General features: G+C 61.6%; 48 protein-coding genes, 2 tRNA genes and 1 pseudogene (1 of these 51 running past the window's edge). 32 read left to right on the top strand and 19 right to left on the bottom strand.

The window, feature by feature from the left end; genetic code table 11:
• Positions 1-108, bottom strand: partial view of a hypothetical protein gene (locus tag BV106_RS13525; protein WP_038165435.1) — the 5' end (the start) only. It extends 300 nt beyond the left edge of the window; the window shows 108 of its 408 coding nt (coding positions 1-108); the start codon lies at positions 106-108; the stop codon falls past the left edge of the window.
• Between the two features lie 127 nt (positions 109-235).
• Here BV106_RS13525 and BV106_RS13520 point away from each other — a divergent pair, with 127 nt between their 5' ends.
• Complete coding sequence (locus BV106_RS13520; RefSeq protein ID WP_038165433.1) at positions 236-1,828, top strand: excinuclease ABC subunit UvrC; 1,593 nt, start codon at positions 236-238, stop codon at positions 1,826-1,828.
• A 697-nt stretch (positions 1,829-2,525) separates the two neighbouring features.
• Here the strand turns inward: BV106_RS13520 and thrS are convergent.
• Positions 2,526-4,484, bottom strand: a complete 1,959-nt coding sequence (gene thrS, locus BV106_RS13515; RefSeq protein ID WP_081891704.1) for a threonine--tRNA ligase — start codon at positions 4,482-4,484, stop codon at positions 2,526-2,528.
• 157 nt (positions 4,485-4,641) lie between these two features.
• On the opposite strand from thrS, the gene BV106_RS13510 reads away from it, so the two are divergent.
• The 6 genes from BV106_RS13510 (at position 4,642) to BV106_RS38470 (ending at position 10,852) form a co-directional block, all read left to right on the top strand.
• Positions 4,642-5,448 carry a DUF4339 domain-containing protein gene (locus BV106_RS13510; protein WP_038165431.1) on the top strand — a complete coding sequence of 269 codons (807 nt, stop codon included), beginning with the start codon at positions 4,642-4,644 and terminating at the stop codon, positions 5,446-5,448.
• A 94-nt stretch (positions 5,449-5,542) separates the two neighbouring features.
• Positions 5,543-5,619: transfer RNA gene (locus BV106_RS13505), tRNA-Pro, on the top strand.
• A 75-nt stretch (positions 5,620-5,694) separates the two neighbouring features.
• Positions 5,695-6,216: a YbjN domain-containing protein gene (locus tag BV106_RS13500; RefSeq protein WP_265595654.1), complete on the top strand. Its 522-nt coding sequence runs from the start codon at positions 5,695-5,697 to the stop codon at positions 6,214-6,216.
• Positions 6,217-6,261: 45 nt separating this feature from the next.
• A complete protein-coding gene (locus BV106_RS13495) occupies positions 6,262-7,323 on the top strand; it encodes a PH domain-containing protein (protein WP_038165428.1) in 1,062 nt (353 codons plus the stop codon).
• 114 nt (positions 7,324-7,437) lie between these two features.
• Positions 7,438-7,953, top strand: coding sequence for a sigma-70 family RNA polymerase sigma factor (locus BV106_RS13490; RefSeq protein WP_265592710.1), 516 nt, complete (start codon positions 7,438-7,440; stop codon positions 7,951-7,953).
• A gap of 28 nt (positions 7,954-7,981) precedes the next feature.
• Positions 7,982-10,852 (top strand): von Willebrand factor type A domain-containing protein, encoded by a 2,871-nt coding sequence (locus BV106_RS38470; RefSeq protein ID WP_051945755.1) that lies wholly within the window; start codon positions 7,982-7,984, stop codon positions 10,850-10,852.
• Between the two features lie 156 nt (positions 10,853-11,008).
• On the opposite strand, the gene BV106_RS13480 is transcribed toward BV106_RS38470, so the two are convergent.
• The 14 genes from BV106_RS13480 to BV106_RS13410 form a co-directional block, all read right to left on the bottom strand.
• Positions 11,009-12,055, bottom strand: a complete 1,047-nt coding sequence (locus tag BV106_RS13480; RefSeq protein ID WP_038165425.1) for a heparan-alpha-glucosaminide N-acetyltransferase domain-containing protein — start codon at positions 12,053-12,055, stop codon at positions 11,009-11,011.
• A gap of 265 nt (positions 12,056-12,320) precedes the next feature.
• Entirely contained in the window at positions 12,321-12,758 is a 438-nt protein-coding gene (locus BV106_RS13470; RefSeq protein WP_265595653.1) for a hypothetical protein, read from the bottom strand.
• A gap of 444 nt (positions 12,759-13,202) precedes the next feature.
• On the bottom strand, positions 13,203-13,682 hold the full coding sequence (locus tag BV106_RS13465; protein ID WP_038165420.1) for a hypothetical protein: 480 nt from the start codon (positions 13,680-13,682) through the stop codon (positions 13,203-13,205).
• 435 nt (positions 13,683-14,117) lie between these two features.
• Positions 14,118-14,579, bottom strand: a complete 462-nt coding sequence (locus tag BV106_RS13460; protein WP_038165419.1) for a hypothetical protein — start codon at positions 14,577-14,579, stop codon at positions 14,118-14,120.
• Positions 14,580-15,037: 458 nt separating this feature from the next.
• Entirely contained in the window at positions 15,038-15,673 is a 636-nt protein-coding gene (locus BV106_RS13455; protein WP_265595652.1) for a hypothetical protein, read from the bottom strand.
• 6 nt (positions 15,674-15,679) lie between these two features.
• Complete coding sequence (locus BV106_RS13450; protein ID WP_038165417.1) at positions 15,680-16,105, bottom strand: hypothetical protein; 426 nt, start codon at positions 16,103-16,105, stop codon at positions 15,680-15,682.
• A 135-nt stretch (positions 16,106-16,240) separates the two neighbouring features.
• Positions 16,241-16,849, bottom strand: coding sequence for a hypothetical protein (locus BV106_RS13445; protein ID WP_038165415.1), 609 nt, complete (start codon positions 16,847-16,849; stop codon positions 16,241-16,243).
• Between the two features lie 379 nt (positions 16,850-17,228).
• The gene (locus BV106_RS13440) at positions 17,229-17,561 is read right to left on the bottom strand and encodes a hypothetical protein (protein WP_038165413.1); all 333 of its coding nucleotides are present in this window, start codon (positions 17,559-17,561) and stop codon (positions 17,229-17,231) included.
• A 370-nt stretch (positions 17,562-17,931) separates the two neighbouring features.
• Complete coding sequence (locus BV106_RS13435; RefSeq protein ID WP_038165412.1) at positions 17,932-18,234, bottom strand: hypothetical protein; 303 nt, start codon at positions 18,232-18,234, stop codon at positions 17,932-17,934.
• A gap of 462 nt (positions 18,235-18,696) precedes the next feature.
• A complete protein-coding gene (locus BV106_RS13430; protein WP_038165411.1) occupies positions 18,697-19,266 on the bottom strand; it encodes a polysaccharide biosynthesis/export family protein in 570 nt (189 codons plus the stop codon).
• Between the two features lie 39 nt (positions 19,267-19,305).
• The gene (locus BV106_RS13425; protein ID WP_038165410.1) at positions 19,306-21,504 is read right to left on the bottom strand and encodes a polysaccharide biosynthesis tyrosine autokinase; all 2,199 of its coding nucleotides are present in this window, start codon (positions 21,502-21,504) and stop codon (positions 19,306-19,308) included.
• Between the two features lie 160 nt (positions 21,505-21,664).
• Complete coding sequence (locus BV106_RS13420; protein WP_038165407.1) at positions 21,665-22,885, bottom strand: outer membrane beta-barrel protein; 1,221 nt, start codon at positions 22,883-22,885, stop codon at positions 21,665-21,667.
• Between the two features lie 122 nt (positions 22,886-23,007).
• A complete protein-coding gene (locus BV106_RS13415) occupies positions 23,008-23,535 on the bottom strand; it encodes a hypothetical protein (protein WP_038165406.1) in 528 nt (175 codons plus the stop codon).
• Positions 23,536-23,572: 37 nt separating this feature from the next.
• Positions 23,573-23,646, bottom strand: a tRNA-Gly gene (locus BV106_RS13410).
• A gap of 308 nt (positions 23,647-23,954) precedes the next feature.
• Here BV106_RS13410 and BV106_RS13405 point away from each other — a divergent pair.
• The 6 genes from BV106_RS13405 to BV106_RS13380 all read left to right on the top strand — a co-directional run bounded on the left by BV106_RS13405 (position 23,955) and on the right by BV106_RS13380 (position 33,215).
• Positions 23,955-24,602: a tetratricopeptide repeat protein gene (locus BV106_RS13405; RefSeq protein ID WP_265595651.1), complete on the top strand. Its 648-nt coding sequence runs from the start codon at positions 23,955-23,957 to the stop codon at positions 24,600-24,602.
• A gap of 640 nt (positions 24,603-25,242) precedes the next feature.
• The gene (locus BV106_RS13400) at positions 25,243-27,618 is read left to right on the top strand and encodes a ComEC/Rec2 family competence protein (protein ID WP_038165403.1); all 2,376 of its coding nucleotides are present in this window, start codon (positions 25,243-25,245) and stop codon (positions 27,616-27,618) included.
• A 408-nt stretch (positions 27,619-28,026) separates the two neighbouring features.
• Positions 28,027-28,476 (top strand): hypothetical protein, encoded by a 450-nt coding sequence (locus BV106_RS13395; protein ID WP_265595650.1) that lies wholly within the window; start codon positions 28,027-28,029, stop codon positions 28,474-28,476.
• A 139-nt stretch (positions 28,477-28,615) separates the two neighbouring features.
• Positions 28,616-30,661 (top strand): ABC transporter substrate-binding protein, encoded by a 2,046-nt coding sequence (locus BV106_RS13390; RefSeq protein WP_038165399.1) that lies wholly within the window; start codon positions 28,616-28,618, stop codon positions 30,659-30,661.
• A 59-nt stretch (positions 30,662-30,720) separates the two neighbouring features.
• Positions 30,721-32,343, top strand: a complete 1,623-nt coding sequence (locus BV106_RS13385; RefSeq protein WP_038165397.1) for a hypothetical protein — start codon at positions 30,721-30,723, stop codon at positions 32,341-32,343.
• On the top strand, positions 32,343-33,215 hold the full coding sequence (locus BV106_RS13380; protein ID WP_051945753.1) for an ABC transporter ATP-binding protein: 873 nt from the start codon (positions 32,343-32,345) through the stop codon (positions 33,213-33,215). Before BV106_RS13385 ends, BV106_RS13380 begins: the two co-directional genes overlap by 1 nt.
• A gap of 513 nt (positions 33,216-33,728) precedes the next feature.
• On the opposite strand, the gene tnpA is transcribed toward BV106_RS13380, so the two are convergent.
• Complete coding sequence (tnpA, locus tag BV106_RS13375; RefSeq protein WP_038165396.1) at positions 33,729-34,181, bottom strand: IS200/IS605 family transposase; 453 nt, start codon at positions 34,179-34,181, stop codon at positions 33,729-33,731.
• Between the two features lie 857 nt (positions 34,182-35,038).
• On the opposite strand from tnpA, the gene BV106_RS13370 reads away from it, so the two are divergent.
• From BV106_RS13370 to BV106_RS13280, 19 genes and pseudogenes are all read left to right on the top strand, one after another.
• The gene (locus BV106_RS13370) at positions 35,039-35,626 is read left to right on the top strand and encodes an Rrf2 family transcriptional regulator (RefSeq protein WP_038165395.1); all 588 of its coding nucleotides are present in this window, start codon (positions 35,039-35,041) and stop codon (positions 35,624-35,626) included.
• Between the two features lie 8 nt (positions 35,627-35,634).
• On the top strand, positions 35,635-35,832 hold the full coding sequence (locus BV106_RS13365; protein ID WP_038165394.1) for a YezD family protein: 198 nt from the start codon (positions 35,635-35,637) through the stop codon (positions 35,830-35,832).
• A 320-nt stretch (positions 35,833-36,152) separates the two neighbouring features.
• Positions 36,153-37,331 carry a porin gene (locus BV106_RS13360; RefSeq protein WP_038165393.1) on the top strand — a complete coding sequence of 393 codons (1,179 nt, stop codon included), beginning with the start codon at positions 36,153-36,155 and terminating at the stop codon, positions 37,329-37,331.
• Between the two features lie 112 nt (positions 37,332-37,443).
• Positions 37,444-38,451, top strand: coding sequence for a sulfate ABC transporter substrate-binding protein (locus BV106_RS13355; protein ID WP_038165467.1), 1,008 nt, complete (start codon positions 37,444-37,446; stop codon positions 38,449-38,451).
• 163 nt (positions 38,452-38,614) lie between these two features.
• On the top strand, positions 38,615-39,577 hold the full coding sequence (gene cysK, locus BV106_RS13350; RefSeq protein WP_038165386.1) for a cysteine synthase A: 963 nt from the start codon (positions 38,615-38,617) through the stop codon (positions 39,575-39,577).
• Between the two features lie 5 nt (positions 39,578-39,582).
• A complete protein-coding gene (locus BV106_RS13345) occupies positions 39,583-40,329 on the top strand; it encodes a succinylglutamate desuccinylase/aspartoacylase family protein (protein WP_038165384.1) in 747 nt (248 codons plus the stop codon).
• A 9-nt stretch (positions 40,330-40,338) separates the two neighbouring features.
• The gene (locus BV106_RS13340; protein WP_038165383.1) at positions 40,339-41,235 is read left to right on the top strand and encodes a sulfate ABC transporter permease subunit CysT; all 897 of its coding nucleotides are present in this window, start codon (positions 40,339-40,341) and stop codon (positions 41,233-41,235) included.
• A 62-nt stretch (positions 41,236-41,297) separates the two neighbouring features.
• Entirely contained in the window at positions 41,298-42,212 is a 915-nt protein-coding gene (gene cysW, locus BV106_RS13335; protein WP_265595649.1) for a sulfate ABC transporter permease subunit CysW, read from the top strand.
• 30 nt (positions 42,213-42,242) lie between these two features.
• Positions 42,243-42,959: pseudogene (cysA, locus tag BV106_RS13330) on the top strand (sulfate ABC transporter ATP-binding protein); the annotation flags it as partial.
• A 125-nt stretch (positions 42,960-43,084) separates the two neighbouring features.
• Complete coding sequence (locus BV106_RS13325) at positions 43,085-44,122, top strand: sulfate ABC transporter substrate-binding protein (protein ID WP_051945749.1); 1,038 nt, start codon at positions 43,085-43,087, stop codon at positions 44,120-44,122.
• Between the two features lie 663 nt (positions 44,123-44,785).
• On the top strand, positions 44,786-45,721 hold the full coding sequence (locus BV106_RS13320) for a family 2A encapsulin nanocompartment shell protein (RefSeq protein ID WP_038165382.1): 936 nt from the start codon (positions 44,786-44,788) through the stop codon (positions 45,719-45,721).
• Positions 45,702-47,582, top strand: a complete 1,881-nt coding sequence (locus BV106_RS39175) for a cysteine desulfurase (protein WP_038165379.1) — start codon at positions 45,702-45,704, stop codon at positions 47,580-47,582. Before BV106_RS13320 ends, BV106_RS39175 begins: the two co-directional genes overlap by 20 nt.
• A gap of 25 nt (positions 47,583-47,607) precedes the next feature.
• Complete coding sequence (locus BV106_RS13310) at positions 47,608-48,132, top strand: rhodanese-like domain-containing protein (protein WP_038165377.1); 525 nt, start codon at positions 47,608-47,610, stop codon at positions 48,130-48,132.
• A 7-nt stretch (positions 48,133-48,139) separates the two neighbouring features.
• Positions 48,140-49,111 carry a serine O-acetyltransferase EpsC gene (epsC, locus tag BV106_RS13305; protein ID WP_265595648.1) on the top strand — a complete coding sequence of 324 codons (972 nt, stop codon included), beginning with the start codon at positions 48,140-48,142 and terminating at the stop codon, positions 49,109-49,111.
• Positions 49,112-49,161: 50 nt separating this feature from the next.
• Complete coding sequence (locus tag BV106_RS13300) at positions 49,162-50,148, top strand: cysteine synthase A (protein ID WP_051945747.1); 987 nt, start codon at positions 49,162-49,164, stop codon at positions 50,146-50,148.
• 894 nt (positions 50,149-51,042) lie between these two features.
• A complete protein-coding gene (locus BV106_RS13295) occupies positions 51,043-51,642 on the top strand; it encodes a carbonic anhydrase (protein WP_038165376.1) in 600 nt (199 codons plus the stop codon).
• 48 nt (positions 51,643-51,690) lie between these two features.
• Positions 51,691-52,974: an O-acetylhomoserine aminocarboxypropyltransferase/cysteine synthase family protein gene (locus BV106_RS13290; protein WP_038165375.1), complete on the top strand. Its 1,284-nt coding sequence runs from the start codon at positions 51,691-51,693 to the stop codon at positions 52,972-52,974.
• Between the two features lie 179 nt (positions 52,975-53,153).
• Entirely contained in the window at positions 53,154-53,624 is a 471-nt protein-coding gene (locus BV106_RS13285; protein ID WP_038165374.1) for an HAD hydrolase family protein, read from the top strand.
• Between the two features lie 341 nt (positions 53,625-53,965).
• Entirely contained in the window at positions 53,966-55,126 is a 1,161-nt protein-coding gene (locus tag BV106_RS13280) for an aminotransferase class I/II-fold pyridoxal phosphate-dependent enzyme (RefSeq protein WP_038165373.1), read from the top strand.
• 599 nt (positions 55,127-55,725) lie between these two features.
• Here the strand turns inward: BV106_RS13280 and BV106_RS13275 are convergent.
• On the bottom strand, positions 55,726-57,342 hold the full coding sequence (locus tag BV106_RS13275) for a PQQ-dependent sugar dehydrogenase (RefSeq protein WP_038165371.1): 1,617 nt from the start codon (positions 57,340-57,342) through the stop codon (positions 55,726-55,728).
• 58 nt (positions 57,343-57,400) lie between these two features.
• Positions 57,401-57,671 (bottom strand): hypothetical protein (locus BV106_RS13270; protein WP_038165369.1); only part of this gene is annotated, 271 nt, incomplete at its 5' end.

The following is a 57,671-nucleotide window of genomic DNA, read 5'->3' as shown; positions in this document are numbered from 1 at the left end:
CACCATCCGGCTGAAGAAAACGACGGCCAGAATCACCAGCGGCCCGCCCACGAGCTGAAACAGCGCGAGCAGATAAAGATGCCGGATGCTGGGACGAAGGGGGGCCATGAAACGTACCTTGAAGGTGAGCGGTGCCAGCCGCCCATCTGGCGGGCGGATTTTCCTCCATCCAGCTTCAGAGTGCAATCTCAATTTGCCGCCGGGGGGCTGCCCACGTTACATTACCGGTCCATCCATGTCCTTTTCCCGCGAGAAACCCGACCTCAATGCCAGGCTGCATGACGTGCCCCACCAACCGGGGATCTATGTCATGCGTGACCGCTTGAACCGGGTGATCTATGTGGGCAAGGCGCGCGACCTGCGCAAGCGCCTGAGCAGCTACTTCATGCCCTCCCGGGCGCGGAAGGCGGATCTCAAGACGCGGGCGCTCATCGACAGCATCTGGGATTTCGAAACCCAGCTGGTGCGGAACGAGCCGGAGGCCCTCCTTCTCGAAGGCCGCCTCATCAAGGACTTCCGGCCCAAGTACAACATCAGCTTCCGCGACGACAAGCGCTTCCTGCTGGTGAAGGTGCAGATGGCAGAGCCCTTCCCCCGCTTCACCCTCACCCGGTTGAAGAAGGACGACGGTGCCCGGTACTTTGGCCCCTTTGCCCACTCCGGCGCGCTGCGCACCACGTTGAACTGGATGAACCGGGAGTTCGGCCTGCGTGTCTGCCGCCCGCTGCATCCGGATGAAGACGACTACAAGCACTGCAACAACGACATCATCAAGAAGTGCTCCGCCCCGTGCATCGGCCGGGTGACGCAGGAGGAGTACCGCGCCCGCATCGATCGCGCGTGTGAATTCCTCGAAGGCAAATCGAGGGACCTCGTCACCGCGCTGGAGGAGGAGATGAAGAAGGCCGCGGCCAGACTGGACTTCGAGAAAGCCGCCGAACTGCGCGACATGATCGAGGACTTCAAGAAGACGCTGCGCCCCACCCGCACCTTCGAGCGTGGCGCCCGCGCCCGCATCTCCAGCACCATCGATCCCATGAGCGATGTGGCGGAGTTGCAGGAGTACCTGGGTCTGGAAGATCCGCCGCTGGTGATGGAGTGCTTTGACATCGCCAACATCGGCACCGCCCACTGCGTGGCCAGCATGGTGAGGTTCAAGAACGGCACCCCGGACAACGCCAACTACCGGCGCTACCGCATCCGCATCGTCAGCGGGCAGAACGACTTCGCCGCCATGAGCGAGGTCGTGCGCCGTCGCTACTCCCGCATTCTGCTGGAGGGCCGGGCCGCGCTGGGCGAAGAGGCCGCCGATGCCTCCCAGGAAAATCCGCTGGAAGCCATGCGCCGGCTCGAGGAAGAAAAGCCCAAGGGCGTGGGTCCGAAATTTGTCACCCTGCCCAACCTCATCATCGTGGACGGCGGCAAGGGCCAGCTCTCCTCCGCCACCAAGGAACTGCAGCGCCTGGGCCTGCATGAAGTGCCCATCATCGGTCTGGCCAAGGAAAACGAGGAAGTCTATCGCCCCGATGTGGAGCAGCCCCTGCTGATCCCGCATGATCGCGGTGCCCTGAAGCTGCTGCAGCGCATTCGCGACGAAGCCCACCGCTGGGCCAACGGCTACCACCAGCTGCTGCTCGGCCGCCGGGTCGAGGAAAGCATCCTGGATGACTGCCCCGGTGTGAGCCAGACGAGGAAGGCCAATTTGTTGAGGCACTTCGGCTCGGTGACGAGATTGCGGAAGGCGACCGTGGAAGAGATCGCCAAGGTTCAAGGAATCGGCAAGGGACTGGCCGAGGAGATCGAGCGGTTCCTGAGGGAGCGCGGGTGAGTGTGCGGGGAGGAGATTCGCGGATAGAGATATCCCATGCCGAAGGCATGATAGAAGGTAGCCAGGGATTGGGCGAGTTTAGCGAGCCCCATCCCTGGTAAAGATGGCTCTTTCATTGCACCCTGAAGGGGCGCCAGAAGGCGCTCTCTCCGCCTGCAACGTGTTCTTGCACCCCTTCAGGGTGCCTCTGATGGTCATGCTATCCAGGGGTATCGCTACGCTCAACCCCTGGCTACCCTCTGAAATGCCTTCGGCATAGAGGAAACGCACACGACCACATCCGCTATCTCGTGAGTTGTCAACCTCTCCAAATCATCATTCACCCCCGATGGTAACATTACCGCTCCCCATGCCGAAGGCATGATAGAAGGTAGCCAGGGATTGGGCGAGTTTAGCGAGCCCCATCCCTGGTAAAGATGGCTGTTTCATTGCACCCTGAAGGGGTGCCAGAAGGCGTTCTCTCCGCCTGCAACGTGTTCTTGCACCCCTTCAGGGTGCCTCTGATGGTCATGCTATCCAGGGGTATCGCTACGCTCAACCCCTGGCTACCCTCTGAAATGCCTTCGGCATAGAGGAAACGCACACGACACCAACAGGGGCGCTGACAACCTCTGCGCACCAGTCTGCCCCCCCACCAACAAAAAACCCCGGTTTCTCAACCGGGGTTTCCTGAAACTTCTCCTGAGCTGAATACTTCCTACAGCTTCCGCTCCGCGATCTCTTCCTGAAGACCGGTCACGAACTCGCCCAGCGCCTTCACGCCGAGGTCGCCCTTCTTGGAGTGACGCACGGCCACGGCACCGCTGTTGGCTTCCTTCTCACCGATCACGAGCATGTACGGGATCTTGTCGATCTGCGAGTTGCGGATCTTGGCCCCGATCTTGTCAGAGGACTGGTCCAGCACCACGCGGACGCCTTTGGCCTTGAGTTCGTTGAGCACCTCGTTGGCGAAGGCATCGCTCTTCTCGCTCACGGTCAGCACGCGCACCTGCTCAGGGGCGAGCCACACGGGGAAGTGGCCGGCGAAGTGCTCGATGAGCACGCCGGTGAAGCGCTCCATGCTGCCGAACGGCGCACGGTGGATCATCACCGGGCGATGCGCGGCGTTGTCCGCACCGATGTAGGTAAGATCAAAACGAACGGGGTTGTTGTAGTCCACCTGCACGGTGCCGAGCTGCCACTCGCGGCCGATCACATCCTTGACCACGAAGTCGATCTTCGGGCCGTAGAAGGCGGCTTCGCCGGGCTCCTCGGTGAAGGGCACGCCGAGGGTGCTTGCTGCCTTGCGGCAGGAGGCTTCGGCCTTGTCCCAGCTCTCTGAGGTGCCGGTGTACTTGTTGCTGTCGGGGTCACGCAGGCCCACGCGCACGCGGTAGTCAGACATGCCCAGGGTGGTGAGCACGGTCTTCACGAGGCTGAGGCAGCCCATGATCTCCTGCTCCACCTGGTCTTCCGTGCAGAAGAGGTGCGCATCGTCCTGGGTAAATCCACGAACCCGGGTGAGGCCACCCAGCTCACCGCTCTGCTCCCAGCGATACACGGTGCCGAACTCTGCCAGACGCACCGGCAGATCGCGGTAGCTCTTCGGGCTCTGCGCGTAGATGCGGATGTGATGCGGGCAGTTCATGGGTTTCAGGAGGAAACCGTCCATGAGATCTTCATCCGGCACCACGCGGTCCGCAGTGATGGTGTCCTGACCGGTGCGGGAGTTGATCTCCTCGCGCAGCTTCTTGGACACACCTTCCAGGCGGGCCATGACCTCGGCGCAGGAGCAGCCGCAATCGGCCGCCTTGGCGAGTTCATCGTTCTCCACCACGGGGCTGAACTGGCTCTCCTTGTAGTAGGGGAAGTGACCGCTGGTCTTGTACAGCTCCAGCTTGCCGATGTGCGGGGTGAAGACCTGCTGGTAGCCCTGCTTGCGCAGCTCCTCGCCGATGAAGTTCTGCAACTCCTGGCGGATGATCGCGCCCTTGGGCAGCCAGAGGATGAGCCCCTGGCCTACTTTCTCGTCGATCGCAAAGAGCTGGAGCTCGCGGCCCAGCTTGCGGTGGTCGCGCTTCTTCGCTTCTTCCAGCTGCTCCAGGTGCTTCGCCAGTTCCTCACTGGAGGGGAAAGCGGTGCCATAGAGACGCTGAAGCTGAGGCTTCGACTCATCGCCCATGTAGTAGGCGCTGGCGATGGACATGAGCTTCACGTTCTTGCACTTGGAGGTGTAGTTCACGTGAGGCCCGGCGCACAGGTCCAGGAATTCCCCGTTCTGATAACAGGAAATTTCCTCGCCCTCAGGGATCTTGGCGATGAGGTCCAGCTTGAACTGGGAGGCATTGCCCGGGCGCTCACTGAGCCCGCCCAGACGGCCGCTCTCCGCCAGAGCGATGGCTTCCTCACGGGAGAGCACGCGCTTTTCGAACTTCTGGTTCTCCTTCGCGATCTTCTTCATCTCCGCTTCGATCTTCTCGAAGTCGTCCGGAGTGATGCGATGCTTCAGGGAAAAGTCATAGTAGAACCCGCTCTCCACCGGCGGACCATAGGCGAACTGCGCATCGGGCCAGATCCGCAGGATGGCCGTCGCCATGATGTGAGCGCAGGAGTGACGCAGGCGCTCCAGGTCGGACATCTGGGCGCGTTCTTCGAGGGTCTTGCGTTCGGCTGACATAAATTTGAGGTAGTCTGCCAGTCTCGCGCATCGCGGGGAATCAGCAAGCTGGAGCGCCAGAATTGTGCGTCACAGACTGTCTCCCAGGAAACGCCCGGCATCGCCGTCGGCCCTCAGTATCGATTGCGCATGCGCCCTTTTTTTGCTTAAGGACCCTATGGATTGGCATTATGAAAAGGATGGCAGCTCGGCAGGTCCCGTGAGCGAGGCGCAACTGCAGGCGATGAGGGCAAGTGGGGAAATCAATGGCCACACCCGGGTCTGGAAGGCTGGCTGGCCCGACTGGCAACAGGCGTCCCAAGTATGGCCCGACGAGCAACTGGCCACGGCACAGGGGCCGGTCGCTCCCTGTGCGGAGTGCAACCGGTTCTACCCGGCTTCTGAGCTGATCCGAATCGACAACATGAACGTGTGCCTCTCCTGCAAGCCCACCGTGGTGGACAAACTTCGCCAAGGCGTCACGCTGGGGGCGGGGCCCTGGCAGGACGGGAAGCAGATGGTGATCCTCAAAGACTCCCCACTTCCGGACAAGTGCTTCAAATGCGGCGCCCCACCGGTGAAGGTGCTCAAGAAGACGCTCACCTGGCACAACCCCTTGGTCTACTTGGTCATCCTGGCAAATGTGATCATCTACATCATCGTCGCCCTCTGCGTGCGGAAGACCGCCAAGGTGGGCATCCCCCTGTGCCGGGACTGCAGTCGCTCGCGGACCCGCAAGATCGCGCTGACCTGGCTGGGATCACTATCCGGCCTGGGTCTGATTTTCTGGGGCATCGCCCACGGGCAGACCGATCCCAGCCTGACAGGCATTTTCGCCATCTCAGGTGCCATCCTCCTCCTGGCCAGCCTCTTCTGGGTGGCTCTGGCCCAGACCGTGGTGCCCAAGAAGATCGACAAGACCCACGCCTGGCTCTCCAAAGGGGCCCGATCTCTGGTCGAAAGCCTGCCCCAGTGGCGCGGCTAGGACGCTGGCGGGAGTTTCGGCAGAGAATCTTGCGTTAATTCAGTCTAACACTTGACGTTGGAGAGTTTTCGTCGAAACTCCGCCCTCACCTTTTCGGGGCGTAGCTTAGCCTGGTAGAGCGCGTGGTTTGGGACCACGAGGCCGGAGGTTCGAATCCTCTCGCCCCGACCATCTCCTTGAGATGAGATGCCAGATTTTTTCGGCAGGGTTGAGTCTCCCCTGCCAGATCTGTCCGTAGTCATTGCCATGTCCGCCCTCCACGCCACTGTCCTGACCGCATTCAAGAATAAAGGCTGGGCCTACCGGGAAGTTTCCGAGATGGAAGTGGTGGAGTCCAACTTCGAGGCCTACCACACCAAGGTCCCCGTACATGTGCAGAGCTACGGTGAGATGCACGTGCTGGGCGTGGTGGCCACCGCCTCCATCACCGTGCCGCACACGCACAAGAGCCGCGCCGCAGAGCTGCTCATGCGGGTGAACCGCGATCTGAATCTGGGCAACTTCGAGCTCGACTGGGACCAGGGCACGGTCGTCTTCCGCCAGGGGCAGGTTTTCTCCAAGCACCGCTATGATGAGAGCATCATCGTCAATCTGGTGCACAACGCCATTGCAGAGATGGACCGCCTGACCCCCTACCTGGCCGAGCTTTGCAAATCCACGGCGGCCATGCTCCCCCTGCTGGACTTGCAACAGCTTCTCCGCCGGGAGGACCTGCTTCCCGTGGTGCCAGAAGACGATGAGGATGAGGAGCAGCCTTTGCGGGCTTGATTTTAGGGCTTAAAAAAGGCTAATGGTTGCTCCACCCAACCTGCCATGAGCCTGCCCCGCTACTTCCTCCCAGACCACCCGGCGCTGACGGAGGTCTATAGCAAGGCGGACCTGCGGGCCATGCTCCAGAGCGGCGAACTCAGCCGCAGCGAGATCGTGGTGGATGATGAGACTGGCTTCGGCCACCTGCTGGGGGACCTGCTCGCCGCCCCCTACCCAGATGCCACCGGGACCCCCACGCAGACCACCTCCGGCTCCCGGCCCCGCCCTCCCCTGAAACAGGAGTTCCGCGCAGACACACCCCTCTCCCGCCCCCTGCCTCCCCAGAATACGCGAATCCGCAAGGACGCGGATGAACGGGATGAGGAGGAAGATGAGGACGAGGCCCTCGACGATGAACCTTCCGGCGATGACCGCGACGAAGCGCTCGATGAGGAGGAGGATGAAGACCTGAATGAGCGGGATCTCTTCTCCCGCCCGGTCAGCCGGGCGGGCCAGCCCCCGCCTCAGCCTGCACGCCCGCCTGATCCCGATGATGAGCCGGAGGATGCATTCCTCGTACCGCGACTCCCTGCCCCGGCCTCCGCGTCATCCGTCCCGCCTGCCCTGTCCACCCAGCCCTCATTTCAGACGGAGGAGTTCCTTCCTCCCGCTGGCCCCACCCTGCCCTCCCGCGGCGGGGAGGAGATTCTCTTTCTGGGGCACCCCAGCTGGTTTGCCTACCCCAAGTCCCTGGCGGTGACGTTCGCCTGCCTGGGTGGAGCCAGCTTCTGCTTCACCCAGCAGTACGGCCTGGAGTGGATCGTTCTGCTCGGCTCCATCGCAGCCCTCATCCTCGTGTTCGTCTCACTGGACCGCACCACCACCACCTACTTCGTCACCACCCGCCGGGTGGAGATGGAGTTCGGACTGGTGGGCAGGAATTCCAAGGAGGTGCGCATCGCGGACATCCGCGCCATTGATGTGCGGCAAAAAAGTTACGCGGCCCTCCTTGGCATCGGGAATGTGGACTTCGACTCTTCTGCCAGTCCCGGTGCAGAAGTACGCTTCAAGGACGTGCGCCGTCCGCATGACATCAAGCAGCTCGTCCGCCAGCTCCAGGGCTAGCGCGTCACTTCACGCACTCTGCGCCCGCGGCTCCCCTCTGGAGACCGCGAAAAGAATGTTTTCGTTATTTTCCAAGATCCGGTCCGCCCTGCCGTCATGCCCCCTGAACATCTCATGAGCCAACGTGACCCTGATCATGCGTTCCTCCTCGCCGCGCTCGAACGTTACGAGCGCCCCGTCATTCGCTATGCGTTTGGCATCGTGGGAGAGATCAACCAGGCTCGCGACATCGCCCAGGATGTCTTTATCAAGCTGAGCCAGTCGCTGGCCACGCTGGATCGCGAGCGACTGGCCCCGTGGCTCTTCACGGTCTGCCGCAACCGCGCCCTGGACCACCAGCGCAAACATCAACGTCTCGTTCCCATGGACCTCGAAGTTCTCGACCAGGAATCCTCCAACACTCCAATGCCCTCTGCAGAGCTGGAGCAGAAGGAGCTGGCGCAGCAGTTGCGCCAGTGGCTCCACCAGCTGCCCGAGAAGCAACGGGAGGCCGTCCGGCTCAAATTTGAAGCAGACCTCAGCTACAAGGAGATCAGCGAGGCTCTCAAGACCAGTGTCGGAAACGTCGGCACCCTCATCCACCTCGGAGTGGCCAATCTCCGTGAACGCTGGCTCGCCCTGAATGCCTGAGGCGCCCACCCCCACACCTTTTCCAGCCATGAACGAAAAACTCACTGCCTACGCGCTCAATGAACTGCCCCCGCATGAACGGGCAGCTCTGGAGCAGCAGATGACCACAGACCCCGCCCTGCGTGAGGAAGCCGAAGCCATGAAACTCTTCTGCGGCCTCCTCAAGGAGCAGGTGGGGGAACACCCCGGTCAATCCGCACCCGAGCACGAAGAGCTGACCGGCGATCAACGCAGCCAGGTGCTCAAGGCCTTCCTCAACACGCCTCGCAAAGTGGTGCGCCCCCCCTTCTGGAAGCGGGCCGAGTTCATCTCCACTGCCATCGCTGCAGGACTGGCCCTGACACTGCTCGTACCCAGCGGCGTGCTCATTGAGCGCAAGCAGGACATGCCTGAGGCGGCTGCCCGGTCCAATGCGTCCGAGGAAATTACGGTGACGCGTGCCGAGCCGGCCCTGAAGGACCTGGAGTCAGCCGTGAAGCAGAAGAACCGCACCCTCCCAGCGGAGGTTGGCTCATCCAGTGTCGCCGACAAGATCGAGCTTCAGGATGAGTCCAGGGGTACTGCCGATGAGCGGGCCGCAGGCAAGAAGTCTCTCTTGGGCAATGTCCCAGCAGCCCCGTTGGCGCTGCCCACTCCGCTTCCCGCCCCCATCTCCGCCCCTCAGCCCGCCACAGGCGGCAGCGGTGGAGGCATTGGCAGAGGCTTGGGAGCGGTCGAAAGCAAGAAAGAGCAGGCTGAAAAAGGAGGGCGGAAGTCCAATGCCGTGCCTGCCCCTGAATCTGCTGGCTCCGTGGCCCCGAACTCGCCGCCCGCAGGCGTTTCAGGCTACATGCTGGATGCCCAGGCACCGCAGCGGACGTTCATGGAGAAAGAGTCGCGGCTCACTGAAGTACCGGTGGACACGATGGATCGCGCCAGGCTGGCCCCCGCAGATGACCCCACCACACCGGCCACGCCAGCACCCACCACGGCGAGACCAGCCCCCGCGTCCACCCTCCAGCTGCCCGCCAAACCTATGGCGAAGGCCAAGGCGGCTCCAGCCGCCCGCACCAGTGGCGGCATGCCCGCGGTGGGTGCTGAAGCGACGGCTCCCGCAGCCGCGGCTGCCCCTGCGCCGTCCAATCCAGAGCCCGCCGCAGCTGGAGCGCCAGCCCATCCAGAGTTCGGCGCAGCCGCTGCGCCAGCAGCCGTCATGAAAGCGGAGCCTCAGGTCAAGATGCAGGCAGATGGCGCTTCCCGGGGAGCCAGCCAGCCAGCCCAACCCAATGCAGGAGCACAGACGCAATCAGGCGTGACCATCACGGCTGGCACAAGCTTCTACATGGAGACAGACCTCTCGAAGGCAGACAAGAACAAACCCGCCGGGGCCTTTGCAGGCTCGTACTCGGAGGCACCGGATAAGGATGGCACGGAGGCCCTTCGTCGGAGAGAAACTACTGCAGCAGGCGAAACCTACACGCCTATCTACGAGAACCCCTTCATGGCGGTAGCCCAGGAGCCGCTCTCCACCTTCTCCATCGATGTGGACACAGCCTCCTACGCCAATGTCCGCCGCTTTCTCAACAGCGGTCAGCGCCCGCCGGCCGACGCCGTGCGCCTGGAGGAGCTCATCAATTATTTCCCCTATGCCTATGAAGGCCCGTCGGATGACAAGCCCTTCGCGGTGCAGGTGGATCTGGCCGAAGCCCCCTGGAAACCCGAGCACCGTCTGGCTCGCATCGCCATCAAAGGCCGCGTGAACCAGCAGGAGCGCGCCCCGGCCAACTTCGTCTTCCTGGTGGATGTGTCCGGTTCGATGGACGAACCGGACAAGCTCCCCCTGGTGAAGCAGTCCCTGCGCATGCTTACGGAGCGCCTTTCCACAAAGGACCGCGTGGCCATCGTCACCTACGCTGGCTCCACCGCCGTCACCCTCCCTTCCACGGCGGGCACGGAGAAGTCGAAGATCATCGAGGCCATCGATGGCCTGGGTGCGGGCGGCTCCACCAACGGAGCCGGCGGCATCCGCCTGGCCTATGAACAGGCGCAACAACACTTCCAGAAAGAAGGGGTGAACCGCGTGATCCTGTGCACCGATGGCGACTTCAACGTCGGCATCAGCAGCCCCGAGGAGCTGCAGAAGCTCATCGAGGAGAAGGCCAATTCCCGGGTGTTCCTCAGCGTGCTGGGCTTCGGCACCGGCAACCTGAAGGACCGCACCATGGAAACGCTGGCCGACAAGGGTAATGGAAACTACGCCTACATCGACAGCCTCAGCGAAGCCCGCAAGGTGCTCGTGGAGCAGATGAACGCCACCCTGGTGACCATCGCCAAGGACGTGAAGATCCAGGTGGAGTTCAACCCCGCCCAGGTGCAGGCCTATCGTCTGCTCGGCTATGAGAACCGCGTGCTGGCCAAGCAGGACTTCAACAACGACCGCAAGGACGCTGGCGAGATCGGCGAAGGCCACACCGTCACCGCCCTGTATGAGATCGTTCCCGCCAACGTGAAGTTCCCCGACGGACGCCCGGTGGTGGACAACCTCAAGTATGCCAACAATCCTGCCGTACCTGCAGCGGCACCTGCCGAGGCGGCGAAGGCAGGGCCCGCCAGCAACGAGACGATGACCGTGAAGCTCCGCTACAAGCAGCCCTTGGCCGATACCAGCGTGCTTATGGAAGTGCCCGTGACGGACAAGGAGAAGAAAATGGCCGACGCGCCCGGAGACTTCAAGTTCGCCGCCTCTGTGGCTGGCTTTGGCATGATGCTGAGGAACTCCCAACACGCCGGAGAGCTCAGCTGGGAACAGATTCGACAGCTTGCCCTCGCCGGCAAAGGCTCCGATGACCTGGGCTACCGCGGTGAATTCCTGCAACTCATCGACAAGGCCCGCGGCATTGTCACCGACCGGCCGCAGTAGGACGAGCGGCCGCCAAAAAAAGAATCAAAAGACCCCACCCTAAATAAACAACCCCAGACCGGGGCGTCTTCTGAATGAAGGTGCCCCGGTTTTTTTTATCGCGGCAAGAAGCGGAATCAGGCTTCGCCGTATTTCTCCACTTACCTCTTATCGCCCCTACGCTCCCACGGGCTCTGGCCCGTTCTCCTGACGCTCCCGGGCTCTTTCCGCACGACGCGCTTTCCTTCCCTCATTGAACCACGCGGCCAGGAGGCACACGCTGAGCAGGCCGACGAAGACAAGGGCCACGCTGGGGATCGACAGCGTCTGACCGATCTTGCGATCCCAGGTCATCCCGCCGCCGGCCGGGAAGGAGTGCAAGAGGATGATGTGCAGCATGTACATCAGGAGCGACTCGCGCCCGGCGAGTTGAAGCCAGGCGGGGGCGGCGAAGCGGGAGACCGCTTTCACGACCAGGATCAGCCCCAGCAGCCAGCCCAAGCGCTCTACGAAGAACAAGGGATCGGTATTGGAGAACGGCCCAGAGGCCAGTTCATACCCGCCCCAGGCCATGGCCACAGCGAGCACGGGCCAGAACCAGCCATCGAGCTTCCAGCGGCTTGCCAGACTGCCCGCGGCAACAAATCCCAGCCAGGGGAAGAGCGGGAACAAAGAGCCTTCGGTGCGGTTCAGCCAACCATCCACCATGGGCCAACCTGTGTGCCAACCCCTCGCCAGCGGGGCCGCCAGGACGAAGAATCCCAACAGGGCGACGGATACCGCATCAAACCAGCGGGGTCGAAGTTGCCCTGCCAGCAGCAGGATGCCCAGGCTCACGCCCAGGCAGGAGAGGACATCGATCTGGAAAAAGTGCTTCCAGCTGGCCAGCCCAAAGTCCCCCACGCCCCAAAAATGCCAGGGAATGTGTAATAGGAAGCTCAGCGCAGTCACGAACCCCAGGCGGCGCCACCGGGCGGCCGTGGCCACCGGGCGTCCCAGCTCGTGGCTCCGCCGGATGGAGCGCCCTTGAATGTAGCCAGCGATCCAGAGGAAAGCGGGGGCGACCAAGCCATTGAAAAAGCTCAGTTGCGAACGCCACCCGGCGGAATCGAACCCGGAATTCAGGAAGACATTCACCACGTGGGTCTCTATCATGCCCACCACCGCCAGTCCACGGAGGAGGTCAATCCAGGCGAGACGATTGGCGGCAGAACGGTCGGACATGAGGGATGGCGGCCTGATCTATCGCCTTTTTTCGGGGGTAGGACAACGGTTTTCAGGGGCAGATGAGCGCGAGAGGGCGGCCATGGGGTGGTGGGGCGCTTGGAAGACAGGGGCTTCGGAGTCCAGTGCGTCAGTGCGTCAGAGGGTGGTGACTTGGGAGTGGTGGGGCGGGGAGACGCTGGGGGTTGGGCCAGGGCTGTTGGAAGCTCTGTTCGTCGTATGGACGCGAGCAACCCAGGGGGCACTGTCGTGATGTAGGCCTCGGTTAGTTTTCGGAAGGAACTCCCTTGGTGGCAGCTGCATCCAACCCAAAGTAGCGACGACTTGGCGTGCCGAAGACAAATCGATAACTGACCAACGCAAAAAGGGGCACCAAGACAAACATTCCATAGATGGCCTGCACATACTCAGGCTCTCCCTGGCCTGATTGGAGCACTCCCCAACCATAGGATGCGCTTTGAAAACCCCGCGCTGTCAGCAACATGGAGATGATTGAAACCCCATAATAGGTTAGAATGCTGCGCCCGCCAAAACAGAGCAGCACAAAGGCAAATGCCGCCGCCACCAAAAAAGCACTCATTACAGGCAAGCGCCATAAGTTGCCGTCCTTGAGGAAGATGGCGATCAGAGGAAGTGCCTGGAGTCCGAAGCACACCATCGCCCATCGATGAGAGGCGGGGCGCGGAGGAAGGACGTCACTCATGAGCTTTTGATTTCGTTGGCGTTTGGGAGAAGCAATCTCTTAAGATCTTCGTGTTGCCCCTGTAGTCAAACGACACATCCTGGACAAACGAAGGCTTGAGAAACGATGCTCGTCAGGAGACGCACGACTGAGCGGGGCTGGGAACCCCCGCCTCCTTTAGCTTCGGCGTGATGGGTGTCAGTCGTGATGAAGATGCAACACCGGCAAGATGCCGGCAGCACGCACAGGCGGGACGCCTGTGTCACCCGCCAAGGGAACACCCGCGATGTGCGAAACGCCTCAGTAGAAACTCGATGCCGAAGGCATCACAGAAGGTAGCCGGGGCGTTGAGGGAGCGTAGCGACTGATACCCCCGGTGGATGAAGAGAGGGATCCCATCCTGAAGGGATGGCAGAAGGCGTCAGCTCCATTATTGACTCCTTCAAGTCTTACGCCTTGTGTCTTCTAGTCTTGTGTCTCCTCAAAGCGGCCTAGCAAACACTGCACTGGTTCCACAAGGAGGTGCAACGTGGCAGGAATCAGAATGTAAAGGAGGGACCAAGGATCTGGCGGCAGCTTCGCCATCCAAGGAGAGGCCTGGGATGACAGGATGGCGATAACATCCACCAAGACGATGGCACACACGACGATCTGGTAAAACGGAATGACGCGAATCACCAGCCAGATCCACAAGACGACGCCGACATTGAACGTGATCCTGGAAAACCACCATGCCGTAGCACAGAGCCGATCATTCGCGTCCGGAATCATCACCCATGCAGCCAGTACGGCAAGCGCATAAACCACGGCCCAAACTTGGGCCGTGTGGATTTGGTGCTTCGCAAATTGGCGTCGGTTCATCCACCAAACCCAGAAGACTGGGAACACCACGATGCCGAGCCAGAAGAAGATCTTGCCACGAAGAGTCTCAAGGTCCCGGTTCATAGGGAGGACGGGGGGCGCGGGCAGGTTAGTAAATGGAAAAATCGATTTACCCTTTGAGGGTACCTGATAGACACACGGGTTGGCGACATTCTTTTGTGCCTTGTCGGGCGGCCTTGACAGCTGCGACTGAGCCGGGCTTGGAACCTCGACTCCTTTGTTTTCAAGCGGGCGTCGGTCGCGATGCGAACGCCTCAACCGGCAAGATGCCGGAAGCACACACAGGCGGGACACCTGTGTCACCCGCCACGGGAACACCCGCGATGTGCGAAACACCTCAGTAGAAGCTCGATGCCGAAGGCATCACAGAAGGTAGCCGGGGTGTTGAAGGAGCATAGCGACTGATACCCCCGGTGGATGAAGAGAGGGATCCCATCCTGAAGGGATGGCAGAAGGCGCGGCCTTCTCTTTTGATCCTATTCAACCCAGGCTTCAGGTCTAGGGTCTGGCGGCCTGACGAGTGGAACCTCGAACCGGCTCGACCAGCAGATGCATCACCGCGGGGATCAAGATGAAGATCATCGCTGCCGGATGCGGGGCCTGTTTCATCACCCATGGCAGCATGAGCGACGACGTGATGGCGATGATGTCTATGCTCACGAGGAAGAACACAACAAACGTCCAGAACGGCATGGTGCGCAGGAACAACCAGATCCACAGCACCAGACCAACTTGGAAAGAGATCTGGGAAAAGCTCCAAAGGAACGTGTGGAGGCGGTCATTGCAGGCCGGAACCAACAACAAAGCCAGACCATAAACAACAGCCCAAATGCGAGACCCATCCATTTGCCGGCTGGTGAACTGACGCGGGCTCATCCACAACACCCAGAACAAGGGAAACACTACGACGCCAAGCCAGAAGAAGAACTTGCCACGGAGGGTTTGAAGATCGCGGGTCATAGGACTTTGGCAGGCTCGAGGTTTTAATTCGATTCAACGTCATTGTGCCCTGTAGTGTGATCCGCTGGCAAGGCTGAAATGAACGGGAACGGAGCCGCGCAGGCTGCTCACCAAGCTCCTACTCGACTGGCACAGCCTAATGACAACCACCGCTCCGCAGCAAGGTTGGAGTACCGCTTTTAAGCGGAATCACGCCTCGCAGGTCCCATGAGGTGGCTTCACTCCAGGACGCCCGAGCCCACCTGGGGCAAGATCACGGGACATTCGCATCCTGATTCCGCTTAAAAGCGGTACTCCAACCCCGGCGCGAACCTTCGTCAAGCAGATGGGACGCACAGCGCCCTGCTGAAGTCTTACCAGCCCTTCGAGCCTTTGTGCCTTCGTGTGAGAAAAAAAGCATTTGCCCCTCCAGCATGATGCCGGCATCACCTTCACTCCTCGAACCTGCAAGATCTGAATCAAGGTACCGGGATCGACTGCACCTGAATCATCTCCCGGTCCTTGGGCGTGAACTGGAGTCTCGTCTTGGCTTTGATCAACCAGGCCCAGCGTGACTTCGGGCGCAAGGCCCGGCCCTCGTCCGCGATGAAGACAATGCGACAGGCCTGGCTATCCAGCGGAGGCCGGAGAGGGAGATAACGTACGATGTCTCCATCAAAGTGGGGCTGCACATAGGACAGGGTCGCCTCGAACTCGTTGCCGAGAAATCGCAACGGCACCTCGCAGACGTAGGTCTGCAGATACCAATCTGGCGGCGGGATAGCGAGACCGTACCATTTCTTGGCCCGATAGATGCGCGCTCCAACAGTGATGAAAGGTTCAACCTTTGACGAGGCAATCTGCTTGGGCGGCTCAAATACGGGAACGAGGATCTTGACGAGCGTGTCCTTTGAAATTTTCTCTCCGGTGCTCGTGGCATCCAGCTTGAATCGGTAGATGCCTTTCACCTGCGACTTCCCTGCTCCAACGGAAATCGTGACATCCTCGTGGATCATGGTCGAGGACAGCTTGCCGTCGTCATACACCATGGGGTTGGCCGTGGCTTGGACGGTCAGGAGGCAAAGGGCTAGCAGAGTGAGGATGCAATGGCTCATAAGGCGCTACCAGGATTGTACGCTGTACCGACGCTGATGTCTCACGACGAAGAAGATGGCGATGCCAGCGCCAACGGCTGCGAAAGGCCATGCGGATCCGCTAGCACGGATGGTGATGAGCAACGGCAGAAGGAAGATCCACCATAGATCCGTGCCACTGCCTTCACCTCTCAAGAACACCAGCACTTTCCAACCAAAGACGACAACGAGAGGCACGGCGACGAATCCCCACCAACCGCTGAACATGGCCGTGAAAAACAGGTAGATGGGAAAGAACAGCGCCTGCCAACCGATGGCCGCAAAGGACTCGAGGCCATGTGCAAGCAGGAGGGGCGTGAAAGCCCCCAGGGTGCCAACACCCCATGCAAGCAACAAACGTACCGGCAGGGAGGCGACGGTGGAGGCAAAGACTTCAGCAGGATCGATACGCATGACAACCAAAGGGGGATTTGACCATCTGTCGATCAAACATTCCATGCTGAATGGCGTGGGGTCAATGATGTGACTCCGGGAATTCCGCGAGATGCGATGGGGCAACCGCGCCTGCACTCCTCAACCCACGCCCCCTCACAGCGTATCCGGCCCCTCACCGTACTTGCCCAGCCACTGATTGAGTTCCCGCTCCGCCCCTTTGGCAAACCAGTCGAGGTATTCCCTGCTTCCCGAAGCGGTCTTGATGGAGATCCGCATGCCGACACGATCCCTCATGAGGTCGCCCCCTGCGGCGAGATAGGCCTGAAGCCAGAGCCTCTGCAACGTCTTGTCTTTGGGCTGGGGCCCGGCTTTCTCCATCGGATCGATCGAGGTGACGGCCATCAGGTAGTGCGCCAGCGCGGCTTCCGTCAGGCGGGCTATTTCCTCGGGAGTAATAGACTGGACTTTCCCCTTTTTGACTCTGCTCAGATGCTCGCGGGTGGGCGTGAGGTTGAAGCCAGCGCCATTTCTGGTGACAGTGAAACCGAAAGCGACGGCACCAGTGCAGGAGCAGTCCGCCTGACACAGCACCGACAAAGAGAGCCATTCACCAGCAAGGTCCTTCTTCAGGGAAGCGACTCCTGTCCGATCTGTGGTAGGACTGGCGCTGGCTTTGGCATCCTCGGCAACGAGGGCGGGAGCGAACGCAAGCCCCAGCGATGCAAGGAGACACTTCAGGGTCGTGAAGGACTGCGGGCTCATGGGGAAATTGTTTCAGACTCTAGAGAGGAAGGCAAGAGTTTGTCCATGCCGGCGACGAATCTTGTGATGTGAGAGGTCGATGCCATCCGGATCAGGCATCTCCCCGGCCAACAAAGCCAAACCAAAGCCCTCGCGCCGCAGCAGGGTTGGAGTGCCGCTTTTAAGCGGAATCACATTCCGCACGTCCCACGACGTGAATCCTGTCCAAGACTCCGAGTCATCGCCAGTTGATTGGACACTTTCCACCGAGGGCAACATCAAGGGCTATTCGCACCCTGATTCCGCTTAAAAGCGGCACTCCAACCCCGGCGCGAATCTCCATCGCGGGAAAGCGACATGCACCACTCTGCTGGCGGTTTATTGAAACGAACAAACAACCTCACTTGATCATCCCCAAGTAGAACGCAACAAACCCGACCATGCTCAGCACAAACAGGACCCAGCTCACAGTTTTCAACACCCGCACGCGAGGCCACAGGCTGACAGCAAGTGCCACTCCAAAGTAGGTTAGCCATAGAGTCATCATTGCAACCACGGACCAACTGGCGTGAGCTCTATGCAGGGTGTCCACAAGCGGCCATGCGGCGAGCAATAGAATGCCAGCGGCCAGCGAGTAGATAAGGAGGGAGTAGCGTGATGACATCGCGGCAGAAATTCTTGCGAACTCGGGATTCTCCCCGCGAAGCAAGTGGCGGGCAATCATTTTCTCCATGAGCCCTTGTGGCAGCACATTCGGCCGCGCTTCGTCAGCAGACGTGCGACTGAGCGGGGCTGGGAACCCCCGCTTCCTTTATCTTCGGCGAGGTGGGCGTTGGGGGGTGATGCGGAGGACTCAACCGGCAGGATGCCGGTAGCACCCACAGGCGGGACGCCTGTGTCACCTGCGCTCCGGCGAAACACTTCGGTGCGCGCAGCGTCTCAGAAACAGCTCGATGCCGAAGGCATCGCAGAAGGTAGCCGGGGCGTTGAAGGAGCGTAGCGATTGATACCCCAGGTAGCCGAAAAAGAAGCTCTATCCTGAAGGGATGGCAGAAGGCGGTGTCTCCTAATTTGATTCGTACCGATGGCCTCCAAATCCAGGCTTACCAGTTGATGACGATTCGGAGGAGGAATTGGAAGAGCAACTGCAGGGCGAACTTCACCTCCAGCCAGAAGAAGCCCATCAGGAAGCCGATGGGGAAAGCACCCATGGCGAAAACAACGCCGAGCCCCACCCAGATCTGGCTACCGATACCGCCGGCGGTGCTGGCAAAGAACAGGGCGAATAGCAAGCCCAGGAACGCCCGCATGCCAGTTTCCATGGTATCCCCCGCGGCCTCCACACGGGACCAGAAGGACTTGCCCTTGGGGCGAGGTTCATTGGGAGTCTCGGGCGGGGTTGCCATAACAGGTCGGGTGTTCTTGACGTGAGCTTAAGGTGTCAGGGGTGGATTGGACAGTCCAAAGACGCAAATGCTGAACAGGCGGGTGCCTTTGGAAGCGGTTCGTAGTACAAACAGAGGCCAGCGGCTTGTGGGCGGATGGGGACGGAGTTCGTCAGGAGACGTACGACTGAGCGGGGCTGGGAACCCCCGCCTCCTTTATTTCCTCGAGGCTGTCGATGGGAAAAAGAGCGCGTTTCCGGCAGGTGGCTCCTCAATGAGCAACTCTTCGTGCCTTTGTGCCTTCGTGTGAGAACACTCATTCTCCGCTCCGGCCAACTGATGCCGATTGCCAATCTGCGCTACTCAGTTCTCCTCAACCAGTCCCGCATGCGGGACGTCTCAACCAACGCAGTGTCTCAACGGGCCGCTTGCGGCCCCCTCAACTAGCCGCCGCCCCGGCGGCAGCGTCTCAACGAGCGCAGCTCACTGCGGTACATGAATCCTGTCCCCGGGCTGGGCCTGGGTGGCGGCTTCGGCGCCATCGGCGCGGCGGAGGTCGAGCTCGCGGGTCTGGCCGCCGCGGGTGAACTTCACTTTTTTCATGCCGGCAAATTCGGTGGGACCGCCGGCGCTGGTGATGGCGTCGTGGATGGTCATGCCGGGGGTGAGGCCAATGCGGCCGGGGGCGCGCACTTCACCGCTCACATAGATGACCTGGGTGGCCGCTTCGCGGTTGGGGGTGACCTGGATGGTGGGGTGCGTGAAGATCTCGGCGTGCTTGTAGGCGGACTCGATGTTCTTCTGCAGGGTGGAGGGACGCACGCCAGCGGCTTTGATCTCGCCGATGTACGGGAGGTTGATGGAGCCGTTGTCGGCGATGTCGTAGCTGTTGGAAACCACGGAGATCTCCTCTGCGGGCACGCCGGAGAGTTTGATCACGATACTGTCTCCGGTACGCAGAACGGACTCGGTCGCCTGCTGGGCCATGGCATGCCCCAGCATCAGGCTGCCAAAGAGGCCGATGAGGAGGGCTCGAAAGAAGAGGGTGCTCATGCGCGGGATTCCTTTCAGAAGGTGGGCATTGGCCTTGGGTTAGAACACATCATCGCCGCCGGCGGTGCCGCGCTGGCTCCGGGGCTCGGGAGCATCCTTCGCCTTGCGTTGTTTCCTTGAAGAGGTCTGGCGGGTGCCCTTGGGGGCGTCCTCCTGCTGAGGAGTGTTGTGGTAGTAGCCGTAGTAGGTGGTCTGGTAGCTGTAGTTGCTGTCGCTGCGGATATCCACGCGGTTGAGCGCCACGCCGACGATGGAGCCACCGACCTGCTCAATGGCCTGCTTCACGCGGCCGAGGATGTGACGTGGGATCTTGCGATGCTGCACGACGATAAGGGTCATGTCGGCCTCGGCGGAGAGCACGCTGGCATCGCTGACGCCCAGGATGGGCGGCGAGTCGATGAGCACGAGGTCAAAGCGGCTCTTCATGTCCGCGATAAGATCGGTGAACTTTTGGGAGTTCAGCAAGCTGGCGCAGTCGGCGGGCATGATGCCGCTGGGCAGGAGGTAGAGATTGTCCACCTGGGTCTGCACCACCACCTCCTCCAAGGGCACGTTGCCGGTGAGGTAGTTGCTGAGGCCAAAGTTGTGCGGCACATCGAAGAAGGTGTGCTGACGCGGACGGCGCATGTCCGCGTCGATGATCAGGGTGGTGTAGCCAGCCTGGGCGCAGACGGTGGCGAGGTTTACCATGGTGGTGCTCTTCCCCTCCCCTGGACTGCCGCTGACCACGCTGATGCAGTTGGCGCTCATGTCCTTGCGGTTGAACTCAATGTTCGTGCGCAGGATGCGGTAGGCCTCGGCATCAGGTGTGACGCCGCTGGAGCGGTGCAGGACGCCGACGCCCTTCGGGATGACGGCGAGCACGGGCACGCCCATGATGGACTCCACCTCGTCCATGCTCTTCACACTGGTATCCAGATACTCCAGGAAGAAGGCCAGGCCGAGACCGCAGAGGAGGCCGACCACGGCACCGAGCATGAGGTGCAGGCGCACGTTGGGCTTCACCGGGGCGGCACCGGGCTCAGCGGCCTGGTACACGGTGACCGGGGTCTTGGTCATCTGCTGATCAATCTGCTTCTGGGAGAGCGTGTCCTTCAGGCGGGTGGCGTCCTGGCGGAGGATCTCCCACTCGCGCTGGGCGGCGAGGAACTCCTGGTGATCTGTCTGGGCCTGGATGGACGTGTCCTTCTGATTGTCCCGCATGCGCTCTGCCTCGGTGAGCTGCTTCTGAGCGGTCTCCACGCGGAAGGAGAGGTTCTTGCGATAATCCTCCGCCGCTTCCAGCAGCATGCCCCGGGTCTGCAGGATGGAGTCGGCAATGCCCTTCATGGTGGGGTGCTTGGGTCCGAGACCTGCATTGCCCAAATTCTTCTGCGAGATCAAGAGATCCTGGTAGGTGGGGCCGAGTTTCTTGATGGTCTCGTTCTCCACACGCAGTTCACCCGCCTGACGGATGAGGTCATCCCCGTGCACGGAGCGGAGCTGCTCGATCTGCGCGGTCATGTCGCGGATCTCGCGCTGGATCCTGCTGACGTCCTTGATGGTGTCCACCAGGGAGCTGCTTTCCGGAGTGGAGACGTCATCCTGGTTGGCCGCGCGACCTACGGAGCCGGGCATCTCCACGATGCCGAGACGCTTCTTGATATCGAGCACCTTGGCGAGCGCCTGGGTGGCCTGTTCTTCCTTGGCGGTGATCTGGGCGGTGATCTGGGCCAGCGCCTTGTCCGTGCGCTCATTGTCCAGTGCCAGCCGGGTTTCCTTGTAACTCTCCGCGATGGTGTTGGCGATGTCTGCGGCCAGCTTGGCGTCCTCGTCGAAGTATTCCAGGGTGATGAAGTCGCTCTTCATGCTGCTCTGGGGCTCCAGATTCCCCATGAGCTTGCCGGCGGCAGCCGCCTTGTTCGGCGCGTTCCAGCGGGTGACGAGGTCGAGCTTGTCCACCACGCGGTCGAGGGTCTTGCGCTTGGAGAGGATCTCGAACTGGGTCTTGAGGAAGCTGTCGGAGGAGACGGCGAGGGAATCCCCCATGTGCCCGATGACGCGAGCATCGCTCTGGACGCGCTCGATCACCATCTCCACCCGGCCCACGTACTTGCGCGGCATGATGTAGGTGATGATGGCAGCAACGCTGAAGACGAGGAGGAAGGCCAGGAAGATCAACCCCATGCGGTTGCGAACGATCTGCCAGTAGTCCTGGGCGTGGCGCTGGATCTCAAGACGGTTGGGCGTCGTGCTCATGGCAGGGGGTCAAGATGAGAAAACTCCGGTGCTGGCTCTGGGGACGGCGGCACCGAGGTACGGCAGCACACCATACCTCATACCTGCCGGGGTGGCTCCACCTTTCCGCTGAGTGCGGGGGAGGCTCTGCCCGGATGCGGCGTTCATGGGCGGGAGAGACTCAGAACACGGCGTTCAGGCCGACGCTCACACGGTGCCGGTCATACTCGCGGAAGGAGGAGTCCGACGAGATCGTGGTGTAGCTGTAGTTCGCGTCCAGGCTCAGGTTGTTCCAGAAGTTGTAGCTGAAGCCGAGGCTGGCGTTGATCTCATCCTCTGCGGAGGATTCCACCTCACGGCTGCCCTCGAAATCGCTGTGCACATAGTGCAGCCCCAAGTTGCCGCTCAGGCTCTGGGTGAACTGATAGCCTGCCACGACGCCGGTGCGGTAGGAGTAGCGGGAATCATAGAGGGAGAGCTCGGAGGCGTCATACCCCATCTGGGCGTACCAGCGCAGATTGCTGCGGCGGGTGAGGGCGTAGTTGATGGCTCCTTCCACGTAGGGTGCCATCTCGTCAGAGCGGTCGCTCTGGTACATTTCCACCCCGGCGCGGAAGCTGCCGGAGGAGCGCTCACTCCAGGCCTTGTCCACCCCCACGAGGATGTAGTGGCTCATGTAGTCTGGGCTGGGCACGTCCTCTTCCAAGTCTGAGGCGGGGGTGTGGGCGAAGCTGGTGTAGCGGAAGCGGTACTCGGCCGTGAGCTTGGTGGTGCGGTCCAGGGCATAACTCACCTGCTGGCTGATGAGGTGGCTGAGGCGGTCTTCAAAGTCCGCCACCGTGTCGTCATCGGTGTAGATGATGCCGTCAATGGTGTAGCCGGTGGTGGTGGCCACGCGCTCACTCCAGGCGTAGGCCACGGAGGTGTTGTTGTACCCGTAGAGGTACTGGCCGGCCCGGCGGCCGGTGGTCACGCCGATGCCGTAATTCGGCTCCGTCTCATAGGTGACGTACAGGTTGTTGCTCACTTGGAGGCGGCGGCTCACCTGGTGCGAGATGTTAAACGCGACGCGGGCGGTGTAGTCGTACTCTTCTCCGCGGGTGGTGTCATCGAGGTAATAAATCGTGCCCAGGTCCACGCCCACGTTCCACTTGGTTGGCGCAGTGCTGTTGGCATAGGTGAGACCGATGCCCGCCTGGACGAAAGCGGACTCCTCGTTTTCCAGCCCCATCGAGTCGTACTCGGTCCGGTCATATCCCACACTGGTCCCGACGTTGAAGGTCAGCGGTATTTCGTCCAGATAGTCTGTGGAGCGCCCGATACCCAGCAAACCCTGCCCCGGCAGGGCGGGCGCCAGTGACAGCAATGCTGCCAGGGGGAGCAGGGCGAGTGTGAACTTCATGGGAAGCTGAGGGTGCGGGCTCGAGATGCCTGATGCGTAATGTGCGGAACTAAATAATCGGGGAGACAGACTCTTGGCGGCTGGCCGGGCTTTGCGCCCCCGGGGAGAGACTTTTTGCCTACTTACTTGTGCTTGGCCTTCGACGGAGAGAGCGGATTGTTCTTGGGCGGCGGGGTGCGCTTCGGATTATCCTGCGTGATGACCACCCCACCTGCTGCAGGCTGGATGAGATAGATGCCCCGAATGTCTGCGGGGGCCGTCCGGTAGTCAGATTCCGGCTGCACCTCAGGCTGCACCGCGATCACCTGCTTCACTTCCTTGCCACCGGCGCGCTGGGCCACCATGGCATTCGCACACTCCGCAATAAGGGAGGAGCGGTTGGGGGCCACATTGGTGGCGGTGAGCATAATCTGCTTCACGAGCTCATCCGTGGCATGGGAGGCGAGGATGGCGGCCTTCACAATCTCACATGCGCAGGCCTCATTCTTAACCATGGCATCCTCCACAATTAGGAGAACTTTCGCAGGTTCGACTTCCACTTCTGATCGAACCTTGTCAGCAATGCGATCACATTCCGTGAGGTCGCCGGCGAGGATAACGGGGCAAAACGCCGCAGCGAGGGCCGTGGTGAAGAACAGGTGAAGCTTCATAACTTGCTGATTCTGAGCGTTTTAAACAGATGGAAAGTGGAGCGGGCAACGGGAATCGAACCCGTCTTGCTAGCTTGGAAGGCTAGCGCATTACCACTATGCTATGCCCGCGTATCTGATAACCAACACCCTAATCACAATAATTTCAAGATAATTTTTAGAATACTTTGAAATTATTAAAAAATCAGATGTCGTTACTTTCCGTTTCAGCAAGGATCTTCATCCAGTAAATGATACTGGCTGGCTTATAAAAACATCAGGTTCGCAGATTTGCAAGGCGCGATTGTGGTAAGGCCAAAATTTTAGGTTTTTTTCGTTCTCATCCAGTTATTCGCAGCATCAGCGTCTCTGGATGAAGGTTTTCCTTTTCGATGCGTGGTCGGTCTGATAATTTTTTTTCAACAGCATTCTCCCTGACCATGACTTCGCGAACCATTGTCAATATCTGCGTCGGTGCCTTGTTCGTTCTGGCAGTTCTATATGTAATGGGAAAGTGGAATACCCCTGACTGGCAGGACAATCCCATGTACCCCCTGATTTCCATCATCACTTTGGCGATTGTGGGGGGTGTGTTCTTCGTGACGGTTCTCCTCCCCAAGTTCGGCGATGCAGTGGGCACGGTGATGTACTCCTCCGGCGAGGAAGTCGAGCAGGACGAGAGCATGAAGGCCGTGGCCTTGGTGGCCAAGGGCGACTACCACGGAGCGATCAAGGAGTACGAGAAGATGATGGCCAACAAGCCCGAGGATCCGTTCCCGGTCTCTGAGATCGCCAAGATCTACACGGAAAAGCTCCACGCGCCGGACCAGGCGCTGGTGGTCCTTCAGGAAAACCTGGAAGGACGCGACTGGACCGAGGAGAACGCCGCTTTCCTGATGTTCCGACTTTCCGACCTGCACATGGCATCTCACAACTATGATGCCGCCAAGGACATCCTGGAGCAGGTGGCAGGCAATTTCCCCGGCACCCGCCACAGCGGCAACGCCCGCCACAAGATCAACGAGCTGGAGCAACTCCAATATAAGGAGATCGCAGCGCAGCGGGCGAAACTGAGTAGCCAATCGTAATTCAATACGCAAAGCGGTTAGGGCGTGCTGGGTGGCTGGGGATTGGTCCCTTCGGAGCCCAGTGTGTCAGTGGGCAGTGCGTCAGTGCGTCAGGGTCGGGGGTGGATGAGTGCGGGTGGGCGGTTTTGGCGCGCTGGGTGGTCGGGGATCAGTCCCTTCGGAGCCCAGTGCGTCAGTGGGCAGTATGTCAGTGCGTCAGATTGAGGTGGTTTGGGAGTGGCAGGGCATGGCGAACGCGTTTTGAGATCCCCAGCAAGGGCAGTGGGGATCCTTCCTGGTGAGTGGAGGTCCGCGCCGGGGTTGGAGTACCGCTTTCAAGCGGAATCAGGATGCGCGTGATCCTCGATGTAGCTCTGTGAGGGAGCGTCCAACTGACTGGCGGAGGCTTGGGGCTTTTTATCCGTGTTGGCGTCATGGGACGCGCGGGGCGGACCGGGACAGGAATGTCCCTCGCTCCTTTTACTGAGCTCCGCCCACATCACTCCATCACTCCATCACTCCATCACTCCATCACTCCATCACTCCATCACTCCATCACTCCCCTGCTCCCATAAATTTGCACCTTGGCGTTTGCAGGACATCTCACTGGATCCAATCTTCCTGACTCACTCCGCTCCCGCCACCTCACCCCGTTCTCTGCTTGTTCAATCCCCTGCCTTACCTTGCAAGACGCCCGCTGGTCACGCTGGCGCTGGCGGCGGTGGTGGGGATTCTCATCGGAGGGGTGCTGCCGGCGGGGTGGTTCACTCTCGCGGCCGCAGGTGGACTGGCGGTGGTCGCGCTTATTGTGACGGCGATCCGGCTCTGCGCTGGCCTTCCCGCGTTGGCCCTCACCACGGCGCTGGTGTTTGCCACGCTGCATCTCGTGACCCGGCAGACGACGGAGATTCACCCGCTGCGTACTTTCCTTGAACATCGGGATCCGATGGCGGGCCTGACAGTAACGGCCGCGGGCCGGGTGGAGAAGGCGCTGCGACGGGATCTGCCGGGGAATGTGACACGGGAGGAGTACTTCGTGGCGACGGAGATCACCTCCCCCACCCTGGGCCGGCAATGGACGGGGCCGACGGTGTTGCGACTGGTGACGGGAGGAAAGGAGAACCTGCCTCCGGGGAAGTATCAGGTCACGGGGTTCATCCGGCTGCCCCCGTTGGCGGACAATCCGGGCCAGTTCAACGAGCGCGTGTATGATCTGCGGCTGGGTCTGGTGGCGGAGTTGCGCGGGATTGAGATCCACCCCCTGGCGTTGGATCGCTGGAACCTGGATGCGTGGCTGGTCTCCGCGGCGGAGCGCTGTCGCGCCTGGGTGGAGCAGGCTTTGAAGATCGATCTGGAAAACGCGCCGGAAGAGTATGCGGTGATCGTGGCCATGGCGCTGGGCACAGTGCAAAGTGACGCGGCCGATCTGCAGACGCCGTTCCGCAACAGCGGCACGCTGCACATCTTCTCCGTAAGCGGGCTGCATGTGGCCATCGTGGGCTTCATTCTGTGGAAGCTGCTGAAGGCCTTTGGCCTGAGGCGGGGTGCGCTGCTGGCGGTGCTCATTCCCGTGTTGTTCGGGTACGCGTTCATCACCGGCCTCCGCCCCTCAGCGGTGCGTGCGGCGGTGATGGCCTCGGTCTTTCTCTGCGGGGCGTTGTTTCATCGAAAGGGCGACCTCATGAACAGCCTGGGAGGCTCGGCGGTGCTGTTGCTGGCGTATGACACCCAGCAGCTGTACGCGCCGGGGTTTCAGCTCTCCTTTGCGGTGCTGGGGGCGATCGCCCTGCTGGCGGGTCCGTTCACGCGCCCCTTCCTGCGCTGGGTGAATCCGGATCCCTTTATTCCCCAGGTGCTGCTCACTCCGTCCCAACAATGGGCCTGGGAGATGCGCAAGCAATTGGTGGGCCTCTTCACCGTCTCCGGCGCGGCCTGGGTGGGGAGTCTGCCGCTCACGCTGGGCCACTTCCAACTGGCCACGCCCGTGGCCCTGCTGGCGAACGTGGTGCTGGTGCCGCTCTCGTTCTGCGTGCTCTTTGCCGCAGTGCTCACGCTGCTGAGCGCCGCGGCGCACCTCACGGCGGTGCAGGCACTCTTCAGCAATGCCAACTGGCTGATGGCCTGGCTGACGATGAAGTCGGCAGTGTTCTTTGCCTCCCTGCCCGGAGGTAATTTCCACATCGCCGCGCCTTGGTTCGAGGAGACAGCACCTGCGGAGCTGGTGGTCCTGCGTATGCCAGAGAGCGCGGCCGTGCAGCACCTGAGGGCGGGGAGCTCCCAGTGGCTGCTGGACACGGGCAGCGCCAAGGACCTGCGCTACCTGCTCCAGCCTTATCTGGCCTACCGCGGAGTGGACCGGCTGGACGGGGTGATGCTGAGTCACAATGACATCCAGCATGCCGGGGCGGCCAGCCAGCTCTGGCAGAGCCACCGGCCGCCGCTCTACCACCACGCGGCGACCGAGCCCTGGCGATGGGATGCCTCCAACACCGCCTTCAAAAAACTGCGATCCTCCACCTGGCCGGGTCAGGCCCTGCAAAGGGGGGACAAACTGACGCTGGGAGGGAGCGAGGGTGTGGAGGTGACGGCAGAGGTGCTCTACCCGCCCGCACAGCTGTGGTCCCGCCGTGCGGACGACCGAGCCCTGGTGATCCGCCTCTGCCTGGGGCCGCACCGTGTGCTCTGGTGCGGAGACAGCGGGTTCCTGGCGGAGAAGGCGCTGCTGGAAAACTTCACCCCGGACCAACTCAAATCGGACGTCCTGATCCGGAACCAGCACGCCAGCGATACCGTGTTCCTGCCGGAGTTCGTGGCAGCGGTGGCACCCAAGATCGTCATCTCCTCCAGTCAAAATTTTCCGGCGGGTCAACTGCTGCCAGAACACGTCCGCCAGACCTGCCGAGAGCAGGGCATCCTCCTTTTGGATCAGTCCCGGACCGGGGCGGTGCGGCTGAAAGCATGGGCTGAGAAACTAGAGATTACACCTTATCTTATTCCTGCTGAGATGGTTACCCTCTTCCCCACCTCCGGAGGTTGAGCCATTGAGGCGCAAGTCGGGTCGCAGTTCAGGAACCGCCTGGAGGTTTGACTTCCTTAAATAGCTAAGCTATCGTCACTCTGTGAGTGAAAAAAACAAATCCCTGAAGACGGCTCCACCGAGCGGTCATCCATCGATTTGCTTGCAGCCCTCCGCAACCGACTATCAGACCTTCATGGAGACGACAGCAAGAGCGCTGGGTCTCAAAGGAGTGAAGTCATCCGATCTCAAGCCGAGTCCGCGTGTGCTTTCGCTGCTGAGGTTGGATGCCTGATTGAAGACAGTCAGACGTTTTGGGAGCTCAGGGAACAGTTTCCCGAACTCTATATTGGTGCGGAACACTTGATTACTCAAGTGCCAGGAGAAGGGTTGGTAGGCAAATTCACCAAACCCCCTGCTTTTGGACTCGTGCCCATCGTGAAGCGGCTGGAAATTGTGGATTTGCGCTCTGAGAGTGCAGAAAAGCGATTCCGGGAGAGCATCGAGTTCGACCACGCCACTCCCTTGGAGTACCTGAACAGGTGGTCAGATGCCAACGATGTGTTCGGCGATGATGTACGGCTGAGGGCAGTGATTAGGTGGCGGGACGGCCAAATCTCGTTTGCGATTACACAGCCTCAGTACCATGGGGTGCCCGCTACGGCTTCCGAGCTGGAGAAGCACTTCCTGGCTTCTGGTTGGGAACGAGTGAGCAACGTGCAGGGCTATCCTGTCTTTTGGAACTACCTGTACCAGGTGCTGGCCTTCGATACCGCCACCCGCAATTGCTACATTTCTGAGAATGGGTTGCAGCCGTTTGACGTGATCCTGTACCGGCCGTCACCGGAAATGGAGAGATTCCTGAATCTCTGGGGGTAAACCGCCGCCTTTTCCGGTCGGTCGAGCCACAAGCAATCCCGAAATGCGACGCTCCGGCGAGCAAATTTGCAATCCGCCACAATTGTTCCCTGCAACTTGCCTTCCTGATCGGCTCCTGCTTAGGTGGTGCCTCTTTCGCATGCTCAAATCGCGGTGGGTCATCTTTGGAATTCCCTTGTCGCTGGCCCTGTTGACCGTTTGGTCGGCGGATCAGTCGGCGAAAAGCCAGCGCTTACGCGGGGGCAATCTGGTGGTGGCCTCAGCCGAGGGGCTGGAGCCGACGCTGAATCCCTACCAGCCGCTGAGCGAGGTGGACCGGCAGGTGGCCACGCTGACGCACGCGCCGCTCCTCCGGATCGGCAAAGATGGACGCCTGGAGGGCGCACTGGCCAAGTCCTGGACCTGGTCCCAGCAGACGAGTTTCTGGTTTGCCAATGACAACTACGCCCAGCAGGCTGCGAAAAAGGTGCGAGCCCTGGGCCCGGCGGCCTCGATGCGGCTGCACCTGAGCTCTGCGGAAGCGATGGGCAATGAACTGCTGGTGCGCTTTTCCGATGCGGGCAGCGCAGGTGGCGCGGCCGTGCATCAGGCCATCGCGGAATTCGGTCCCCTGCCCGTGGAGACCATCCGCGTGGAAATGAATGAGCCGGCGTGGTCTCACCACGAGTACTTCGTGCAGCACGCGGTGGAGAAGGCGCAGGTGAAGGAGGTGTGGTTCGATGGACCGAAGGCCTACGAACTGCGCGTGAGCGGGGAGTCGCTGCGCTTCTTTGAGGAACTGGCGCTCTATTACCAGAATCTGCCTGCCCTGGGGGCCAAGATGCGGATCGTGGCCAAGACGCCCATGCTGGAGCGCCCGCTGCTGGAAATGCCGTTGAAGCCGGGCGTGACCTTCCACGATGGCACGCCGGTGACCTCTGCCGATGTGGAGCGCACGGTGAAGCTGGTGCTGGCGCAGCCCTGGCCGGTGCCGGGGCGGGACATCCTGCGGATGATCCATCTCTGGGACTCCAGTGACCCCACCCAGGTCCGGGTGAGCTTCCGCGAAACGTACGGCCCGGCGCTGACGGCGTTTGTGGGGCTGCCCGTCCTCCCGGCCAAGTGGATCGAACGCCAGGGGAATGAACTGGCGGCGGTGCGGAAGCCTTTCCTAACGGACGCGCCCCCCGGGGCGGGCCCCTTCAAGCTGGCCCGAGTGACGGACAAGCAGCTCTTCCTCCAGCGCCAGGGGGCAGTCGCCGGGGACGAGGAGCCCGCGGGCATCGAGTTTCGCCTGGGGCAGTCGGCGTCCAACATCCGGCTCGGCTTTGCGATGAAACGCGTGGGCCTGTTCTGGCCAGACAGCAGCAGCATCAAGAGCATGGTGGAGGATCCTGAGGTGGCGGTGCGCTCCAGCAGCCCGCGGAATCGCCTGCAGGTGATGTGGAACTGCCGCAAGGCTCCCCTTAATGACGTGCGCATCCGCGCCATCCTGGGTCAGGCGGTGGATCGCAAGGCGATGGTGAACGACTTCCTGCAAGGGCAGGGCGAGATCTGTGAAGGCATCTTCCAGCCGGGGCTGTGGTACACGCCGGAACTGCCTGCGGTGGCGTATGATCCGCTGCGGGGCCGGCAGGCGCTCTATGAGATGGGCTGGATCAAGAATGCCGACGGCAAGGTGGTGAAGGACGGACAGGTCTTCACGATCGAGCTTCTGACGGTGGCGGGCAGCCCGGAACGCACGCGACTGGCGAAGCGCCTGGCGGACTCTTGGGCAACGCTGGGGATCGACACGCAGGTGGTGGAAGTGCCGTGGCAGGAGCTCATCGGCCAGCGGCTGCAGGGGCGGCGCTTCGATGCGGCGCTGCTGGGTCTGGACTTTGAGCTGGCCTGGGATCAGTGGCCATACTGGCACTCCAGCCAGGCGGCTCGCGGGCTGAACTTCTCCGGCGTGACCGATGCCGGGTTGGACGCGTTGCTCTCAGCGCTGCGCTCGGAATTTGAACCCGCCCGCGTGCCGGCCCTGGCTCAGGCGGTGGAGGAGCGGCTCCTCGAACTCAAGCCCTTCCTGCCCCTGTTCGCGGGCGGGAATCCCGTGGCGGTGCGGCGGGATGCGCTGCCGAGCTTCCAGCGGGAGCAGGCGGCCCTGTTCCAGGACCTGCGCCAGAGCATGGAAACCGTGCCTGCCCCGACCACGGCCCCCTAAGCTCGTGTTCCCTTATCCCTCTTTCTTCCCTTATCCCTCTTCCCTCTCCGGCCTAACCGATGGACCGCCTCCGCTCTGCCCCTTCCTACCTCCCGGTCCGCGCCTTTCTGGTCTGCGCCATCCTCGCGCTGGGGCTGCTGCAATGGAGCGGTGCCACTCTGGGCGACTCGTTTGAGTTCCTCATCGGTGTGCTGCCGGTGGGGCTGAACGCGGAGTCCCTGGTGATGGTGCTGGTGCAGCGGGCGCTGCCCTCCTTCCTCCTGATCACCCTGGCGCTGACCATGGGGCTGAGTTCTGCCCTGGCACTCTCCGTGGTCATCTCCGGAGCCGGGGGCCGAGTGGCCCGCACGGTGGGCTGGCTGGGCCGGGCCATGGTGGGGGTGCCGCCGATGTTGTGGGCCTTTGGCCTGGTGTACCTGCTGGTGAGCGTGTGGCGGCTGCCCGTGGAGACGTTGTTCCCCTACGATCCGCCTGCGGGCATGGAGCCTGCGACGGTGCGGCTGGGCCGGGCGCTGTGGGCCTGGATCGTGCCCGCGCTGGTGCTGGCCGCGCCAGTGTTCGGCATGGCACTGTTCTCCATCACCCACCGCTTGAGCGTGCTGCTGAAGGATCCCATGCTGGGCCCGCTCAAGTCGCGCGGTCTCTCGCGCGCGACGATCAAGTACCGCCACCTGATGCCGGAACTGCGCGTGCACCTGGTGCGCCTGGCCCGCCCTGCGGCGGCCCTGCTGCTGGCCTTTGCCATCCCCGTGGAGCACATTTTCATGGTGGAGGGCTGGGGAGCCTTTGCGGCGGATGCGCTGAAGTTCCAGCACCCGCTGCAGCTCGCGGCCACGGTGTACCTGGCGGGCATCATGCTGGCGGCCTGGTATGTGCTGCTGGATCTGGCGGATAAACGCAGCCTCCCGCCGGCGATGGAGCATGTGGAAGATGTGGAGCAGACCCAGAACCGCGTGTGCGCGGTGGCGGGCGGCCTGCTGGCGGTGGCGCTGATCACGGCCCTCTGGTGGACTCCGGCGGGGTCCGCGTGGCAGTCTGCCTGGAAGCTGATGTGGCGTGAGGCGGGCGGCAGTCTGGCCGCCTCGGTGCTGGCCACCCTGCTGGTGGTGTTGAGCGGCCTGACCATCTCCCCTGCCCGCTGGCCCCGTTTGTTTCCCAAAACCGGGCTGGCCGCCACCCTGGCGGCGATGCCGCTGCTGCTGCTCTGGATGGCGTACTCCGCCCTGCCCGGGGTGTCCACAGTGACCGTCTGGGGCCTGCTGGTGCTGGTGACGGCGATCCCCGGCATGGCGGCGTTTCATGCCACCTACCGGGAGAACAATTTCCATCTGCTGGCGGAGACCTCCTTCTCCCTGGGGCGCAGCCACTGGGGCTACTGGTGGGATCACTTGTTTCTGAATGCGCTGCCCAGCCTGCTGAACTGGCTGCTGCGCACCGCCTCCAGCGTCCTGATCTGGAAGGGCGTCTATGACTTCATCTGCGCCTCCCGCCCGGACGCAGGCCTCACCACGCCCACCTGGGGCCGGATGATGGCCCAGAATGCGGCGCGATTTTTAGATGAACCGTTGGAGGTTGCGGCACCCGCCCTGCTTATGGCACTCTGGGCCTTGAGTTTTCGGCTTCTCAGCCGAGCCTTCCGCACCGATACCCCCGTCGCTCGAATTTCACCCTTTGCCTCGTGATGGACACCTCCGCTGCCCCCGCCGCCAGTACTGACTTGTTGAAGATCCGGGACCTGAAGATCACGTTCCACAAGCAGCACGGCGAGCCGTTTCAGGCGGTGAAGGGCATCGATCTGGAACTGAAGTCCGGCGAGAGCATGGCCATCGTGGGCGAGAGCGGCAGCGGCAAGAGCGTGACCGCCCTCTCCCTGGCCCGCCTGCTGCCGGAGCCCCCTGCTCGCATTGAGGCCAGCACGTTCCAGCTCGGCGGGCGGGATGTGTTGAAACTCTCCGAGGCCGAGCTGCGCAAGATTCGCGGCAAGGAGATCGCTTATGTGTTTCAGGAGCCCAGTACTTCCTTGAACCCGGTGCTGACCATCCGCACCCAGATGGCGGAGGCGCTGCAGCTGCACCGACCGGATGTGAAAGACCTGGACGCGGAGATCGTGAAGTGGCTCTACCAGGTGGGCATTGTGGAGCCGGAGAAGCGCCTCCGCGCGTACCCGCATGAGCTGAGCGGCGGCATGCAACAGCGTGTGATGATCGCCATGGCGCTGTGCTGCCAGCCCCGGCTGCTCATTGCCGATGAGCCCACCACCGCGCTGGATGTGACCATTCAGAAGCAGATCATCGACCTCCTGGCCGAGCTCAAAGCGAGTCTGAACATGAGCGTGATCCTGATCACCCACAACTTCGCCATCATCCGCGGCATCGCGGACAAAGTGGCCGTGATGTTCCGCGGCCAGATCGTGGAAAGCGGCACCACCGAGGAGGTGTTGGGGAATCCGCAGCATCCGTATACCAAGGCGTTGTTGGAATGCGTGCCGCGGTTGGGCGTGAAGCAGGCGCGGTTGAAGGCGATCGATTACGCGGCAGTTGAAGCGGCGTTGTAGGGCGGGGGGGGCGAAGCGGGAGTTGGAAGGTGGGAAGGTCGGCGGGGTGGGTTGGATGTGTTGGGACGTTTGATGACGTCGGGCCTTCAGCCCTCTGAATTCTTTTTGGATGCGTCAACCCAGGGCGTTGCCCTGGGGTGGTATAACACCGGGCCTTTGGCCCTCAATGCATGCGACCGATGCATGCCCAGCTACCGCAATCCGGTCATGAGGGCCAACGGCCCGGATTCATACCAGCCTGGGGCAGCGCCCCAGGTTACGGGGTAAGATGAAATTTTGAGGGCTGAAGGCCCGGCGTCATTCAGGCGGATTCATCGCCCGGGGCGGTTGATGACACCGGGCCATTGGCCTTCAATGCATGCGACCGATGCAGGCCTAGCCACCGCAACCCGGTCATGAGGGCCAACGGCCCGGCCTCATACCAGCCTGGGGCAACGCCCCAGGTTTGATGTAACAAGCAGCTCTGAGGGCTGAAAGCCCGGCGTCATTCAGGCTTCCTTGTGGTTATCGCCCTTAATCCCACACGTACGCCTCGTTGTACTCCACCCCGTACTTCCGCAAAAACGCGCGGTATTCGTCTTGAAACGTCCGCGTCCGATGATGGTCCTCCTGGTTGTCGATGTACGCCACCACCGCGTCGACATCGGCCGGGGCGACGGAAAAAGCACCGTATCCCCGTTGCCAGGAGCAGCCGCCTAGTTCGGGCTGTTGTTTCTTCATCCACTTTGAAGACCCTGTCTTGAGCTTCTCCACAAACTCGGAGATGGAGACGGTGCGAGACAATCGCACTGCCAGATGGACGTGATCTGACACCCCACCCACGCGGTAGCAATCGCAATTCAGGTCTCGTGCAATCTCAGCCAGGTACGCGTGCAATCCCGGTCGGACGGATGGGCCGATGCACGGGAATCGATCGTGGGTGCTGAAGATGAAATGGACGACGACGAGGCTCAAGGACTGAGGCATGACACGTGGAGTAAAGATCAAGCCCGTGATTTGGATAGAGGAAAGAGAAACGAAGCGAGGGGTGGGCGGAGAAGAGGGTGGAAGGAACGGTCGACTGAATGACGCCGGGCCTTCAGCCCTCTGAGTTCTTTTTGGAGACGTAAACCCAGGGCGTTGCCCTGGGCTGGTATGACCCCGGGCCTTCAGCCCTCTGAGTTCTTTTTTGGAGACGTCAACCCAGGGCGTTGCCCTGGGCTGGTATGACGCCGGGCCCTTGGCCCTCAATGCAGGATGGATTGGCAGCATTGGGACAAAGACATGTCAGGAGCCGGAGAGAGTCGGGGGGCATTGATGCACCTGCCACGCGGTTTCCCATGGCGGAAGCCCTATATCGACAGTCCTGCCCTCACAAAGCATGCGAACGATTCATGCCCGACCACCGCATTCCGGTCATGAGGGCCAACGGCCCGGCCTCATACCAGCCTGGGGCAACGCCCCAGGTTCTGGGATAACTAGAAGCTTTGAGGGCTGAAGGCCCGGCGTCATTCAGGCGGTTCGTCGCCCATCCAATCAAATCCCCACCGCGCTGCTCTGATTTCCCGGCTTTAATTCCCCCAAATGGGCCGCAAAAGCGGCGCTTCACGCACGCACTCCACAGCGATTGCGTCGCCAGGTGATGGCTACATTGAGGCCCAAGGACACGCCTCAGACTTCAACATCTCCACACCCATACAACTCATCATCAACGCATTACAAACACAACCCTCCATCACTCCATCACTCCCCCACTCCAATTCCCCACCAACCCCATAGGAATACATGCACATTTATTTCAATTCCTACTTGCGCTATGTAGATTGGAACTTTATAGATTGCGCATGCACCTCACCAAAAAAGGCGAATATGCCCTCCGAACCCTTATCCGATTGGGCATTGCTCAGCGGCAGGGCAAGGATGTCGTGTCCGTCTCCAATTTGGCTGAGGGCGAGAACCTGCCGTTCAAGTTCATTGAAAACATTCTTCAAGAACTGCGACTGGCTGGTTATGTGGAAAGCAAGAGAGGCAAGGAGGGCGGATGCCGCCTGGCCAAGCCCCAAGTGGAGATTACGATCGGTGAAGTGGTTCGTCTTATCGACGGCCGGCTGGCCCCGATCGGATGTGCGAGTGAGACAGACTACGAACGATGTACGTGTCCCGACGAGCACCACTGCGGTCTCCGGATGCTGATGATTGATGTGCGCAATGCCATCGCCCAGATCCTCGACCGATACACACTGGCGGATGTCGTCTCCGTCACCCTCCGCAAGATGGAGCGAGACGGCGTGCAACTGCCCTTCGAAGCCGAACCTGAAAAGCCTGCCAAGAGTAAAACCACCCAACGAGTTACCAAACCCAGCCGCGTGCGACATGCGGATCCTCTCGACGGTTTTCTCACGCTTCTCACCAAACCTCAGAACCCTCTCTAATCCTCCCCATGAGCTACTCCGTTGAAAATGACCTCGCCACTGAAGCGTGGGTTGAAATCGTCCGCCGCAAGGTGGATGCCATGCGTTTTGGATCCGTCCAGATCGTCGTCCATGAAGGCCGCGTCACCCAGGTGGAAAGCACCGAGAAGACGCGCCTCCCCGACGCCGTGAACGGCGGTCAGGCCTCCATCAAAAAGCGAGCCTGATCCCGCCATGCCCGATCCTTCTCAAGACAGCCAGTTGACCGTTTGTTGATTCATAATTAGCGCGGCAAAAATACTTAGCCCGCGCACCAAGGGACTGACCGGAATACCGGAGGTTTCAAGGAAACAAACAGTGCCTGCCGAAGCGTCCCACGACGCCTGTGTGTTCACTGTTACCTCCACTCCCAGACAGTAAGTTCAGACCTTGACGTCCTTGCCGACCGCATCCCCGGAGGCATCAACCAGAGCCAGTACGCGCTTGTGTGCCACCGGAACCCCGGAGCCGCCGCATCCCTCAAGTTAATCAGCACAACAACAACCGCATGAAATTCCGCAACACCATCAAGAGCCAGGCGCTGCTGGCGCTCACCGTGACCTCCCTCACGGTCGGAGCCCAGGCCGGCGAAGTCGTCACCTCCTCCGGCAAGGGGAGCGCCCCCGTCCAGAAGGAAGAGAAGGAAGAATCCCTCTATGACAAGATCTGGGGACTCGCCACGCTCTACAAGAACAAGGACAACCCGATCATCCAGGAGTTCAAGCTCCGCGGCCGTTACCAGGGCCAGTATCATTGGGTGGATTCCGACCAGGGCGATGAAGACGGTTGGGAAGACCGCCGCTCCCGCTTCGGTTTCGACGCCAAGCTCTTCAACCAGTTTGACGTTCGTTTGGATGCGCAGAGCTCCGATGGCTTTGACCCCTTCTACAACGGCCTGGTGGACGCTTACATCAAGTGGCGCCCCTCGAAGGAGTTCAACCTGACGGTGGGCCGCCAGAAGCCCCAGATCGGTTACTACGACTTCCTCCAGTCCACGAACAACCAGCCGACCTTTGAGCGCTCCCAGATCTTCAACCAACTGCGCGTGGACCGCGTGGTGGGTGCGATCGCAGACGGCAAGGTGGGTAACTTCACCTACCAGGCGGGCATCTACTCCAATGACATCGATGAGGAGTTCGGTCAGTTCGATGGCGGCATCGCCTTTGGTGCCGGCTTCGGCTACGACTTCAAGGAAGCCCTCGGCGTGAAGAAGGCTGACTGGCGTTTCGACTGGCTGCACAGCGAGATCGAAGCTGGCAGCACCATCCTGAACCGCTATGAAGACCTGTTCTCCAGCACCTTCTGGGTGCAGGACGGCCGCATCGGTCTCGTGGTGGAAGGCTTCGCCGGCACCGGCCAGGCCGATGACGCATGGGGCTTCTTCATCCAGCCGACGTTCGACCTTGTCCCCGACAAGCTTCAGCTCGTGGGCCGCTATTCCTTCGCGGATGGCGATGGTCCGGACGCTGTGTATGCCCAGAGCCGCTATGAGCGCAACGCCCCCAACCTGACCGGTGGCGGACGTGGCGATCGTTACAACGCAGCCTATCTCGGCTTCCAGTACTTCATCTACGGTGACAAGCTGAAGGTGCTCGGCGGTGCTGAGTACGCGGATGTGGACGGCGGCGGCAACGGTGGCGACTACAGCGGCTGGACCTACCTCACGGGTGTCCGCTTCTCCTTCTAAGCTTCTCAGCAGAGTCTGAACCGCTTTGCCGGAGCAATCCGGCCCCCAGAAAAAAGACCCCGCCTTTTCCCCCTTCAAAAAAATCAAAGTCAAAACACAACACCTCCAGAACATGAACAAGAAATTCTTCCTCAAATCCGTGCTCGCCCTGACGGCGACCGGCGTGCTGGGCTCCTCGCTCTTCGCAGAAGGCCTGTTGAATGTTTCCTATGACCCGACCCGTGAGCTCTATGTCGAGTTCAACAAGGCGTTTGCGAAGCACTGGAAGGACACGACCGGCAAGGACGTCACGATTGACCAGTCCCACGGTGGTTCCGGCAAGCAGGCCCGTGCGGTCATCGACGGCCTCGAAGCCGACGTGGTGACGCTGGCCCTGGCCAACGACGTGAACGCGATCGCCGACAAGGCCGGCCTCCTGCCCACCGACTGGCAGAAGCGCCTCCCGAACAACTCCGCCCCCTACACCAGCACGATCGTCTTCATCGTCCGTGCCGGCAACCCCAAGGGCATCAAGGACTGGGATGACCTCATCAAGGACGGCGTGTCCGTGATCACCCCGAACCCGAAGACCTCCGGTGGCGCCCAGTGGAACTACCTGGCCGCCTGGGAGTTCGCCAAGCGCAAGTTCGGCAGCGACGACAAGGCCAAGGAGTTCGTGAAGAAGCTCTACAAGAACGTGCCGGTGCTCGACTCCGGTGCCCGCGCCTCCACGAACACCTTCGTGCAGCGTGAACTGGGTGACGTCTTCATCTCCTGGGAAAACGAGGCTTTCCTCGTGCAGAAGGAGTTCGGCGCCACCAAGTACCAGACGATCGTCCCCTCCCTGAGCATCCTCGCTGAGCCCTCCGTGGCCGTGGTGGACAAAATCGTGGACAAGAAGGGCACTCGCGCCGTGGCCGAAGCCTACCTCAAGTACCTCTACTCTGACGAAGGCCAGGACATCGCCGGCAAGAACTTCTACCGCCCCCGCTCCGAGAAAGCCGCTGCCAAGTACGGCGCGACCTTCCCGAAGCTGAACCTCTTCACCATCGACGAAGCTTTCGGTGGCTGGGTGAAAGCGGCCAAGACCCACTTTGCTGACGGCGGCACGTTCGACGAGATCTACACGCCCGCCAAGTAAGCAAGTCTTCAAGGGAGCATTGCTCCGCATTCAGTTTTTTCAGTAGTGCCGTGTGAGAGTTGGTTGGTTGGAAAAAGGGGCCGCCGGGGGACCGGCGGCCCCGAACCACCAAAAAGAACCCGGCCTGATCCCCACTCAATCAACCTTAGGAAATAAACTTCCCATGTCCTTCTACCCCAGCATCGTTGACACCGTAGGCCGCACCCCCCTGGTCAAACTGAACCGCATCTCTGCCGGGCTGCCTGCCACGATCGCGCTCAAAGGGGAGTTCAAGAATCCGCTGGGCAGTGTGAAGGACCGCATCGGCCGCGCCATGATCGAGGCCGCCGAGCTCTCGGGCGAACTCAAGCCCGGAGCCACCATCATCGAGCCCACCTCGGGCAACACGGGCATCGCCCTGGCCTTTGTGGCCGCGGCCAAGGGCTATCCCATCATTTTGACGATGCCAGAAAGCATGAGCCTGGAGCGCCGTACGCTGCTGGCCCTGCTGGGCGCCACGCTGGTGCTGACGCCGGCCAAAGACGGCATGAAAGGCGCGATCCGCCGCGCTGAGGAGCTGGCTGCCGAGACGCCTGGCTCCTGGGTGCCGCAACAGTTCAACAACCCCGCCAACCCGGAAGTGCACCGCCGCACGACGGCGGAAGAGATCTGGGCCGACACAGACGGCGAGATCGACATCTTCGTGTCCGCCGTGGGCACGGGTGGCACGCTCACGGGCGTGGGTGAGGTGATCAAGGGGCGCAAGCCTGAGTTCCGCGCCATCGCCGTGGAGCCGAATGACTCCCCCGTTATTTCCCAGACGCTGAAGGGTGAGCCCATCGTGCCCGGCCCGCACAAGATCCAGGGCACCGGCGCCGGCTTCGTGCCGAAGAATCTGAACACCAACATCATCGATGAAGTGGTGCGCGTGACCAATGAGGACGCGATTGAAACGGCCCGCCGCCTGGCCATTGAGGAAGGCATCCTGGTGGGGATCTCCACCGGCGCCAATGTGTGGGCCGCATTGCAAGTGGCCGCGAGGCCGGAGAACAAGAACAAGCTCATCGTGACGGTGGGGTGTAGCACGGGCGAACGCTATCTCTCCACCGCCCTGGCCGAAGAGGCCCGAAACAAAGTTGCTGCATAAAGACCATGTCCGCCCTGAAACTCGCCACCTACGAAGAACGTTACATCAGCCGCCTGAGCACCCGTACTCTGGCGGCAGCACAGCCCTCTTTCATCCCCAAGCTGGTCTGCAAGCCCTCGCGCGGGCAGGACACGCTGAAGGTGGGCATCTTTGCCGGTCTTCATGGTGACGAGCAGGCGGGCATCAATGCCGCTTATGAACTCCTCCGCTGGGCGTGGAACGACCCGGAGGAGTTGCAGGATTACGAGTTGCACCTCTACCCGATCTGCAACCCTTCCGGCCACCGTCTGCAGACGCGCCACTCCTGGCGGGACCTGGATCTGAACCGCGAATTTTGGAGCGGTTCCCAGGAGCCTGAGGTGGTGTATCTGGAGAACGAGCTGCGCCGTGAGAAGTACGACGCCATCATCGCCCTCCACACGGATGACGAGCAGGATGGTGTGTACGGCTTCGTGAGCGGCACGCTCCTGAGCGAGGAAGTGCTGCAGCCCGCGCTGCAGGCGGCCAGCAAGATCCTGCCGCTGAACAATCACCACCTCATCGATGGCTTCCTGGCCAAGGCCGGCATCATCAAGGAGGGGTACCAGGGCGTGCTCAGCGCCCCACCGGAACAACGCCCGAAGGCGATGGAGATCGTCTTTGAGACCCCTGGTCTCGCCCCGCTGGAGAAGCAGGTGGCGGCCACCGTGGTGGCGGTGAAGACCATCCTCGCCGAGTTCCGCCTTCTGCACGCTTACGCTCCCAATCTCTAAAGAACACACATGCCCCGCACTCGACACGTCCTTCCCGGTTTCAGACTCTCACTGGGATACACCATCACCTATCTCAGCATCATCGTCCTGGCGCCGTTTGCGGCCCTGGCCTGGAAGTCCTCCAAGGGAGGTGTGGAGATCTTCACCTCCACGCTCACGGACAAGCGGGTGCTGGCCTCTCTGGAGCTGAGCTTCACCACCTCCTTCTACGCGGCCCTGGTGTGCGGCTTCTTTGGCGTGCTCACGGCTTGGGCCCTGGAGCGCTACTCCTTCCCCGGCCGTCGCATCCTGGACGCGATGGTGGACCTGCCCTTTGCCCTGCCCACCGCCGTGGCGGGCATCGCCCTGTGCACTCTATACGCGCCGAATGGCTGGCTGGGCAAGATCCTGAGCCCCGGCGGGCTGAAGAACCTCTATGTGAGCTGGGTGGAGACGCCCAACCAGTGGCTGGTGAATCTCCTCGAACCCATTGGGTTCAAGGCGGCCTACAGTTCCACGGGCATCACCATCGCCCTCATCTTCATCGGCTTCCCCTTCGTGGTGCGCACGGTGCAGCCAATCATCCAGGGCCTCTCCCTGGAGGTGGAGGAGGCGGCGGCCTGCCTGGGGGCGAACCGCTGGCAGACCTTCTGGCGCGTGATCTTCCCCACCATCCTGCCCGGCACGCTGGCCGGCATGACCCTGGCCTTCGGCCGCGCCGTGGGTGAGTACGGCTCCGTGGTCTTCATCTCCGGGAACATGCCGTTCAAGACGGAAATCGCCCCGCTCCTCATCGTCTCCCGCCTGGAGCAGTACAACTACAACGGAGCGGCCGCCCTCGGCTTCATCCTGCTAGTTATTTCCTTCCTGATCCTCCTGTTCTCCAACCTGCTCCAGGCCTGGAACAACAAGCGCACCGCGCGCTGAGGTTGATCTGACTCCGCTTCCGTTTTCGCACTTTTCCCTTCCGACTCCGACTCCCTTTTTTCATGGCTGGCATTGCCCAACTCAATCTTCCCAGTGGTGAGGACGCGACGCGCGCCCGCATCATTGCCCGCAATCAACTCGCCCGCCGCGCGACCAGCGACCCCTTCTGGATGAAGGCGATCGTGCTCACGCTCTCCCTGGGTTTCCTCTTCGTCTTCTTCGTCCTGCCGCTGGCCCTAGTCTTCCAGGAAGCCTTCCGCAAGGGCTGGGAGGCGTATCTCAAGGTCTTTGATGATCGCGCCACGACGCACTCCATCTGGCTGACGCTGCAGGTGGCGCTGATCGCGGTGCCGCTGAACACGGTCTTCGGCCTGGCCGCGGCCTGGTGCGTGGCGCACTTCCGCTTCCGCGGGAAGCAACTGCTGAGCGTGCTCATCGAGCTGCCCCTCTGGGTGTCTCCGGTGGTGGCGGGTCTCATTTATGTGCTGCTCTTTGGCCGCCAGGGTCTGCTGGGCCCGTGGCTGTTTGAGAAGGACATCAAGATCATCTTCGCCCTGCCGGGCATCGTGCTGAGCACGGTCTTCGTCACCTTCCCCTTCGTGGCCCGCGTGGTGACGCCACAGCTTCAGGCTCTGGGCCGTGCAGAAGAAGAGGCCGCTCTCACCCTAGGGGCGAATGGCTGGAGCACCTTCTGGCGCGTGACCGTGCCAAAGATCAAGTGGAGCCTCATCTACGGCATCATCCTGTGCAATGCGCGCGCCATGGGCGAGTTCGGCGCAGTGTCGGTGGTTTCCGGTCACATCCGGAATCAGACGAACACGATGCCCCTCCACATCGAAGTACTGTATAACGAGTATCAGTTCGTCCCCGCCTTTGCAGTTGCCTCCCTTCTGGCCCTCCTGGCCCTGCTGACGCTGGTCATCAAGTCCGCCACCACCTGGTTCGCAGACCGTGCGCTGCGCAATGCCGCCCTGTAGTCCAGCCCACTTTTTTCCCTTCCATTTTTCATGAGCATCAAGATCGACCACATCAGCAAGGACTTCGGCAAGACCAACGTGCTGAAGAACATCAGTCTGCAGGTGGAGACCGGGGAACTGGTCGCCCTCCTCGGCCCCAGCGGCTCAGGCAAGACCACCCTGCTGCGCATCATCGCTGGCCTGGAATTCCCGAACGAGGGCGAAGGTGCCATCACCTTCCACGGCAGCGAGGTCACCTTCCAGTCCGCCTATGCCCGGAAAGCGGGCTTTGTGTTCCAGCACTACGCGCTCTTCAATCACATGACGGTGGCGGACAACATCGCCTTTGGCCTGAAGGTCATGCCGCGCCGCTCCCGCCCGTCTTCCGCACGGCAGAAGCAGATCGTGCAGGAGCTGCTGGAGAAGATCCAGCTGCCGGAGTACGGCCGCCGGTTCCCCACCCAGCTCTCCGGCGGTCAGCGCCAGCGTGTGGCCCTGGCCCGCGCCCTGGCGGTGAATCCGCAGGTGCTCCTGCTGGACGAACCCTTTGGCGCGCTGGACGCGAAGGTGCGCAAGGAACTGCGCCGCTGGCTGCGTGAGTTTCATGACTCGATCAAGCTCACGACCCTCTTCGTGACCCACGACCAGGACGAAGCCTTTGAACTGGCCGACCGTGTGGTCATCCTGGGCGACGGCGAGATCCAGCAGATCGGCAAGCCGGATGAGCTCCGGGACAAGCCGGTGAACGAGTTCGTGGCCGATTTCATTGAAGTTGAATAGTTTCCCCTAACCACTTCGCCCCGGCCGCTCCGGGGATCCCCTTTCGTCATTGCCATCCCAGCGTTCAGGACCGCCCCGTGCGGTACCTGCCGCCCTCACCATGCCATAACACCATGAGCAACACCTCCCCCGCCTCCCGCTCCCTCTTCCGTCGTGACTTCGTCCGGCGCACCCTGCTGGCCTCCACCTTGCTGCTGAGCGCCAGTCTGGCCCATGCCGAGGAACCCAAACTGCTGAACAGCTCCTACGATGTGACGCGGGAGTTCTACAAGCAGGTGAACGATCTCTTCGTCCCCTTCTGGAAGGCCAAGGGCGGTGCCACCGTGCAGGTGGACCAGTCGCACGGCGGTTCCAGCAAACAAGCCCGCGCCGTGCTGGACGGGCTGGAGGCCGATGTGGTGACCTTCAACCAGAGCACGGATGTGGACCTGCTCGTGCCCGCCGGCCTGGTGGCCGCTGACTGGCGCACGAAGTTCCCCCACAATGCCTCGCCTTACACCTCGACGATCCTGTTCCTGGTGCGCAAGGGCAACCCCAAGGGCATCAAGGACTGGCCGGATCTGGTGAAGTCCGGCGCGCAGGTGATCATCCCGAACCCGAAGACCTCCGGCAACGGCCGCTACAGCTATGTGGGTGCCTGGGCCTGGTCGATCAAGAACGAGGGCGGCGATGAAGCCAAGGCCAAGGACTTCGTGAAGAAGCTCTTCGCCAACGTGCCCGTGCTCGACACCGGCGGTCGTGGTGCGACGAATTCATTTGCACAGAACGGCATCGGCGATGTGCTGCTGACCTTTGAGAACGAGGTGCACCTGACCATCCGCGAACTGGGCGCTGACAAGTTCGACGTCGTCGTGCCGCCTCAGAGCATTCTGGCCGATGCGCCGATTGCCATCGTGGAACCCGTGGCCAAGAAACACGGCACCACCGACCTGGCGAAGGCGTACCTCGACTACCTCTTCACCGATGAAGTGCAGGAAGTGGCGGCCAAGAACTACTTCCGCCCTGCGAACCCCGAGATCCTGAAGAAACACGCCGCGAGCTTCCCCGAGATCAAACTGGTGACGATCGATGAAATTCTGGGCGGCTGGAAGAAGGCACTGGAAGTGCACTTCAAGGACGGCGGAGTGTTTGACCAGATCTACGCCAGGTAAAAATTATGAATGAGGAATGATGAATTAGGAATGGAGCTTCTCATGACCGCTGCGTTCCATTCCGCATTCCGCATTCCCTGAACCCGGAGGGTTCGCCATGAATAGCCATGGGTCGGCCGAGGTGATGAGGCCTACCCATGGAGACAATGGCAAAGATCCTGCTACTGCGGAGCGGTAGAAGCACCGGCCCAGGTGTCCATGGGTTGCGGGAGGGAAGTGCAAACTTCAAAATTCAAACGCCAAACTTCAACCCTGAGCCCCGCCTGCGAGGCTTTGTTTGCAGTTCAAACTTTAGTTTGCTCAGGACGCCTTACTCCTGATCGACTGAGCAAACTAAAGTTTGTACTGCGAACAGCTTCAAACTGATCCAGGCACCTCATCATTCAGTTCCTCATCCTGCATTCATTAGCGTCGAGTCAGCGTCCGTCAGCGGTTCCCTTCTCTCCATCACTCCAACACTCCGCCACTCCATTTCCCCTGCATTCATCAGTGTCCATCAGTGGTTCCCATTCCCCTCCCTCTTCCCTTCTCCCTTACCCCTCTTCCCTCTCTTTCCCCACTGCCCCACTGTAGATTACAACTCTACATATTGATTTCTTTGGAAAAACTTGGCTCTCTCCGCTTCCCGTCAATCTTGCGCACCCTTGATATAACTATTGTCCCATGAGCGACACCAATCAACTCACCCTGAGCGCCCGGGCGGCGCGCAACCTCGCCACCGCCACCGTCACCCCGCCGCAATGGCAGGAGATCACGCCGCGTTGGCTCCTTAAACTCCTTCCCTATGTGGATGTGGACGGCGGTGTCTATCGCGTGAACCGCGTGCTCCAGCGCCAGGACGGCCCCACCGTGGACCTCCTGACGGTGGAAACCGGCGAGCCGAAGCTGCCCTCGACGTTTGTGGATTATGAAGATGATCCGCATGAGTACCACCTGAACACCATCCAGACGGTGCTGCACACGCACACCCGGGTGACGGATCTCTACAGCAACAAGATCGACCAGCTTCGCGAGCAGGTGCGTCTGACGGTGGAAGCGGTGAAGGAGCGTGAGGAGTGGGAACTGCTTAACCACGCCAATGTGGGCCTGCTCAATGTGGTGGCGCCGCAGCAGCGCATCGTGACCCGCAAGGGCACCGTGACGCCGGATGACCTGGACGAACTGATCAGCCTCGTCTGGAAGAAGCCCGCCTTCTTCCTCGCGCACCCCAAGGCCGTGGCCGCCTTTGGCCGTGAAGCCACCCGCCGTGGTGTGCCGCCACCGACTGTGACGCTCTTTGGCTCGCCCTTCATCACCTGGCGCGGCCTGCCGCTCATCCCGAGCAGCAAGATCCCGATCAGCGAAGAAGGCAAGACCAGTGTGCTGCTCCTGCGCGTGGGTGAGAACCACCGCGGCGTCGTGGGCCTGCAGAAGGCGGGCGTGACGGGCGAGATCGAGCCCGGCCTTTCCGTGCGCTACATGGGCACGAACGAGAACTCCATCGCCTCCCACCTGGTGACCCGCTACTTCTCCGCCGCTGTGCTGGGTGAAGACGCAATCGCCCGCCTGGATGATGTGGCCGTGAACCGCTATCACGAGTATGACGCAGCCAAGGCCTGACCTCGATCTTCCTCTGCCTGACGGCCTCTTTGGCGCCGTGGGCAGGGACGGGGTGGACACGGACCTCATCTCGCGCCTCGTCAGTGAGGCTTTTCGCGATGGAGGCCCCGTGAAGGCTGCTCCGCAAGCAAATGCACCCGCCTCCCTGCCGCAGACTGTGGCGGGGTCCGGGGCGCATTTGCCCTGGCTGCCGTCGGATCCCTTCGGGGCCGCGGCGGCACCGGTTCAGGAGTCAAAACCTACTTCTGAACCCAAGTCGGCCAACGGGCTGAACGGCGGATTCCCCTCTGCCTCCTCCTCCAGCGCGCCGCCGCCCGTGCACCCCACGGTGGTGGCGGCGGAGCCAAACTCGCACCAGGCCTCCAACGAGCTGGACTCGGGCGGGCATGAGGCGGGTGAGGATGACTCGTATGAGTTTGGCGAACCCCGCAATCAGGGCACGTCTTTCTCACCCCGCATCACGGGGAACAGCGACGGCTCGCCCAATCGCGTGCTGACCCGCTCGGGTGGCGATCACGCCACACCGCGGGATGAAGCGCCGACGGAGAGCGGTCTTCCAGGCCTTTATTTCCTAGAAGGACTGCGTGGCTCTGACTCCCCGTTGGTGGCCTCCGGCCTGCCGAAGGTGACCGCCCCGCCGCTCTCGAAGGAGTTCGACGTGACGAGCGTGCGCCGGGATTTCCCCGCGCTGCACCAGCGGGTGAACGGGCATCCGCTCATCTGGCTGGACAACGCGGCCACGACGCACAAGCCGCAGAGCGTGATCGATGCCACCTCGTCCTTCTACGGGCGGGACAACTCCAACATCCACCGGGCGGCTCATGCCCTGGCAGAACGTTCCACGAAGCTCTTCGAAGCCAGCCGTGAGAAGGTGCGCCAGTTCCTGGGCGCGGCGGACAAGAAGGAGATCGTCTTTGTCCGGGGCACGACGGAGGGCATCAACCTCGTGGCGCAGAGCTACGGGCGGCAGAACATCGGGGCCGGGGATGAGATCCTCGTGTCTGAGATGGAGCACCACGCGAACATCGTGCCCTGGCAGCTCCTGGCCCGCCAGGTGGGGGCGAACCTGCGCGTCATTCCCATGAATGACCGCGGTGAGCTGCTGCTGGAAGAGGTGCCGCGGCTCATCAACAGCAAGACCAAGATCGTCTCCATCACCCAGGTATCGAACGCGCTGGGCACGATCAACCCGGTCGAGGAAATTATCGCCATCGCCCACAGCCGGGGAGTCCCGGTGCTGGTGGACGGGGCGCAGTCCACCCCGCACCTGCCGGTGAACGTGCAGGCGCTGGACGCGGACTTCCTTGTCTTCTCAGGGCACAAGGTCTTCGGCCCCACGGGCATCGGCGCGCTCTATGGCAAGTCGCATCTGCTGGAGGCCATGCCGCCTTGGCAGGGAGGCGGGCACATGATCCAGGACGTCACGTTTGAGAAGACGGTGTACAACCACGCCCCGGAGAAGTTCGAGGCAGGTACACCGGACATCGCAGGTGTGGTGGGTCTTGGTGCAGCGGTGGACTACCTCATGCGCACCGGCATCCCCGGCATCGCCGCTTATGAACACTCGCTTCTGGAGTACGCCACGGAGGCCCTGGCCACCGTGCCCGGCGTGCGCCCCATCGGCACGGCGTTCAACAAGGCCAGCGTCTTTGGCTTCGTCATCCCGGGCGTTCCCATCAAGCGGATCGCCGATCACCTGGACCAGCGCGGCATCGCAGTCCGGGCAGGTCATCATTGCGCCCTGCCTGCCTTGCGCCATTTTGGCGTGGAAGGCACGGTGCGGCCGTCGGTGGCCTTCTACAACACGTTTGCCGAAATCGACTACCTCATCGAAGCCCTGCACGATCTGCCCCGAAACTGAGCCGCAGTTTCGTATCCCTTCCATCATGAAAAGCATTTCTCCCGCTGAACTGAACCAACGCCTCACGGCTGATCCCGCGCTGGCGGTGATCGATGTGCGGACGCCCCCAGAGTACAACACGGTGCATGTGGCCCAGGCCCGCAACCTCCCGCTGGATGGTCTTGATCCCAAGGCCCTGGTGGAAGGCGGCACGCTGCCCAAGGACCAGCCGGTGTATGTGCTCTGCCAGTCAGGCGGACGTGCCACGCGTGCGGCGGAGAAGTTCGCCAGCCAGGGCTATGAAAATGCCATCGTGGTGGAAGGGGGTACCCAGGGCTGGGTCAATGCCGGCCTGCCGGTGACCCGTGGTCAGTCCGGCGTGATCAGTCTGGAGCGGCAGGTCCGCATCGGGGCGGGCTCGCTCGTGCTCACGGGCGTGGTGCTGGGCTGGTTTGTGCATCCAGGATTTTTCGGTCTGTCGGCCTTTGTCGGCGCAGGCCTGGTGTTTGCCGGCATCACGGACTGGTGCGGCATGGGTCTGCTGCTGGCGAAGGCCCCGTGGAACAAGTGACGCGTGCATGAGTGCCCCGGCCCCGAACACCCACCCGACTGTGCAGCCGCCCCGCCCTGATGTGCCCGCGCTCCCGTACAGTGAGCACGTGCCCAATCTGCTGGCGTCCTATGAGAAATTCGGCGGACTGAACAACAGCGACTCTCACAACATGCCCTCCAAGCGGGCGGTGGGTGAGATCTGCGAGGGGCTGCTGCAGCTCCTCTTTCCCGGCTTTCATGATGAAGACGTGGTGCACCACGGCACGCTGGCTGAGGTAACGGCCAGCCGTATGGCGGATGTGATGCTGCGGCTGGAGGACCAGGTGCGCAAGAGCGTGCGCGTGGGCAATCCCAAGAAACCCACAGGCAAGACGCCGCCGATCCTGCAGAAGTTCTGCAAGGCCCTGCACATCGTGCGCGAGATCCTGCAGACGGACATCGAGGAGGCGTACAACAACGACCCCTCCGCGCGCAGTCACGAGGAAATTATCCTCTCCTACCCCTTCATTGAGGCCATCTCCATCCAGCGTCTGGCGCATCGTCTCTACCGCCTGGGCGCGCCCATGATCCCGCGCATGATGACGGAGTGGGCCCACAGTCGCACAGGCATCGACATCCACCCGGGGGCGAGCATCGGCGGGCATTTCTTCATCGACCACGGCACGGGCATCGTCATTGGCGAGACCTGCCGCATCGGCAACAACGTGCGCATCTACCACGGCGTCACGCTGGGTGCGCGCACGTTTATCAAGGACGAGGAAGGCCATGTGGTGAAGGGCCTCAAGCGCCACCCGGATGTGGAGGACAACGTCACCATCTACCCCAACTCCACCATCCTGGGCGGGGAAACGGTCATCGGCGCAAACTCCACCATTGGCGCGAACGTGTTCCTCATGAACAGTGTGCCGGCGGATTCGCTCGTGATCTACGAGGAGAAGCAGCTTAAGATCCTCGACAAGAGCGTGCGGAAGAACCCCGCTCCGGCCTGGTCCATCTAGGTCGTCTATTTTCTCATCCCTTTCCCCTACCCTCCTCTACTCTCACTCGAATGAGCAAACCAACCTACTACGGCGTGGATCATCATGTGGGCCAGACTCCGCTGCTGAGACTGAAGAAACTCTCAGAGCTGACAGGGTGTGAGATCCTGGGGAAGGCAGAGTTCATGAACCCCGGCGGGTCCGTGAAGGATCGCGCCGCCTGGGGCATCATCACGGATGCCGAGGCCTCCGGTGCGCTGAAGCCCGGCGCGACCATTGTGGAAGGCACCGCGGGGAACACCGGCATCGGCCTCACCGTCATCGGGCAGTCACGCGGGTACAAGTCTGTCATTGTGATTCCTGATACCCAGGCCCCGGAGAAGATCACCCTGCTGCGCACCCTGGGGGCCGAGGTCCGCCCCGTACCAGCCAAGCCGTACAAAGATCCCGGAAACTACAATCACATCGCCCGCCGCCTGGCCGAGGAGAACGGCTGGTTCTGGGCCAACCAGTTCGACAACACCGCGAACCGCGATGCCCACTACCGCACGACCGGCCCGGAGATCTGGGAACAGACGGGAGGTACCGTGACCGCGTTTGTGGCGTCGGTCGGGACGGGCGGCACGCTCGCGGGTACGTCCAACTATTTGAAGGAACGCAACCCCGCGGTGCAAACCGTGTGCGCCGATCCCTACGGCGCCGCCATGTGGTCCTGGTTCACGAACGGCAACACGGATACCGATGACGGCGACTCCATCGCCGAAGGCATCGGCCAGGGCCGCGTGACCAAGAACCTCGAAGGCCTGAAGGTGGACAACGCGTTTCGTATTCCCGATCAGGAGGCACTGGACATCGTGTACCAGTTGCTGAGTGAAGAAGGTATCTTCGTGGGACTTTCCAGCGGGATCAATGTGGCCGGTGCTGTAAGACAAGCGCTGGCGGGCGGGCCCGGGCAGACGATTGTGACGGTGTTGTGCGACTCTGGGCACAAGTACCAGTCGAAGTTGTTTAATGCGGAGTGGTTGAGGGGCGAAGGGTTTTTAGTTCCTGGTGCTTAGTGCTTAGTGCTTAGTGCTTAGTACTTGGTTCTTGGTTCTTGGTTGGGCGCTGGGTGGGAAATAACGTGGTTCGTTGAAAGCACGTTATTCCGGAACAGCTTCGACTGAGCCGACTGAAGTCGGTACTCCAACCACGGCGCGGATGTGCTGTGGGAAGATGGGCGTCCGACGCGCTGCTTGAGTTTTGACTTCAACAGGGCGAAACTTTTCTGAGTTTCTTGAGAAGGTTCGCACCGGGGTTGGAGTACCGACTTCAGTCGGCTCAGTGGAAGCTGAGGGCCAAAGGCCCGGTGTCATACCAGCCTGGGGTAACGCCCCAGCTCATCGCGTGCAAAGAGTGTTTGAGGGCTGAAAGCCCGGCGTCATTCAGAGGTGCAGGAGGATATCATGGGCACATTGTCTATTGACCCGCCTAAAGGCGGAACTCCAACCCTGGTGCGTACCTCGATAGAAAGCAGAAGACTCTTCACCCCTGTTGAAGTGCAATCGTGAGCAGCGAGATGGACATCAAAAGTCCCATCGATATTCGCGCCGTGGTTGGAGTTCCGCCTTTAGGCGGTCACTCAGCATCATGCCCACGACGGCCCCCCGTCACCCTCGATGCTCCACCGCTTACCTCTCACCATTCACCACTTACCGCCCCCACCCACCGCCGCTCTCATTCTGCAATTTCCCCGCTTTTCCGCTTGCTGCCCAGCCTCAATCCATTAATCTACACTAATTCGATGTGAATTGAAGCTGACCGTACAAACGGAGGTGGCTCTTCATGCATCCACGCATTCAGCCCGGATGGCTGGCGGTCTTGTCTTTTGCACACCACCGCACCACCCCATGAGGGAAACCACCCGGGCCCACTCAAACCCGACCACCACCCTACGCCCCCTTTCAATCATCATGAGCCTTGCATTCAGAGAGGTCATCCAGGCCAACGACCACTACGCCAGCGACTTTGGAGACCGCAGCCGTCTGCATCTGCCCCCTTCCCGAAAGTTCGCGGTATTAACATGCATGGACGCCCGGATCGACCCGGCCAAGCTGGCGGGGCTGTCTGAGGGCGATGCGCATGTCATCCGCAATGCCGGGGGCCGTGCCAGCGATGATGCGCTGCGCTCGCTCGTGATCAGCTACAAGCTGCTGGGCACGAAGGAATTCTTTGTCATCCATCACACGAACTGCGGCATGGCGCTGTTTACGGACGAGGTCATCCGTGACCTGCTGGCCTCCAGCCTGGACCAGGCGGAGCTGGATGCGGACGGCTGGAAGGACCTGGGGCTCACCCCCGGCAGCAAGGCGGCGCAGTTCACGAACTTCCTCACCTTCAAAGACGAGACCCAGAGTGTGGTGGATGACGTGCTGCGCATCCGCCAGCATCCGCTCATCCCTCCGTACATTCCGGTTTACGGCTTTGTGTATGATGTGAAGACGGGCCGCCTCATTGAGGTGGAGGAGGCTACCCGGGCAGGCGCGCGGCTTGACATTCCGCCGGATCTCTAGCGGAATGGCGGGCTGTGCATAAAAATTAATGCTCCTTCTTCACTATCTATGAAACTTGAAACCCTCTGCCTTCACGGCGGCCATGAGCCGGATCCCACCACGCTGGCCCGCGCGGTGCCGATCTACCGGACGAGCTCATACGTCTTCAAATCCTCCGAGCACGCGGCGAATCTCTTCGCGCTGAAGGAGCTGGGCAATATCTACACCCGGCTCATGAATCCCACCACGGATGTGCTGGAGAAGCGCGTGGCCCTGCTGGAGGGCTCACACCCGCTCAGCGGTCTGGGCGTGGCCTCGGGCACCAGTGCGGTGTTCTACGCCATCATCAACCTCGCCCAGGCGGGCGACAACATCATCAGCGCGCGGAACCTGTACGGCGGGACTTACACGCAGTTCAGCAACATCCTGCCCGCGCTGGGCATCCAGGTGAAGTTTGTGGACTCCAACAAGGTGGAGGAGATCGCCGCGGCGGTTGACTCCAAAACCCGTGCGGTCTTTGTGGAATCCGTCTCCAACCCCGCGCTGGAGATCACCGATCTGGAGAAGGTGGCAGAAGTGGCCCATCAACATGGGTTGCCGTTAATTGTGGACGCCACCTTCTCCACCCCTTACCTCACGCAGCCGCTCGCTCACGGGGCAGACATCGTGGTGCACTCGCTGACGAAGTGGTTCGGCGGGCACGGCACGGGCATCGGCGGCATCATCGTGGACAGCGGCCGCTTCAAGTGGAACACCGGCAAACACCCGCTCTATGATGAGCCGGACACCAGCTACCACGGCCTGCGCTGGGGTCATGATCTGCCGGAGCCACTGGCGCCGCTGGCCTTCATCCTGCGCGCCCGCACGGTGCCGCTGCGGAACCTGGGCGCGGCCATCTCCCCGGACAACTCGTGGTTCTTCCTTCAGGGCATCGAGACGCTGCCGCTGCGCATGGAGCGCCACTGCCAGAACTCGCTCTCCGTGGCGGAGCACTTGAAGTCCCACCCGAAGGTGGAGTGGGTACGCTTCCCCGGGCTGCATGATGATCCGCACTTCGAGCTCAACCAGAAGTACCTGCGCGGCAAGGGCGGCTCCATCGTCGTCTTTGGCATCCGCGGCGGACGCGCGGCGGGCCAAAAGTTCGTGGAAAGTCTGAAGCTCTTCTCCCACCTGGCGAATGTGGGCGATGCCAAAAGCCTGGCCATTCACCCGGCCTCCACCACGCACTCCCAGCTCAATGAGGAGCAGCAGCGCGCGGGCGGCATCACGCCGGATCTGGTGCGGCTCTCCGTGGGCATCGAGCACATCGACGACATCCTGGCCGACATCGACCAGGCACTGGACGCGGCGTGAGCCCTCTCTGCTACAGATCCTCTGATTAGACCCCTTCTCGCAACCAATACGAGATAGCCAAACAAACAAACCAAACCAAGCGGCCAGTGTCACGTCCCGGTCTGACCGGCGTGCACTGGCCGCCCTGGTCTGGGGCATTTCACATCGAACTCCAGCGCATTAGCAAACACCCCTCAGTCATGATCGACATCGACATTCCCGGATTCAAACACCTCAAGATTCACCACCTCGTGCTGGACTACAACGGCACCCTCGCCATCGACGGCCTGCTGCTGGACGGCGTGGCCCGGCGCTTGCGCACGTTCTCACAGAAGATCCAGGTGCACATCATCACCGCCGACACCTTCGGCCTCGTGAAAGCGCAGATCGAGGACCTGCCTGTGAAGGTCACGATTTTGCCGTCTGAAGGACTGGTGGAGGCCAAGCGGGACTACGTCTTCAAACTCGGCCTGGAGTCCGTGGTGGCAATCGGCAACGGCCGCAATGACGTCGGCATGCTCAAAGACGCCGCCCTGGGTATTGCGGTGATCCAGCGAGAAGGCGCGGCCGTGGAGACGCTGCTGTCAGCCGATCTGGTGGTGAATCACATCCTGGATGCGCTGGATTTCCTGAACCAGCCGAACCGGTTGATTGCGTCGCTCAGAGCGTAGGGGAAACCACTGATTGACACTTATGAAACGCTAATGAATGCAGGGGGAATGGAGGATTGGAGGATTGGAGGGATGGGGAGAGGGAAGGTTGGAACCGCTGACGGACGCTAACGGTTGAGGAGGCTTGGGCTGTTGGAAGCTGTTCGTAGTACAAACTTTAGTTTGCCTCAGGGCGTCTGTCGTAGTGCAGGCAAACTAAAGTTTGTACCACGAACAGAGCCTCGCAGGCGGAGGTCTGAGGGAGCGCGATGGGGCTCAGGCTTGAAGTTTGAATTTTGAACTTTGAAGTTTCCCAATTTCATCCAAGGATTCCCGCTCTCGCCTACCCCCTCCCTCCCCCCATGCCCTCCACCGCCACCCGCCTTTCTGTTTTCACCGAGTCCGTCATTCGCGGGACCACCCGGCTGGCGAATCAACATGGGGCGATCAATCTTTCCCAGGGGTTCCCGGACTTCGACCCGCCGGAGGAGCTGCTGACGGCGCTGGAGAAGGCGACGCGGGGGCCGTACCACCAGTACGCGGTGACCTGGGGCGCGCCGCGGTTCCGCGAGGCGCTGGCGCGGAAGATTCAGCGGTTCTCCGGGCTCCCCATTGATCCCGACCGACATCTGGTGACCACCTGCGGCAGCACGGAGGCCATGATGGTGGCGATGATGACGGCGTGCAATCCGGGCGACAAGGTGGTGGTGTTCTCCCCGTTCTATGAGAACTACGCGGCCGATGCCATCCTCTCCGGCGCGGAGCCTATCTATGTGCCGCTGCATCCACCGGACTTCGGCTTTGTGCTGGAGGATCTGGTGAAGGCCTTTGAGCAGAAGCCCAAAGCGATCATTGTGTGCAATCCCTCGAACCCCACGGGCAAGGTCTTCACGCGCGAGGAACTGCTCACCATCCTGCGTCTGGCCGAGGAGCATGATGCCTTTGTCATCACGGATGAACCGTATGAGCACATCGTGTACGCCCCGCATGAGCATGTGCACTTTGCCGCGCTGCCGGGCGCCTTTGAGCGGACCATCACCTGCAATTCGCTTTCCAAGACGTATTCCATCACCGGCTGGCGTCTGGGCTATGTGCAGGCCGCGCCGGAGGTGATCGCCCAGGCGCGGAAGGTGCATGATTTCCTCACCGTCGGTGCCGCGGCTCCGCTGCAGGAAGCCGCCGTGGCCGGACTGGAGCTGCCGGATTCGTATTACCACGAACTCACGGCGCTCTATGCCCGGAAGAAGGAGGTGTTCCTGCAACATCTCCGCGCCACCGGCCTGCCCTTCACCGAGCCCCAGGGGGCGTATTACGTGATGCTGGACATCTCCCCCCTCGGCTTCAAGAACGACACCGAGGCCTCCGAGCGGTTCATCAAGGAGGCAGGCGTCGCCGGCGTGGCGGGGTCAAGCTTCTTCCGCGAGCCCGTGCATCATTTGATACGGTTTCATTTTGCGAAAAAGGAAGAGACGCTGCACGCGGCGGGGGAACGGCTGCGTAGTTTCTGCAAGGCGGGGGCGTAGGTCGGTAAGTGGTGAATGGTGAGGGGTAAGTGGTGGAGCTTCTACTGAGCCGACTGAAGTCGGTACTCCAACCACGGCGCGGATGATGTGGGTGGTTTGGGCGTGTGAGCGCCATGCTCGCGGTTTCCTAAAACTTGAGCAGCGGGATGGGATGTTTTAACTCTGTTGGAGGTCCGTGCCGGGGTTGTAGTACCGACTTTAGTCGGCGTATTGGAAACTGAGGGCCAAAGGCCCGGGGTCGTTCAGGGGCGCAAGAGGGTGTCATGGGCACGATGTCGAGTGACCCGCCTAAAGGCGGAACTCCAACCACGGTGCGAATGTTGAGGGTGATTTGAAAGCGTGAGCGTCCTGCTCACGGTTTCCTGAAACTTGAGCAGCGAGATAGATTGCCAAACCTTCGTTGGATGTTCGTAGCAGGGTTGGAGTTCCGCCTTTAGGCGGTCAGGGCAGCTCAAGACCAACTGAGGCAGTCCCGCATGCGGGACTGGACTCCGTACAGCTTCCAATACGCCGACTAAAAGCCGGTACTCCAACCCTGCTGCAGATGTCTCCATGCTGCTTGATTGCATTTTCACCACTTACCTCTAACCACTTACCACTCACCGAGCCACCGGCTCCAGCACCAACACCCGCCCCGGGGTCCCGATCCCTGCCGCCAGATTCGTGCCGCGGCAGTACTCCGCGATCAACAACCGGTGCCCGGGGAGTTTCAACACATCAATGGGCCTGCCCAACGGGGCGAGGAGGCGTTTCAAACTGGTGGTACCAGCTTCAAAATCCGGGCGCATCTGGAGGACGTCGTATCCGGAGTCGGCCTTGATGAGATTTCCAAACCTGGCGGCGAGGAAACTACCTCCCAGGGGAGCGGGCCAATCCTTGCCGAGCCAGACGATGCCGCTGGGGCAGGAGTGGGGGTCAAAAGTGGAGATGCTCTTCCCCTTCTCCGCGCTGCCGCCGGCGTCGGGGCCAATATTGCGGAGGGGTTTCTTCACGACGATCCCGGCGGGGAGGTCGGGGGTGTGGGGATAGGCCTTCTCGGTCCAGTCGGCGAACTGATACGGGAAGCCGTAGTGCTTGCCGGGTTCGATGACATTAAGCTCTTCCGGGGCCTCGGCGTCGGGGCCGTTCTCGGTGGCGATCATGCGGCCCTCGTCATCCCAGCAGAAGCCGAAGCTGTTGCGCAGGCCGCGGGCGATCACCTCCACCTGCGGCTTGTCTTGGGCGGGGTCCACGCGCCACATGCAGGCGGTCAGTTCGTTCTCGCCGCCCGTGTCGTAGTTGGGCTGCTTCCCGGGCTCGCCGCCATCGGTGCGAGCGCCGCTGTTGATGTACATCATGCCGTCCGGCCCCTGGGCGATGTGGGACACGCCGTGGTTGTAGGGTCCGATGCCAAAGGGATACGTGACGCGCAGCCAGGACTCAGGCTTGGTCCAACCGCCGCCCTTCTCTGCAGCCCACGCCCCCGTGCGGAAGACGGTGACCTCATTGGCCACGGGGGTCTTCTTCTTGTTGCACTGGTTGCTGGTGACGTAGAGGCGCCCCTCCTTGTCCACCGTCAGGCCGAGCGCGAGGACGTCGCCCAGGGCGAGGTCAAAATACGTGTCCCGAGGAAACAACAGCTTCTGCTCCTGCGTGCCCACCTTCCACTGCCAGATGTCGCCATTCTGGGCGAGGATGAGGACGTGCTCGCCGTCCGGGTGCGTGGCGAGGCGCACGGGGGAGAAGCTGAACTCCGCGGCGACCTTGAGCGTCCAGCCCTGCGGTGCGGTGGGGAGCTGGCTGCTCACCATGGAGGCCACGAGGGCCTCATACGTGGGGTACTTGCTCTGGCTGCGCAGGGTCTTGATCTCCTCCACCTTGGGGGCAGCGCCCTTGTTCCCCCAGGAGCCATAGACATGGGCGAAGACGGAGGCGATCTGCTCGTCCCTCAGAATCACGGGAGGCATGCCCCCCTGGTACTCGCGACCGTTCACGGTGATCTTGCCAAAGAGGCCCTCCAGCGGGGCCTTGAGCGCGCGCTCGCGTTGATGCTCCAGGAAGTCGGAGCCTGCGAGCGGCGGGAAGACGCCAGGAATGCCCTGCCCCTCCGCACCGTGGCAGATGGCGCAGTGCTGCCGGTAGAGCTCGCCTCCATCAGGAGCGGTGCCGGAGGCCAGCAGCGGTCCGGTCAGGAATGCGGTAAGTGCGAGGCAGGACAGCGGGCGGGGGAAGTTCATTCGGCGGGGGCAGGATAGAGCACAGCCACCCCGGCCGACAAGCAGGACTTACCTATCCCTATGTCGAGGTTGACTCAATGGGTGCCAGTGACACCCAACCGCCCTTCGCCGGCTCAGAAAGGCGGAACTCCCGGGCGCCGAGGCTGGCGTAGTCGGCCGGGTGACAGGTGAGCACGATAACCTGGAGCCCGCGCGTGGCGGCGAGATCCAGCATGCGGGGCAGGAGGCGGACGCGGTCCGGGTCCGAGTAGGCAAAGGCGTCGTCGAAGACCAGCGGCAGGCACTTGTCGGGCTGCCCGGCGGCGAGGACCTCTGCCATGGCCAGACGG

Source organism: Verrucomicrobium sp. BvORR106 (assembly GCF_000739655.1).
In the GTDB taxonomy this organism is placed as follows: domain Bacteria; phylum Verrucomicrobiota; class Verrucomicrobiia; order Verrucomicrobiales; family Verrucomicrobiaceae; genus Verrucomicrobium.
Note: the sequence above shows the minus strand (reverse complement) of the source record. Positions and strands in the feature narration are given on the sequence as shown.

Bases quoted from the DNA above. Each gene is read 5' to 3' on its own strand.
- BV106_RS13520 (WP_038165433.1), top strand. From the start codon at position 236: ATGTCCTTTTCCCGCGAGAAACCCGACCTCAATGCCAGGCTGCATGAC.
- thrS (WP_081891704.1), bottom strand. From the start codon at position 4,484: ATGTCAGCCGAACGCAAGACCCTCGAAGAACGCGCCCAGATGTCCGAC.
- BV106_RS13510 (WP_038165431.1), top strand. From the start codon at position 4,642: ATGGATTGGCATTATGAAAAGGATGGCAGCTCGGCAGGTCCCGTGAGC.
- BV106_RS13500 (WP_265595654.1), top strand. From the start codon at position 5,695: ATGTCCGCCCTCCACGCCACTGTCCTGACCGCATTCAAGAATAAAGGC.
- BV106_RS13495 (WP_038165428.1), top strand. From the start codon at position 6,262: ATGAGCCTGCCCCGCTACTTCCTCCCAGACCACCCGGCGCTGACGGAG.
- BV106_RS13490 (WP_265592710.1), top strand. From the start codon at position 7,438: ATGAGCCAACGTGACCCTGATCATGCGTTCCTCCTCGCCGCGCTCGAA.
- BV106_RS38470 (WP_051945755.1), top strand. From the start codon at position 7,982: ATGAACGAAAAACTCACTGCCTACGCGCTCAATGAACTGCCCCCGCAT.
- BV106_RS13480 (WP_038165425.1), bottom strand. From the start codon at position 12,055: ATGTCCGACCGTTCTGCCGCCAATCGTCTCGCCTGGATTGACCTCCTC.
- BV106_RS13470 (WP_265595653.1), bottom strand. From the start codon at position 12,758: ATGAGTGACGTCCTTCCTCCGCGCCCCGCCTCTCATCGATGGGCGATG.
- BV106_RS13465 (WP_038165420.1), bottom strand. From the start codon at position 13,682: ATGAACCGGGACCTTGAGACTCTTCGTGGCAAGATCTTCTTCTGGCTC.
- BV106_RS13460 (WP_038165419.1), bottom strand. From the start codon at position 14,579: ATGACCCGCGATCTTCAAACCCTCCGTGGCAAGTTCTTCTTCTGGCTT.
- BV106_RS13455 (WP_265595652.1), bottom strand. From the start codon at position 15,673: ATGAGCCATTGCATCCTCACTCTGCTAGCCCTTTGCCTCCTGACCGTC.
- BV106_RS13450 (WP_038165417.1), bottom strand. From the start codon at position 16,105: ATGCGTATCGATCCTGCTGAAGTCTTTGCCTCCACCGTCGCCTCCCTG.
- BV106_RS13445 (WP_038165415.1), bottom strand. From the start codon at position 16,849: ATGAGCCCGCAGTCCTTCACGACCCTGAAGTGTCTCCTTGCATCGCTG.
- BV106_RS13440 (WP_038165413.1), bottom strand. From the start codon at position 17,561: ATGGAGAAAATGATTGCCCGCCACTTGCTTCGCGGGGAGAATCCCGAG.
- BV106_RS13435 (WP_038165412.1), bottom strand. From the start codon at position 18,234: ATGGCAACCCCGCCCGAGACTCCCAATGAACCTCGCCCCAAGGGCAAG.
- BV106_RS13430 (WP_038165411.1), bottom strand. From the start codon at position 19,266: ATGAGCACCCTCTTCTTTCGAGCCCTCCTCATCGGCCTCTTTGGCAGC.
- BV106_RS13425 (WP_038165410.1), bottom strand. From the start codon at position 21,504: ATGAGCACGACGCCCAACCGTCTTGAGATCCAGCGCCACGCCCAGGAC.
- BV106_RS13420 (WP_038165407.1), bottom strand. From the start codon at position 22,885: ATGAAGTTCACACTCGCCCTGCTCCCCCTGGCAGCATTGCTGTCACTG.
- BV106_RS13415 (WP_038165406.1), bottom strand. From the start codon at position 23,535: ATGAAGCTTCACCTGTTCTTCACCACGGCCCTCGCTGCGGCGTTTTGC.
- BV106_RS13405 (WP_265595651.1), top strand. From the start codon at position 23,955: ATGACTTCGCGAACCATTGTCAATATCTGCGTCGGTGCCTTGTTCGTT.
- BV106_RS13390 (WP_038165399.1), top strand. From the start codon at position 28,616: ATGCTCAAATCGCGGTGGGTCATCTTTGGAATTCCCTTGTCGCTGGCC.
- BV106_RS13385 (WP_038165397.1), top strand. From the start codon at position 30,721: ATGGACCGCCTCCGCTCTGCCCCTTCCTACCTCCCGGTCCGCGCCTTT.
- BV106_RS13380 (WP_051945753.1), top strand. From the start codon at position 32,343: ATGGACACCTCCGCTGCCCCCGCCGCCAGTACTGACTTGTTGAAGATC.
- tnpA (WP_038165396.1), bottom strand. From the start codon at position 34,181: ATGCCTCAGTCCTTGAGCCTCGTCGTCGTCCATTTCATCTTCAGCACC.
- BV106_RS13370 (WP_038165395.1), top strand. From the start codon at position 35,039: ATGCACCTCACCAAAAAAGGCGAATATGCCCTCCGAACCCTTATCCGA.
- BV106_RS13365 (WP_038165394.1), top strand. From the start codon at position 35,635: ATGAGCTACTCCGTTGAAAATGACCTCGCCACTGAAGCGTGGGTTGAA.
- BV106_RS13360 (WP_038165393.1), top strand. From the start codon at position 36,153: ATGAAATTCCGCAACACCATCAAGAGCCAGGCGCTGCTGGCGCTCACC.
- BV106_RS13355 (WP_038165467.1), top strand. From the start codon at position 37,444: ATGAACAAGAAATTCTTCCTCAAATCCGTGCTCGCCCTGACGGCGACC.
- cysK (WP_038165386.1), top strand. From the start codon at position 38,615: ATGTCCTTCTACCCCAGCATCGTTGACACCGTAGGCCGCACCCCCCTG.
- BV106_RS13345 (WP_038165384.1), top strand. From the start codon at position 39,583: ATGTCCGCCCTGAAACTCGCCACCTACGAAGAACGTTACATCAGCCGC.
- BV106_RS13340 (WP_038165383.1), top strand. From the start codon at position 40,339: ATGCCCCGCACTCGACACGTCCTTCCCGGTTTCAGACTCTCACTGGGA.
- cysW (WP_265595649.1), top strand. From the start codon at position 41,298: ATGGCTGGCATTGCCCAACTCAATCTTCCCAGTGGTGAGGACGCGACG.
- BV106_RS13325 (WP_051945749.1), top strand. From the start codon at position 43,085: ATGAGCAACACCTCCCCCGCCTCCCGCTCCCTCTTCCGTCGTGACTTC.
- BV106_RS13320 (WP_038165382.1), top strand. From the start codon at position 44,786: ATGAGCGACACCAATCAACTCACCCTGAGCGCCCGGGCGGCGCGCAAC.
- BV106_RS39175 (WP_038165379.1), top strand. From the start codon at position 45,702: ATGACGCAGCCAAGGCCTGACCTCGATCTTCCTCTGCCTGACGGCCTC.
- BV106_RS13310 (WP_038165377.1), top strand. From the start codon at position 47,608: ATGAAAAGCATTTCTCCCGCTGAACTGAACCAACGCCTCACGGCTGAT.
- epsC (WP_265595648.1), top strand. From the start codon at position 48,140: ATGAGTGCCCCGGCCCCGAACACCCACCCGACTGTGCAGCCGCCCCGC.
- BV106_RS13300 (WP_051945747.1), top strand. From the start codon at position 49,162: ATGAGCAAACCAACCTACTACGGCGTGGATCATCATGTGGGCCAGACT.
- BV106_RS13295 (WP_038165376.1), top strand. From the start codon at position 51,043: ATGAGCCTTGCATTCAGAGAGGTCATCCAGGCCAACGACCACTACGCC.
- BV106_RS13290 (WP_038165375.1), top strand. From the start codon at position 51,691: ATGAAACTTGAAACCCTCTGCCTTCACGGCGGCCATGAGCCGGATCCC.
- BV106_RS13285 (WP_038165374.1), top strand. From the start codon at position 53,154: ATGATCGACATCGACATTCCCGGATTCAAACACCTCAAGATTCACCAC.
- BV106_RS13280 (WP_038165373.1), top strand. From the start codon at position 53,966: ATGCCCTCCACCGCCACCCGCCTTTCTGTTTTCACCGAGTCCGTCATT.
- BV106_RS13275 (WP_038165371.1), bottom strand. From the start codon at position 57,342: ATGAACTTCCCCCGCCCGCTGTCCTGCCTCGCACTTACCGCATTCCTG.